At 68.7% G+C, this 53,365-nt stretch carries 59 protein-coding genes and 1 tRNA gene (1 of these 60 cut by a window edge); 29 read left to right on the forward strand and 31 right to left on the reverse strand.

Annotated elements, in window-relative coordinates:
• Positions 1 to 291: 291 nt before the first annotated feature.
• A complete protein-coding gene (locus O2L52_RS21455; RefSeq protein WP_270118121.1) occupies positions 292 to 3,363 on the forward strand; it encodes a BTAD domain-containing putative transcriptional regulator in 3,072 nt (1,023 codons plus the stop codon).
• A 66-nt stretch (positions 3,364 to 3,429) separates the two neighbouring features.
• Here O2L52_RS21455 and O2L52_RS21460 read toward each other — a convergent pair whose 3' ends face one another.
• From O2L52_RS21460 to O2L52_RS21500, 9 genes are all read right to left on the reverse strand, one after another.
• Positions 3,430 to 3,753: a DUF952 domain-containing protein gene (locus tag O2L52_RS21460; protein ID WP_270118122.1), complete on the reverse strand. Its 324-nt coding sequence runs from the start codon at positions 3,751 to 3,753 to the stop codon at positions 3,430 to 3,432.
• Between the two features lie 77 nt (positions 3,754 to 3,830).
• Complete coding sequence (locus O2L52_RS21465) at positions 3,831 to 4,403, reverse strand: hypothetical protein (RefSeq protein ID WP_270118123.1); 573 nt, start codon at positions 4,401 to 4,403, stop codon at positions 3,831 to 3,833.
• A gap of 196 nt (positions 4,404 to 4,599) precedes the next feature.
• Entirely contained in the window at positions 4,600 to 5,397 is a 798-nt protein-coding gene (locus O2L52_RS21470; RefSeq protein ID WP_270118124.1) for a DUF4097 family beta strand repeat-containing protein, read from the reverse strand.
• Positions 5,394 to 6,053: a response regulator transcription factor gene (locus O2L52_RS21475; protein ID WP_270118125.1), complete on the reverse strand. Its 660-nt coding sequence runs from the start codon at positions 6,051 to 6,053 to the stop codon at positions 5,394 to 5,396. The genes O2L52_RS21470 and O2L52_RS21475 overlap by 4 nt, the downstream gene beginning before the upstream one ends.
• Positions 6,041 to 7,300, reverse strand: coding sequence for a sensor histidine kinase (locus tag O2L52_RS21480; RefSeq protein ID WP_270118126.1), 1,260 nt, complete (start codon positions 7,298 to 7,300; stop codon positions 6,041 to 6,043). Before O2L52_RS21480 ends, O2L52_RS21475 begins: the two co-directional genes overlap by 13 nt.
• Before the next feature lie 94 nt (positions 7,301 to 7,394).
• Positions 7,395 to 8,591: an RNA polymerase sigma factor gene (locus tag O2L52_RS21485; RefSeq protein ID WP_270118128.1), complete on the reverse strand. Its 1,197-nt coding sequence runs from the start codon at positions 8,589 to 8,591 to the stop codon at positions 7,395 to 7,397.
• Positions 8,588 to 8,956 carry a YciI family protein gene (locus O2L52_RS21490; RefSeq protein WP_270118129.1) on the reverse strand — a complete coding sequence of 123 codons (369 nt, stop codon included), beginning with the start codon at positions 8,954 to 8,956 and terminating at the stop codon, positions 8,588 to 8,590. The genes O2L52_RS21485 and O2L52_RS21490 overlap by 4 nt, the downstream gene beginning before the upstream one ends.
• A gap of 171 nt (positions 8,957 to 9,127) precedes the next feature.
• A complete protein-coding gene (locus O2L52_RS21495; RefSeq protein ID WP_270118130.1) occupies positions 9,128 to 9,526 on the reverse strand; it encodes a hypothetical protein in 399 nt (132 codons plus the stop codon).
• A complete protein-coding gene (locus tag O2L52_RS21500) occupies positions 9,523 to 10,074 on the reverse strand; it encodes a hypothetical protein (RefSeq protein ID WP_270118132.1) in 552 nt (183 codons plus the stop codon). The genes O2L52_RS21495 and O2L52_RS21500 overlap by 4 nt, the downstream gene beginning before the upstream one ends.
• Before the next feature lie 161 nt (positions 10,075 to 10,235).
• Here O2L52_RS21500 and O2L52_RS21505 point away from each other — a divergent pair, with 161 nt between their 5' ends.
• Positions 10,236 to 10,805: a hypothetical protein gene (locus O2L52_RS21505; RefSeq protein ID WP_270118134.1), complete on the forward strand. Its 570-nt coding sequence runs from the start codon at positions 10,236 to 10,238 to the stop codon at positions 10,803 to 10,805.
• A gap of 29 nt (positions 10,806 to 10,834) precedes the next feature.
• Here O2L52_RS21505 and O2L52_RS21510 read toward each other — a convergent pair whose 3' ends face one another.
• Positions 10,835 to 11,971, reverse strand: coding sequence for a M23 family metallopeptidase (locus O2L52_RS21510; RefSeq protein WP_270118136.1), 1,137 nt, complete (start codon positions 11,969 to 11,971; stop codon positions 10,835 to 10,837).
• A 665-nt stretch (positions 11,972 to 12,636) separates the two neighbouring features.
• Between O2L52_RS21510 and O2L52_RS21515 the strand changes: the two genes are divergently transcribed.
• The 3 genes from O2L52_RS21515 (at position 12,637) to O2L52_RS21525 (ending at position 15,249) form a co-directional block, all read left to right on the forward strand.
• Positions 12,637 to 13,263, forward strand: a complete 627-nt coding sequence (locus O2L52_RS21515; protein ID WP_270118137.1) for a hypothetical protein — start codon at positions 12,637 to 12,639, stop codon at positions 13,261 to 13,263.
• Between the two features lie 2 nt (positions 13,264 to 13,265).
• Positions 13,266 to 14,321, forward strand: a complete 1,056-nt coding sequence (locus tag O2L52_RS21520) for a helix-turn-helix domain-containing protein (RefSeq protein WP_270118139.1) — start codon at positions 13,266 to 13,268, stop codon at positions 14,319 to 14,321.
• Between the two features lie 373 nt (positions 14,322 to 14,694).
• Entirely contained in the window at positions 14,695 to 15,249 is a 555-nt protein-coding gene (locus O2L52_RS21525) for an HD domain-containing protein (protein ID WP_270118141.1), read from the forward strand.
• Here the strand turns inward: O2L52_RS21525 and O2L52_RS21530 are convergent.
• Together O2L52_RS21530 and O2L52_RS21535 are read right to left on the reverse strand one after the other, a co-directional pair.
• Positions 15,237 to 15,707 (reverse strand): NUDIX domain-containing protein, encoded by a 471-nt coding sequence (locus O2L52_RS21530; RefSeq protein ID WP_270118142.1) that lies wholly within the window; start codon positions 15,705 to 15,707, stop codon positions 15,237 to 15,239. The genes O2L52_RS21525 and O2L52_RS21530 overlap by 13 nt on opposite strands.
• Positions 15,704 to 16,468: a helix-turn-helix domain-containing protein gene (locus O2L52_RS21535; protein ID WP_270118143.1), complete on the reverse strand. Its 765-nt coding sequence runs from the start codon at positions 16,466 to 16,468 to the stop codon at positions 15,704 to 15,706. The genes O2L52_RS21530 and O2L52_RS21535 overlap by 4 nt, the downstream gene beginning before the upstream one ends.
• Positions 16,469 to 16,653: 185 nt before the next feature.
• Here O2L52_RS21535 and O2L52_RS21540 point away from each other — a divergent pair, with 185 nt between their 5' ends.
• From O2L52_RS21540 to O2L52_RS21600, 13 genes are all read left to right on the forward strand, one after another.
• Positions 16,654 to 16,971 carry a hypothetical protein gene (locus tag O2L52_RS21540; RefSeq protein WP_270118144.1) on the forward strand — a complete coding sequence of 106 codons (318 nt, stop codon included), beginning with the start codon at positions 16,654 to 16,656 and terminating at the stop codon, positions 16,969 to 16,971.
• 42 nt (positions 16,972 to 17,013) lie between these two features.
• The gene (locus tag O2L52_RS21545) at positions 17,014 to 17,325 is read left to right on the forward strand and encodes a hypothetical protein (protein WP_270118145.1); all 312 of its coding nucleotides are present in this window, start codon (positions 17,014 to 17,016) and stop codon (positions 17,323 to 17,325) included.
• A 106-nt stretch (positions 17,326 to 17,431) separates the two neighbouring features.
• Positions 17,432 to 18,400, forward strand: coding sequence for a DUF1295 domain-containing protein (locus tag O2L52_RS21550; protein ID WP_270118146.1), 969 nt, complete (start codon positions 17,432 to 17,434; stop codon positions 18,398 to 18,400).
• 125 nt (positions 18,401 to 18,525) lie between these two features.
• Positions 18,526 to 19,329, forward strand: a complete 804-nt coding sequence (locus tag O2L52_RS21555) for an FtsK/SpoIIIE domain-containing protein (protein WP_270118148.1) — start codon at positions 18,526 to 18,528, stop codon at positions 19,327 to 19,329.
• A 182-nt stretch (positions 19,330 to 19,511) separates the two neighbouring features.
• The gene (locus tag O2L52_RS21560) at positions 19,512 to 19,727 is read left to right on the forward strand and encodes a hypothetical protein (RefSeq protein ID WP_270118150.1); all 216 of its coding nucleotides are present in this window, start codon (positions 19,512 to 19,514) and stop codon (positions 19,725 to 19,727) included.
• A gap of 103 nt (positions 19,728 to 19,830) precedes the next feature.
• Entirely contained in the window at positions 19,831 to 20,190 is a 360-nt protein-coding gene (locus O2L52_RS21565) for an RRQRL motif-containing zinc-binding protein (protein ID WP_270118151.1), read from the forward strand.
• Positions 20,187 to 20,504: a hypothetical protein gene (locus O2L52_RS21570; RefSeq protein ID WP_270118152.1), complete on the forward strand. Its 318-nt coding sequence runs from the start codon at positions 20,187 to 20,189 to the stop codon at positions 20,502 to 20,504. Before O2L52_RS21565 ends, O2L52_RS21570 begins: the two co-directional genes overlap by 4 nt.
• Positions 20,501 to 21,052: a DUF2637 domain-containing protein gene (locus tag O2L52_RS21575; RefSeq protein ID WP_270118154.1), complete on the forward strand. Its 552-nt coding sequence runs from the start codon at positions 20,501 to 20,503 to the stop codon at positions 21,050 to 21,052. Before O2L52_RS21570 ends, O2L52_RS21575 begins: the two co-directional genes overlap by 4 nt.
• A 5-nt stretch (positions 21,053 to 21,057) precedes the next feature.
• Positions 21,058 to 21,330 (forward strand): ECF-type sigma factor, encoded by a 273-nt coding sequence (locus O2L52_RS21580; protein WP_270118242.1) that lies wholly within the window; start codon positions 21,058 to 21,060, stop codon positions 21,328 to 21,330.
• Between the two features lie 87 nt (positions 21,331 to 21,417).
• Entirely contained in the window at positions 21,418 to 21,741 is a 324-nt protein-coding gene (locus tag O2L52_RS21585; protein WP_270118155.1) for a hypothetical protein, read from the forward strand.
• Positions 21,742 to 21,830: 89 nt separating this feature from the next.
• A complete protein-coding gene (locus tag O2L52_RS21590) occupies positions 21,831 to 23,246 on the forward strand; it encodes a replication initiator (protein ID WP_270118157.1) in 1,416 nt (471 codons plus the stop codon).
• Between the two features lie 14 nt (positions 23,247 to 23,260).
• Positions 23,261 to 23,473: a helix-turn-helix domain-containing protein gene (locus tag O2L52_RS21595; protein WP_270118158.1), complete on the forward strand. Its 213-nt coding sequence runs from the start codon at positions 23,261 to 23,263 to the stop codon at positions 23,471 to 23,473.
• On the forward strand, positions 23,470 to 24,678 hold the full coding sequence (locus O2L52_RS21600) for a site-specific integrase (RefSeq protein ID WP_270118159.1): 1,209 nt from the start codon (positions 23,470 to 23,472) through the stop codon (positions 24,676 to 24,678). The genes O2L52_RS21595 and O2L52_RS21600 overlap by 4 nt, the downstream gene beginning before the upstream one ends.
• Before the next feature lie 84 nt (positions 24,679 to 24,762).
• On the opposite strand, the gene O2L52_RS21605 is transcribed toward O2L52_RS21600, so the two are convergent.
• Together O2L52_RS21605 and O2L52_RS21610 are read right to left on the reverse strand one after the other, a co-directional pair.
• Positions 24,763 to 24,836: transfer RNA gene (locus O2L52_RS21605), tRNA-Pro, on the reverse strand.
• A 235-nt stretch (positions 24,837 to 25,071) separates the two neighbouring features.
• Complete coding sequence (locus O2L52_RS21610) at positions 25,072 to 25,968, reverse strand: metallophosphoesterase (protein WP_270118161.1); 897 nt, start codon at positions 25,966 to 25,968, stop codon at positions 25,072 to 25,074.
• A gap of 24 nt (positions 25,969 to 25,992) precedes the next feature.
• Between O2L52_RS21610 and O2L52_RS21615 the strand changes: the two genes are divergently transcribed.
• The 4 genes from O2L52_RS21615 to O2L52_RS21630 all read left to right on the forward strand — a co-directional run bounded on the left by O2L52_RS21615 (position 25,993) and on the right by O2L52_RS21630 (position 29,958).
• Positions 25,993 to 26,448, forward strand: a complete 456-nt coding sequence (locus tag O2L52_RS21615) for a GatB/YqeY domain-containing protein (protein WP_270118162.1) — start codon at positions 25,993 to 25,995, stop codon at positions 26,446 to 26,448.
• 78 nt (positions 26,449 to 26,526) lie between these two features.
• Positions 26,527 to 28,158 carry a peptide chain release factor 3 gene (locus tag O2L52_RS21620; protein ID WP_270118163.1) on the forward strand — a complete coding sequence of 544 codons (1,632 nt, stop codon included), beginning with the start codon at positions 26,527 to 26,529 and terminating at the stop codon, positions 28,156 to 28,158.
• A complete protein-coding gene (rsmA, locus tag O2L52_RS21625) occupies positions 28,158 to 29,024 on the forward strand; it encodes a 16S rRNA (adenine(1518)-N(6)/adenine(1519)-N(6))-dimethyltransferase RsmA (RefSeq protein ID WP_270118164.1) in 867 nt (288 codons plus the stop codon). Before O2L52_RS21620 ends, rsmA begins: the two co-directional genes overlap by 1 nt.
• 1 nt (position 29,025) lies before the next feature.
• Complete coding sequence (locus O2L52_RS21630; protein WP_270118165.1) at positions 29,026 to 29,958, forward strand: 4-(cytidine 5'-diphospho)-2-C-methyl-D-erythritol kinase; 933 nt, start codon at positions 29,026 to 29,028, stop codon at positions 29,956 to 29,958.
• 45 nt (positions 29,959 to 30,003) lie between these two features.
• On the opposite strand, the gene O2L52_RS21635 is transcribed toward O2L52_RS21630, so the two are convergent.
• Entirely contained in the window at positions 30,004 to 31,554 is a 1,551-nt protein-coding gene (locus O2L52_RS21635) for a pentapeptide repeat-containing protein (protein ID WP_270118166.1), read from the reverse strand.
• A gap of 255 nt (positions 31,555 to 31,809) precedes the next feature.
• Between O2L52_RS21635 and O2L52_RS21640 the strand changes: the two genes are divergently transcribed.
• From O2L52_RS21640 to O2L52_RS21650, 3 genes are read left to right on the forward strand one after another with little or no spacing between them, the layout of a single operon-like run.
• A complete protein-coding gene (locus tag O2L52_RS21640) occupies positions 31,810 to 32,169 on the forward strand; it encodes a YbaB/EbfC family nucleoid-associated protein (RefSeq protein WP_270118167.1) in 360 nt (119 codons plus the stop codon).
• 3 nt (positions 32,170 to 32,172) lie between these two features.
• Positions 32,173 to 32,505, forward strand: coding sequence for a type VII secretion target (locus O2L52_RS21645; RefSeq protein ID WP_270118168.1), 333 nt, complete (start codon positions 32,173 to 32,175; stop codon positions 32,503 to 32,505).
• Positions 32,502 to 33,650, forward strand: coding sequence for a hypothetical protein (locus tag O2L52_RS21650; RefSeq protein WP_270118169.1), 1,149 nt, complete (start codon positions 32,502 to 32,504; stop codon positions 33,648 to 33,650). Before O2L52_RS21645 ends, O2L52_RS21650 begins: the two co-directional genes overlap by 4 nt.
• A gap of 45 nt (positions 33,651 to 33,695) precedes the next feature.
• Here O2L52_RS21650 and O2L52_RS21655 read toward each other — a convergent pair whose 3' ends face one another.
• The 7 genes from O2L52_RS21655 to O2L52_RS21685 form a co-directional block, all read right to left on the reverse strand.
• Entirely contained in the window at positions 33,696 to 34,457 is a 762-nt protein-coding gene (locus tag O2L52_RS21655) for a type III pantothenate kinase (RefSeq protein WP_270118170.1), read from the reverse strand.
• A gap of 42 nt (positions 34,458 to 34,499) precedes the next feature.
• A complete protein-coding gene (nadC, locus tag O2L52_RS21660; RefSeq protein ID WP_270118171.1) occupies positions 34,500 to 35,399 on the reverse strand; it encodes a carboxylating nicotinate-nucleotide diphosphorylase in 900 nt (299 codons plus the stop codon).
• Positions 35,396 to 37,051, reverse strand: coding sequence for an L-aspartate oxidase (locus O2L52_RS21665; RefSeq protein WP_344473838.1), 1,656 nt, complete (start codon positions 37,049 to 37,051; stop codon positions 35,396 to 35,398). Before O2L52_RS21665 ends, nadC begins: the two co-directional genes overlap by 4 nt.
• 450 nt (positions 37,052 to 37,501) lie before the next feature.
• Positions 37,502 to 38,986, reverse strand: coding sequence for a S10 family peptidase (locus O2L52_RS21670; protein ID WP_270118174.1), 1,485 nt, complete (start codon positions 38,984 to 38,986; stop codon positions 37,502 to 37,504).
• A gap of 11 nt (positions 38,987 to 38,997) precedes the next feature.
• Positions 38,998 to 39,420: an aspartate 1-decarboxylase gene (gene panD / locus O2L52_RS21675; protein ID WP_270111841.1), complete on the reverse strand. Its 423-nt coding sequence runs from the start codon at positions 39,418 to 39,420 to the stop codon at positions 38,998 to 39,000.
• Positions 39,417 to 40,244, reverse strand: a complete 828-nt coding sequence (gene panC / locus O2L52_RS21680; protein WP_270118175.1) for a pantoate--beta-alanine ligase — start codon at positions 40,242 to 40,244, stop codon at positions 39,417 to 39,419. The genes panD and panC overlap by 4 nt, the downstream gene beginning before the upstream one ends.
• Positions 40,241 to 41,143, reverse strand: coding sequence for a Rossmann-like and DUF2520 domain-containing protein (locus tag O2L52_RS21685; RefSeq protein WP_270118177.1), 903 nt, complete (start codon positions 41,141 to 41,143; stop codon positions 40,241 to 40,243). Before O2L52_RS21685 ends, panC begins: the two co-directional genes overlap by 4 nt.
• Positions 41,144 to 41,270: 127 nt before the next feature.
• Between O2L52_RS21685 and O2L52_RS21690 the strand changes: the two genes are divergently transcribed.
• Positions 41,271 to 42,215: an SAM-dependent methyltransferase gene (locus O2L52_RS21690; RefSeq protein ID WP_270118178.1), complete on the forward strand. Its 945-nt coding sequence runs from the start codon at positions 41,271 to 41,273 to the stop codon at positions 42,213 to 42,215.
• 16 nt (positions 42,216 to 42,231) lie between these two features.
• Here O2L52_RS21690 and O2L52_RS21695 read toward each other — a convergent pair whose 3' ends face one another.
• Both O2L52_RS21695 and O2L52_RS21700 read right to left on the reverse strand, forming a co-directional pair.
• Positions 42,232 to 43,452, reverse strand: coding sequence for a PP2C family protein-serine/threonine phosphatase (locus O2L52_RS21695; RefSeq protein WP_270118179.1), 1,221 nt, complete (start codon positions 43,450 to 43,452; stop codon positions 42,232 to 42,234).
• A gap of 197 nt (positions 43,453 to 43,649) precedes the next feature.
• A complete protein-coding gene (locus tag O2L52_RS21700; protein ID WP_270118180.1) occupies positions 43,650 to 44,585 on the reverse strand; it encodes an AraC family transcriptional regulator in 936 nt (311 codons plus the stop codon).
• Between the two features lie 108 nt (positions 44,586 to 44,693).
• Here O2L52_RS21700 and O2L52_RS21705 point away from each other — a divergent pair, with 108 nt between their 5' ends.
• Positions 44,694 to 45,341, forward strand: a complete 648-nt coding sequence (locus tag O2L52_RS21705) for an NAD(P)H-dependent oxidoreductase (RefSeq protein WP_270118181.1) — start codon at positions 44,694 to 44,696, stop codon at positions 45,339 to 45,341.
• Between the two features lie 46 nt (positions 45,342 to 45,387).
• Here O2L52_RS21705 and O2L52_RS21710 read toward each other — a convergent pair whose 3' ends face one another.
• From O2L52_RS21710 to O2L52_RS21720, 3 genes are all read right to left on the reverse strand, one after another.
• Positions 45,388 to 45,579: a ferredoxin gene (locus tag O2L52_RS21710; protein ID WP_270118183.1), complete on the reverse strand. Its 192-nt coding sequence runs from the start codon at positions 45,577 to 45,579 to the stop codon at positions 45,388 to 45,390.
• Between the two features lie 9 nt (positions 45,580 to 45,588).
• Positions 45,589 to 46,848, reverse strand: coding sequence for a cytochrome P450 (locus tag O2L52_RS21715; protein ID WP_270118184.1), 1,260 nt, complete (start codon positions 46,846 to 46,848; stop codon positions 45,589 to 45,591).
• Between the two features lie 90 nt (positions 46,849 to 46,938).
• Complete coding sequence (locus O2L52_RS21720; RefSeq protein ID WP_270118185.1) at positions 46,939 to 47,547, reverse strand: NAD(P)H oxidoreductase; 609 nt, start codon at positions 47,545 to 47,547, stop codon at positions 46,939 to 46,941.
• A 119-nt stretch (positions 47,548 to 47,666) separates the two neighbouring features.
• On the opposite strand from O2L52_RS21720, the gene O2L52_RS21725 reads away from it, so the two are divergent.
• On the forward strand, positions 47,667 to 48,542 hold the full coding sequence (locus O2L52_RS21725) for an AraC family transcriptional regulator (protein WP_270118186.1): 876 nt from the start codon (positions 47,667 to 47,669) through the stop codon (positions 48,540 to 48,542).
• A 13-nt stretch (positions 48,543 to 48,555) separates the two neighbouring features.
• Here O2L52_RS21725 and O2L52_RS21730 read toward each other — a convergent pair whose 3' ends face one another.
• Positions 48,556 to 48,711, reverse strand: coding sequence for a hypothetical protein (locus O2L52_RS21730; RefSeq protein ID WP_270118188.1), 156 nt, complete (start codon positions 48,709 to 48,711; stop codon positions 48,556 to 48,558).
• Positions 48,712 to 48,796: 85 nt separating this feature from the next.
• Here O2L52_RS21730 and O2L52_RS21735 point away from each other — a divergent pair, with 85 nt between their 5' ends.
• Entirely contained in the window at positions 48,797 to 50,440 is a 1,644-nt protein-coding gene (locus O2L52_RS21735) for an ABC-F family ATP-binding cassette domain-containing protein (protein WP_270118189.1), read from the forward strand.
• 157 nt (positions 50,441 to 50,597) lie between these two features.
• Here O2L52_RS21735 and O2L52_RS21740 read toward each other — a convergent pair whose 3' ends face one another.
• From O2L52_RS21740 to O2L52_RS21750, 3 genes are all read right to left on the reverse strand, one after another.
• Entirely contained in the window at positions 50,598 to 51,824 is a 1,227-nt protein-coding gene (locus O2L52_RS21740; RefSeq protein WP_270118191.1) for a cytochrome P450, read from the reverse strand.
• A gap of 202 nt (positions 51,825 to 52,026) precedes the next feature.
• Positions 52,027 to 52,854, reverse strand: a complete 828-nt coding sequence (locus O2L52_RS21745) for an HAD family hydrolase (protein WP_270118193.1) — start codon at positions 52,852 to 52,854, stop codon at positions 52,027 to 52,029.
• Between the two features lie 124 nt (positions 52,855 to 52,978).
• Positions 52,979 to 53,365, reverse strand: partial view of an HAD family hydrolase gene (locus O2L52_RS21750; protein ID WP_270118194.1) — the 3' portion only. It continues 501 nt past the right edge of the window; the window shows 387 of its 888 coding nt (coding positions 502-888); its start codon lies beyond the right edge, outside the window; it ends in the stop codon at positions 52,979 to 52,981.

Raw genomic sequence — 53,365 nt, forward strand, 5'->3', positions numbered from 1 at the left:
CGGGGTGCGGGGTGCGGGGTGCGGGGTGCGGGGTGCGGGGTGCGGGGTGCGGGGTGCGGGGTGCGGGGTGCGGGGCGCGGGGCGCGGGGCGCGGGGCGCGGGGCGCGGGGCGCGGGGCGCGGGGCGCGGGGCGCAAGGCGCAAGGCGCAAGGCGCAAGGCGCAAGGCGCAAGGCGCAAGGCGCAAGGCGCAAGGCGCAAGGCGCAAGGCGCAAGGCGCAAGGCGCAGCGGCGATCATCCTGAGCCGCCCTCCACTTCCGCCACTCCGCACCCGCCGGGCACACTTACTCCCATGCGCGTACACCTGCTCGGTTCGTTCGAGATCCGCAACGGCGACGACGAACCCGTCGAGCTCCCCGGCGCACGCCTGCGCGCGCTCGTCGCCCGCCTCGCCCTCGAACCGGGCCGTGAAGTCACCGCCGACACCCTGCTCGACGCGATCTGGGAAGACGACGCGCCCTCCGCGAACGCACTGCAGGCCTTGGTGTCCCGGGTCCGGCGCGCCATCGGCGCCGACCGGCTCACGCGCGGCGCCGCCGGGTACCGCCTCGCCGTCGAACCCGGCGACGTAGACGTGAAGCGGTTCGAACGACTCTCCGAGACCGGCCGCAGGCAAGCCGACCTCACCGCGCTCCGCGAAGCCGAATCGCTCTGGCGCGGAGCGGCTCTCGCCGACCTCCGCCACCTCCGGTTCGCCGAGAACGAGGCGATCCGCCTGGAGCGCCTGCGAAACGAGACCACCCGCGAGCGCCTCGCCCTCGAGATCACCACTGGCGCCGACGTACTGGCCGAACTCGAACCCATCGCCGCAGCGAACCCGCTCGACGAGCGCTGGCAAGCACTCCTCATGCGCGCCCTCTACGCGACCGGCCGCCCCGCCGAGGCCCTCGACGCGTACGAACGCGCCCGCGAACACCTCGCCGACGAGCTCGGCGCCGACCCCTCCCCCGAGCTCGCCGACCTCCACCTGCAGATCCTCCGTCAGAGCGCGGCCCCGACCGCGCGGGCCGAGAAGCGCACCAACCTCAAAGCCCAGCTCACCAGTTTCGTCGGCCGCGAAGACGACCTGGACGCGCTCGCCACGGCGGTCGCCGCGTCCCGCCTGGTCACGGTCACCGGTCCCGGCGGAGCCGGCAAGACCCGGCTGGCGGTCGAAGCCGCCGCCACGCTGTCCAACGTTGCGCCCCAAGGTATCTGGCTGGTCGAGCTCGCCGCCGTGGGCGACGACTCCGACGTGGCGCCCGCCGTCCTGCGCGCCATCGGCGCCCGCGAGTCCGGGCTGCTGGAGCCGTCCGTGCACGACGCCGCGTCCCGCCTCGAGGAGTACTTCGCGGACCAGGACGCGCTCATCATCCTCGACAACTGCGAGCACCGCATCGACGCCGCCGCGCGCCTCGCCGCGCAGCTGCTCGGCGCCTGCCCCGGCCTGCGCCTCCTGGCCACCAGCCGCGAAGCCCTCGGGATCGGCGGCGAGCGGCTGTTCCCGATCCCGCCGCTGCCGGTCTCGGACGACCGTCCGGAAGCGAGCCCGGCGGTACGGCTCTTCTGCGAACGGGCAGCCGCCGTGCGCCCGGACTTCAAGCTCGACGCGACCAATGCTGAAGCGGTCGTGGAGATCTGCCGCCGCCTCGACGGCCTCCCCCTCGCGGTCGAGCTCGCCGCCGCCCGCATGCGGGCCCTCGACGCATCCCAGATCGCCTCACGCCTGGACGACCGGTTCGCGCTCCTCGCCGGGTCCGACCGGACCGCACCCGAGCGTCACCGCACGCTCGAAGGCGTCATCGCCTGGAGTTGGGAGCTGCTCTCCGATGCCGAACGGGCCCTTGCCATGCGCATGTCCGTCTACCCCGGCGGCGTCGGCCTCGACCGGGTCGACGACCTCGACGCACTCGCCGGCCTCGTCGACAAGTCCCTAGTGGAGCGAATGGGTGAGCGGTACCGGATGCTCGAGACCATCCGCACCTACGCCGAGGCGCAACTCGAGCCCGACCAGGCCGAGGCCGAACGGGACGTGATGGCCCACTACTGTCTCGACCTGGTCGAACGCGCCGACGACGAGATCCGGTCGGCCACCCAGTTGGAGGCGATGGCGGGCCTGGACGCCGAGCACGACAACATCCTCGCCGTCCTCGCCCGCTCGGTCGCCATCGGGCACAAGGAGACCGGCCTTCGCATGATCGCCGCCCTGTTCTGGTTCTGGCACTTGCGCGGGTTCCGCACCCAGCTCCAGCACTGGTACCCGGCGCTCTTGGAGCTTCCCGGCGAAGTCCCCGAACGGCTCGTGCCCGCCGTCAAGCTGCTCACCGGCATGGGCCAGTTCGAGTTCGGCGACGCCGAAGCGGCGACGCGGTCGATCGCCGAAGGCATCGCGCTGGGCCGCAACACGAACGGCCCGATCGCGGGACACTCGCTCCTGGCCATCGCGCCGGCGTTCCTCTCCGACCCGGCCGTCTCCGCCGACCGCGCCACCGCCGAAGGCTGGGAGCTCGGCGTCATCCTCCTCACCGAAGCCGCCTTCAACGAAGGCGGTACCGGCGCCGAGGGTCTTGACCAGATCGCTCGGGCCGAGGCGGAGTTCGCGAAGCTCGGCGAACGCTTCGGCCTCGCCTCGGCCCTGCGGATGCGCGCCGAATACTCTGCACGCCAAGGCGACCACGACGAGGCCAAGGACGCCCTCGCGCAGGCCGGGCGCCTCTTCGACGAACTCGGTACCGCAGCGGACGCCGCCGAGACCTACGCCGAGCTCGCCCTGTTCACCGCTCGCAGCGGCGCGCTCCTGGGCGGTGCCGAGGCGGTCGCGCAGGCCTGGGAGCCCATGCGTCTCAGCCTGGACCGGGCCGACGCCGAACGCACCCCGAGCACCACCGCGTACGTGCGCTGGTGCCGGGCCCAGATCCTGCTGAGCGCGGGCGATCGCGAGCAGGGCCTGGCCGAACTCGCCGCGGCCGAGCACGCCATCGGCGGCACCAGGGCGGACTCGCGCCTCCAGGTCTGGGGAGCCGCGCTGCGCGCGATCGTCGCGCTCGCCGACGGCGATGCGGCACTGGCGCACCGCCATTTCGATGCACTGACGGCCGAGGGCATCGCTGGGGCGGCGGACCCGAACCTGGCCGTCGCCGTCCGCGTCCGGGCGGCGGTCACCCTCGCGGAAGGGGACGCGGTCCATGCGGCGACCCTGCTCGGCGCGGCCCTGTCGCTGCTCGGCACTGAGGACCGCCGGGGCTACGACGCGGCGCTGCGAACGCTGGCTCGCACCCGTGAAGCACTGGGCGACAACGCGTTCGAAGCCCACTACGGCGCCGGCGCCACCCTCGACCGCGCCGCCGCCGTCGAACTACTGCTCGCGAACCCGTCGCAAAGCTGAGTTGCCGGATCATGCAACGGCCGGATCAGTTGCAGCCCGGGCCGCACTGATCCCATACTGCCCGGATCAGGCCGCGGCCCAGGGCCGCACTTCCACGACCGCACTCGTCGGCAACGGCCCGTACAAGTGCGGGTACTCCGGCGCGCCGGGCGCGGGCGCCTCGTAGCGGATCGGCACGTCGACCAGCTCGGTGTCGATGACCAGGACCACGAGCGGCCCGGGATGGTCGCCGTAGACGAGCGCGGCCACGGCTTCGAGCTGCTCGGGCAGCGAGCAGTGGATGAAGCCCTCCTCGGCGAGGGTCCTCCCGCGCGTCGACCCCTCGTACACGCCCGCGGCAAGCGCGGCCTCCCAGAGGCCCGGTTCGGTCAGGTGCAGCAGCTCGGTCATGCCCGCACGCTACCGCCAGGCCCGGCGCTGCACGGCGATCGGCCCCCCGCGTCGCGCGGGGCCGATCGGTCCTGCCTCTATGCCTTGCGGAAGTATTCGCGGGCCGGCCGCAGCGCCAGCAGGACCACGCCGAGGACGCAGCCGGCGGTGACCACCGCGAAGCGGACCCCTTCGAGGGCCGGGAGCCAGTCCGGATACGCGGCGAACGCGGCGTCGAGGATCGCGGCGGCGTCGAGTGACCGCACGGTCGCATCCCCGGAGGCGTCGAAGAGGGCCTGCACCTTGGCGGCGGCGGTCGCGTTGCTGGCCATGATGAGCGCGTTCCCGGCGAGCACGAGCGGCAGGACGATGAACGAGACGAGGCGCCCGATGCGCTTGCCCGCCAAGAGGATCACACCGACCAGCGCGATGGCGGCGGCGATGGCGAACGGGGCCCAGATCGCGACGCCGTGCTCGTCGAACGCGAGCCCGTTGGCCGCCAGCAGGGCCGGGTCCTGGCCCTGCCGGGCGGTCTCGGCCTCGGCCGCGGCCTGGACGTCGGCGCCGTAGAGCAGCCCGATGACCGGGATCGAGGCGAACGCGAGGGCGATCGCGAAGTGGAGCAGCGCGGCAATGGTGACGGCGGTGGGGCGGATGCGCTCGGCGGACATGGGAGTCTCCTTCGTTCGAGGGGTCTGCGGTCCGGGCCGTTCGTTCTCCGGGCCCGTGCCAGAACCTTCGCCGCCAACGCTGACGCCGTACTGACAGGCCGCTGACGAGCGTGAAGGTCGTTGTGCCGCTGAGCCTCTGGAGACGCCGCCGTCCGCGACCGGGAATCGGTCGCGGACGGCGGAAGAAGGATCGGGGTCAGTCGGCGTAGCGGACGGTGAGGTCCCCGACGCTGGTGTCGACCGAGATGACGTAGTCGGCGCGGCTGCCCGGGTCGGTGGCGATGTCGATGTCCTCGGTGCCGACGCCGGACTCGAATACCACGTCGTACGTGGTGCCGTCGTCGGGAACGATGATCTCGACGCTGCCGGTGCTGGTGATGACGTTGATGTCGCCGCGGACCTCCGCGAACTCGAGCCGGATGGAGCCGACGCTCGACTCGGCCCTGGTCTCGGTGGCGCGCAGGTTCTCGCCCTCGATGTCGCCGACGCTGGTCTCGACGTCGATCGCGCCGTCGAGGCCGTCCATCTCGATGTTCCCCACGGAGCTCTCGGCTTCGGCGGCGGCGCCGCTGGGCAGGGCGAGGGTGTAGTTGACCTCGCAGTCGTCGCCGTCCCAGAAGACGACGAGGCGCTCGTCGCATTCGCCCTCGGCGGAGAAGACGTCGCCGTTCCAGGACTCCTCGGGCTTCGGTTCCTCACCGCGCCAGCGGGTCTCGGTGTCGACGACGAGCGAGCCGTCAGCGGAGGCGTTGAGGTCGATCTGGCCGACCTCGACGGTGACGTCGACGCCCGAGGTGGTCTCGGTGTACGTCTCGCTGCGGTTCTCGGACTTCACGGGAGAGGCGGTGGACCAGATCCAGACGCCGGCGAATGCCACGGCTGCCAGGAGCACCAGGCCGGTGCAGGCGGCACCGACGATCCACCAGACGGTGCGGGCGGTGCGCTGAGTCTCGGTCTCCGGGGCGGGGGTCTGCTTCTCGGGGGTGTCGATCATGACCGGTCCTTCGTGTTGCCTTGCAGGAACTTGAGAATGGCGAGGACGCGGCGGTTGCCGCTGTCGCTGGGCGGGAGCCCGAGCTTGGTGAAGATGGCGTTGATGTGCTTGCTGACCGCGCCCTCGCTGAGGACGAGGACGGCGGCGATCCCGGCGTTCGAGCGGCCTTCCGCCATGTGCGACAGGACCTCCCGCTCCCTCGGGGTGAGGCGGTCGAGCTCGCTGCCGTTGCTGCGCACCAGGAGCTGGGAGACCACCTCGGGGTCGAGGGCGGTGCCGCCGTCCGCGACGCGCCGCAGCGAGTCGAGGAACTCGGCGACGTCCGCCACCCGGTCTTTGAGCAGGTAGCCGATGCCGCGCATCTGCCCGGTGAGCAGTTCGACGGCGTACCGCTCCTCGACGTACTGGGAGAGCATGAGGATCGCGAGGTCCGGGTACTGGCGACGCAGCACCAGTGCGGCGCGCACGCCCTCGTCGCTCTGGTCCGGCGGCATCCGCACGTCGGCCACGACCAGGTCGGGGCGGTCGCGCTCGACCGAGCGCAGGAGCGCTTCGGCGTCGCCCACGGTGTCGATGACCTCGATGCCGCCGACCTCCATGAGACGGGCCAGGCCCTCCCGCAGCAGGACCGAGTCTTCGGCGATCACGACGCGCATGGCAGCTCCACTTCGATGACGGTGGGGCCCCCGAGGGGGCTGGTGACCCGGAACGATCCGTCGACCGAGCGGACCCGGTCGGACAGGCCCTGGAGTCCGGTGCCGCCCTTGGAGTCCGCGCCGCCGCGACCGTCGTCGGCGATGCGCAGGCGCAACTCGCCGTCCTCCAGGTCCACTTCGACCGCTGCGTGCTCGGCCTCGGAGTGCCGGGCCACATTGGTCAGCGCTTCGGAGACGACGAAGTAGGCGACGGCTTCCACGTCGCGGGCGACGCGTCGGTCCATGTCGACCCGCAACCGCACCGGGATCGGCGAGCGGGCGGCGACCGCGGAGAGCGCCGCGTCCAGGCCGCGGTCCTCGAGCACGGCCGGGTGAAGACCGCGCACCAGGTCACGGAGGTCGGTGAGGACCTGCTTGGCCTCCTCATGGGCCTCCGCGATGGCGCGGGCGCCGCCCTCCGGGAGGTCGTCGAGGGTGGCGCGGGCGATCCCGAGGTTCATGGCGAGGGAGGTGAGCCGCTGCTGCGCACCGTCGTGGAGGTCCCGCTCGATGCGTCGCCGCTCCGCATCAGCAGCGTCCACAGTAGAGGTACGACTGGCGGCGAGATCGCTCACCCGCAGTTCGAGGGCCTCGGTCCGGCTGGTGCCCAGCAGGACCCGTGCCAGGAGCCCGTCGAGCGCGGCCAGGCCCTGCGTGATCCAGGGCGCCGCGATCGTCAGGACGATGCCCATGCCGCAGAGAATCCAGTGCCGCAGCTCCAGACCCGTGTCGCGGCCTAGCAGCGGCGCGAAGATCATGGCGGGGCCCATGGTCCACGCGGCGATCGCGATCGAGGCCGCCAGGAGGCCGTAGCACCCGGCGATCAGGTGGTAGGACAGCTGCCGCCACGTCCGCGGGCTCCGCACGAGTGCCAGCAGCGCCCGCGGGGCGAACGTCACCGGCTGCGCGAAAGGCCCTTCAGGCCATGTCGCTCCGAGGAACGCGGTGTGGCGGCTGCGCTGCACCACGGTGAGTCCGGCGCTCACGACGAGCAGGGTCCCGGCGGCGACGATCGGGAGCACGACGGTGACGAACCCGCCGACGCCGAGGAGTACGAGCGCGAAGATAGCGGTGCCGCCGAAGAGGCCGACCACCGCTCCGGTGACCAGATGCATGAGGGAGCGCCAGGTCGACCCCGCCCAGAAGGCCCGCACCGCTGCGCGGAGGGCTCTTCGCCAGGGGATCGGCGGCGCCGCTGAAATATCCATGCTTGAACAGTAGGTTCGCTCGCACCCTCGGCGCATTGCCGCTGGGACCCGATTTCAGGGTGAAGTTTTCTCCACCCCGTTCGCGGAGAAGGCCTCAGCCTTCGCAGCCGTCTTCGGCGCGCCGACGCAGAAAACGCTGTTCGGGAAGGCTCGCGGTCATCCGCGACGCCAGGAGGAACGCGTCCCGCGCAGCCTCACGGTCGCCCGCGCGGTCGAGCAGGAAGCCGCGCACCGCGTGGAAGCGGTGATGCCGGTCCAGTGATGGTTCCAACTGCCGCAACAGCTCCAGACCGACCTGGGGGTCTTCGCTCATGCCGAGCGCGACCGCGCGGTTCAGTGTGACGATAGGCGCGGGGTCGAGCCGATTCAGGATTCGGTACAGCACCGCGATCTGCTTCCAGTCGGTGTCGGCCGCATCGGAGGCCTCCACATGCAGGGCCGCAATGGCCGCCTGGAGCTGGTACGGGCCGAGCGCAGAGGACAGCATCGCGTCTTCCACCAGCCTGGTGCCCTCCGCGATCAAGTCGCGGTTCCACAGCGACCGATCCTGCTCCGCCAACGGGATCAGGGCCCCGTCAGGGGATTCTCGGGCCGCCGCGCGGGACTCGATGAGCAGCATCAGCGCCAGCAGGCCGGCCGCCTCACCGTCCCGGGGCACCACCTCGCGCAGCATCCGGGCCAACCGGATCGCCTCCGCGGCCAGGTCGCGGCGCTGCAGCCGCTCCCCCGCGCTGGCGGTATAGCCCTCGTTGAAGATCAGGTAGAGCACGCGCAGCACCGTGCGTATCCGCTGCGACCGCTCCTCCTCGGGTGGCGGGGCGAAGCGCGCTCCGACGAGTCTGGCCTTCGCGCGGCTGATGCGCGGACCCATCGTCGCCTCGGGGACCAGGAATGCCCGTGCGATCTCTGCGGTCGTCAGGCCGCCGACCGCCCGCAGCGTCAACGCCACCTGCGAAGCCGGCGTCAGCGCCGGATGGCAGCACAGGAACAGCAGTACCAGCGTGTCATCGTGCTCGGTCGCCTCGACGGCGAGCTCCCGCGCCGCGGCGAGCTCCTCCCTGCGCCGCCGCGCCTCGTCGCCGCGGATGCGGTCGACCATGCGGCGGGAGGCGACCCGGTAGAGCCAGCCGTTCGGATTGTCCGGCAGCCCTTCCACCGGCCACGCGCCGCTCGCTTCCAGTACGGCGTCCTGCACCGCGTCCTCGCAGGCCGCAAAGTCACCGTACCGGCGGGTCAACGCGCCGAGGACACGCGGCACTGCCGCGCGCAGCGCGTCCTCCACATCGCTCACATCTCCGACCCGGACTCGAACATCACCTGGCGCACCTCGATCCCGAGTCCGGGAATCCCCGCGTCCGGGATCTTCCTCGCCAGCTCGACGGCGCGTTCCTTGCTGTCGACGTCGACGAGGTAGTACCCGCCGATGAACTCCTTGGCCTCCACGAACGGGCCGTCGGTCGCGGTCGGCACCCCGTCGACGGACTTGACCGTGACGCTCGCGGACGGATCGGCGAGCGCCTGCGTACTGATCATCTCGCCGGAGGCGCTGATCTCCTTGATGAGATCGCCGTGCCCGGCGCCGATCGCGGCCTGCTCCTCCTCGGTCAGCGATGCGAGCACCGTCGGGTTGATGTTCATGATGAGCAGGAATTTCATGATGTCCTCCTTGTTGATTCCCCCCGAGTCGGAGCCACCGCCACGATTTTGACATCCGGCGGCCGCAAATCGTCGACTCCCGGTTCGACGGCGACTCGGCAACCGCAGAACGGAGCCACGAAATTCACCGACGCCGGACAGCGGGCCGCGCATGCTGTGCGATGCCGGCGTTCAGTCGGCGAGCCAACTCCGGAAACGGCGGACCAGCCACGGGTCCGCTTCGGGCGGATACGAGTCGACCAGGTACTGGGCCACGATCTTTGCCCTCAGTATTGCGACGACCATCAACCCGAGGGCGATCAGCCATGTCGCGGACAGCAGCACCAGCGTGGGCTGGACATTCCCCCGGGCGGTCCACGATGCCAGCACCGTCGGCATCGCCAGGATCACGAAGAGGGCCAGCCAGATGAGGAGCAGCACTCCTGCGCCCAGGACAAGCCAGCCCTTCCAGGCATCCCGGTTCCGGTCCTTCAGCGTTCGAATGACCCATGTCAACACCACCGCCACACCGAGGATCGACGGACCGCCGACGAAGGCCAACAGGTCCTCGGCCGTCTCGATGCTCGTCATGGCCTCGTAGGCAACAGGGCGGCCGGAAAGGTGTCCCCTACGACTACCTGCCAGGGTGATGCGCTCTCGCCGTGGATCACTTCGACGGCATGGCCGCCGCGCTCGGCGTACTCCACGAAGGCGTCCCTCCGGTCTTCGCCGGTGAAGGTGATGCGCGGCCCGGTGACCGATCCGCCCTTCGTCCTGCCGGGACTGCTCGCTCCAACGAGCGACCACTGCAGCTCGAGTTCGTCGGCATCGTCACTGTGCACGGCGAGCAGTGTCGTTCGCAGGGTGCGCGCCTGGGATGCGGTGACCCTGAAGAGCGCCTGGATCTCGTAGTCCTCGATGATTCGTTCGAGCTGTCGACTGATCTCGATCAGGATCTCCGAGCGCTCCGCAGTCAGGCTCGTGGGCACGGGGCCGGATTGCACGGTACGGGCAAATGCATTGTGCGCCATCGCGTCCAGATATGCCGAGGTCAATTTCGCAGCGTCCGAGCGCGCGCCCAGGCGGCGGGCGATGGTCGCTTGGAGGACGCGCTTCTCGGAATCCGACAGATCAGCCACAAGATCACGATACTTCCTAATACGGTCAGATCCATGTGAAGCTTTCAGAGCCCTGCATCCGAATTTCGGCCTGAAAACCGAGTCGGCCCATGCTGTACCCGTCGCCTGTCGGCGCCGTTCCACAACTGCGGGGGGAAGCGAGGTTCCAGTAGGGTGCGCATGTGGCCGAACCCCTCAGGTCCCGAATGCTCCCTGCCGCCCGGGTGCTCTTCGTCTTCGCGCTCGGCATCGTCTGGATCTGCACATTGGACGAGCTGGTGATGTCTGAGGCGGCGCTGTGCGTCGCCCCCGACTCGTCGGCGGGCTGCGCCGATTCGAATCACGCCTTGACGACTCGGAACGCACTGTGGCTCGGCCCGGTGTTCTTGGGAGGGCCGCTGATCGCCGCGGCCGCTTGGACGGCACTGACGCCGCGCGGCCGCCGGATGGCGCCGGCCTGCGTCCTGTTCGCGGTCATCGGGCTCTGCGCCGGTCCGACACTGTTCTTCGACGCCCACTTCGGCGCCGCCTCATGCGCCGCGGAGGTCGAGCGGTACTGCGGTTCGCGAACGCCGACCGCCAGCGCGCTCAAGGAGATCGCGGCATCGGTCGGCCTCGTGGGCGGGCCGGCGGCAATCGCGGCGATCGCCTACCGCTCAGGCAGGAGCAACCTCGGACGCATGTTCGTCGCTGCCGCGATCGCCGCGGCGGTGTTCGTCCTGATCAAGACCGCTGCTGCGATCGAATTCTGAGGACGACGCCCCGGCGACGGCGAGCGCCGCTACTCGATGCTCACACCTCGCTCGGCCATGAATTCGACCGGCGACACCGCATTCGCCGAAGTGGCGGGCGCGCTGCCGACGTGCGTCTCGAAATGCAGATGCGGGGCGCCGGAGTTCCCCGAACTCCCGAGGTATCCGATGACCTCCCCGGGCAGCACCACGTCGCCCACGGCTACCAGCGGCCGGCTCATCATGTGGCAGTAGCGGGTCACCGCATCGTCAGGGTGCTCGACGTCCACGTACCAGCCGCACCCCGACACCTCCGCCGCGCCGTCGACATCGCACGAGTAGTCCTGTTCCCCCAGTTGGGCATCGCACCGGACGCGCGCGACCACACCGGCGCTGGCGGCGACGATCTCGGCGCCCTTGCCGCCGTCCTCGGCGCCGATGTCGACGCCGTCGTGCCCGGGCCGGCCGGCGGTCCTGAACCCGCCCCAGAAGTCCCCGGTGGGAACCGGGTGGGTCCAAGCCCATTCGTCGCCGACCGGGACGCAGCGGGTGTGGTCGGTGAAGTGGCCGACGGCGCTCTCCGCATAGGCCTCCCACCGGGGGTAGGCGTCGGGGGAGGCCGAGCCCGGCACGGCCCGAGCGGCCTCGGCGGGCGTCATGTGCTCCCAGCCGTCGACGGCGACGAGCTCGTCATAGAACGCACGAGCGGCATCTTCGGGATCCATCAGGTCACTGACCGAACCCCAACCCGAACTCGGCGACCTCTGAAAGATTCCGAGGTCGTCTTGGTCGTCGCCAATCCTGTCGTGGTCGTATTCGAGACTCTCCTCGACGTTGAAGTTCGCGTAGTTGAGCAGTCGCGATTCCTGATAGGCGGTGATGAGACCCGCGATCGCCGCCTGGTCGCCGAGCCCGCGGTCGGCGGCGGCGAGATAGACGATGGTGGCGTTGTCGATCTGGGCCTCCTCCCATCCGGAGGTGCCGAAGACGGCCGAGCGCAGAGCGCCGGGGTCGGCGACAGTGCATGCGTACTCACCGCCGCCCGCGGTCGCGGTGCCGCTGTTCAGCCAGGACGTTCCCGTCCGGGGCGAGACCGGTCCGCCGACGACCGCCAGGACCAGCACGACCAAGGCTCCCGCCGCGGCGGGAAGCATCGTCATGACGAGGTTGCGAAGCGAGGCGTTCAAGGATCTCGCGCCTCCGAAGCTGCTCGTACTGACGCTACGACGCGGGTCCGAACCGAGTGCATCCGCATTCCGACATAGTCCGAGTCAACCTCAGATTTTAGGGCTTCGGCGAGTATCCCGCGTCCATAGCGGGACTTATCCTTGGCGAACACCCGGCACGAGGCCCACGGCACGCCCGCGCCGTTCCAGCGATGCCGGGACGGGGTCGGCCCCTCGCCGCCACTCGGCCGCGGCAACCGGCGCACTCCTCAGAGCACTCACCCGCGACTGCTAGCCCGCCGGCAAACCCAAAGGCCCCACCAGACCTGCACAACAAAACAGGCCGAACCCTTTGCAGGTTCGACCTGTTTCCGATGCCCTGAGACATCACATGGTCGGGTTGACAGGATTTGAACCTGCGACCCCCTCGTCCCGAACTATCGGCACGGGGGTTGATCTGCGCCATTCGCGATGCATTCTGGCCGATCACGGCCATCTGAGGCTCACTCGGACCAGGACGGTTGCTGTACTCGGTTGCTGTACTCCTCGGTCGCATGGCCGCGCCCAACCTCGGCACCCGGCACCCGGCACCCGGCACCCGGCACCCGGCGGAGAGTGTCGTACCCATCCGAGATCCTAGGAGGAGCAGGAGGCGGGGCGGCATGATAGGTGGTATATTTTCGGCTATGTTTTCGTATGAGACGTACGACCGGGTGATGGCGGGCCTCGGCGACAAGGTCGTCCAGGGGCTCCTCGAGGCGACGGACATGACGCGCGCCGACCTTCACCACAACCGGACCCAGGTTCCGGTTTTCGTCGCAGAGCAGTCAGAGGGCAACCTTGCGGGATGGATCCGAGACCGGCTCTGGCGGAACTGTGTTCGCGCCCTCGGCGAGGTCGAAGAGGTTGAGGCAATGGAGAAGGGCAACGCGTGCCATCTTCGCGTTAACGACAAATACCTCATTAGGGTCAAGCGCCACCATCCGAACGGTAAAATTGCCGCTCGCGAGCCTTTGGGACGCGGAAGAAGTTTCTGGGTGCAGGACACGGTTGCGCTACCGAACCTGCACGAAGTTCGACTTGCGGCTGGATACGAGTGGAAGCGTGACACGCGCCAGATTGGTGAGACTGTTATCTCGATGCGAGATGGCATCAATAAATTGGTTTGGTACTCTCGGTTGGCGTCAACAAATGAAATCCAGCTCCCAGGCTCGGTTCTGGTATTCCCCACCGATACTGTGAACGAGCCTATTGCGCCCACAATCGAATTCGGTGCTATTGAGGAGCAGGAGCGTGGGCAGGAGGAATCTTAAAAATGTCATACCTCGGTGAAGCACTCATTACCGCACGCCGAGCACTTGGATTGACGCAAGCGGAACTCGCTTCTGCTGCAGGAATCACTCAGGCTGCACTTTCGCGCTACGAAACTGATCAGCGCGTTCCAGAATCCGAGGTTCTCACCCGCCTAGCGAAGGCACTCAAGGTAACCGAACAGTTTCTTCAAAAATCTGGAGAGCTTCGAGGCGCCATGGCAATTGATGCCCATATGCGAAGGCATGCGACCGCTAAACCGGGCGTCTGGAAGCAGCTCGAAGCTAAACTTAATATGCATCGAATGCATGCGCGATACCTGGCGGAGGAAATTATAATCCGAGCAGGTCAGCATGTTCCGAAATTCGATCCGATTGAAGTCGAGCCGGACAAAGCGGCTCGACTTACTCGTATGCAATGGAAAATGCCGATTGGATCCGTGCGAGCACTCATCCAATGGCTCGAAGCAGCGGGCTGCATTGTCATTGAAGAAGACTTCGAAACCTCGCGCGTTTCAGGACTTTCCCAGTGGGTCGAAGATATTCCTGTCATTCTTATCAATTCCCGTATTCCTACTTGCCGAAAGAGACTGACCCTTGCCCACGAGCTTGGTCATCTCTGCTTGCACTCAGAATTCGTGACGCAAGATATGGAGTCTGAGGCAAATTCCTTTGCCGCAGAATTTCTAATGCCCGCCGAGATCATCAAGTACCAATTGAGACAGCTATCTGTAGGCAAGCTTATTGACCTGAAGAGAGAATGGGGAGTTTCGATGCAAGCACTGATCGAGCGCGCTCATGATCTCGACCAGATTACGGATCGCCAAAGAACCAACTTTTATAAGAATCTAAGTGCGCGAGGTTGGCGAACACAGGAGCCTATAAGCGATGAGCTTCCGCCCGAGCATCCAAGGCTCCCCCAAGCTATTGGAAACGCAATGAGGCAGCGCGGTCTCTCATCGAAGGAAATTTCTACAATGGTCGGTTTCTCAGAAGACGGCTCTCATCCATTCATTCCTACCGTTTCGGTTGAAACTCGCTCTCTTCGAGTTGTCAGATAGATCAAAGGGCGGGTTCATTGGCCGGGGGCGGGCGCGCGATACGCTCGCTCAAGCGACAGGGCGGGCCCGCAGGGATCGCCCGCAATCCGGCCTGGCCGCGCGCCCGCAGGGGTCCCCGGCCAAGGGTTCCGGCCGGAACTTTCATCCCATCCTCAAGGCGGTCTGTCTTAGTGGGCGCCGCCGCCGGCGTCGCCCGCAGTGCGAAGCGCGAGGACGCGCCGGCGGCGTGCGTGCGGCCCTCGGGCCGCCTTGAAGATGTATAGAAAGTTCTCACAGGGCCTCTTGGCCTGGGCTCCTGCCGTGGTGCGTCCGCCAACGGCGGTGCGCTGGGGTTCTTCCTCAAAGCGGTTCAGGCGTTATAGTGGCTGCACGTATGACTACCTATGATGAAGCTTTCGAGACATCGCGGGCGGCACTCCAAGAGGCATTGCCCCGCCGATGGGCACACGTCCAGGCGGTAGGCGCCAAAGCTCTTGCGGTCGGTCCTAAGATCCTTCCCGATCCGGATGCCGATGCACTCGCCATCGCAGCGATTCTGCATGACATCGGTTACGCCCCAAGCATTGTCGACACCGGCTTTCACCCGCTGGACGGTGCACGCTGGTTGCAACGCAATGGTGCGGATCCGCGCATCGTGAACCTCGTAGCCAACCACTCGTGTGCCTGCCTTGAGGCTGATGAGCGCGATCTTCGGGCGGAGCTGGATGAATTCCCGAATGAGAAGACCCTCACCACCGACGCACTGTTGTACTGCGACATGACAACCGGTCCGGATGGTCAAGACTTCGAGATCGAGGAACGGCTAGCGGAGATCAAGTCGCGCTACGGCCCTGAGCACCTGGTGTTCCGGTTCATCTCGCGGGCCGAGCCTTCGCTCATCGACGGGGTGCGAACGGTCCAGCGGGAACTGGGTCATCAGCCGATGTAGGGCTCACGCAGACCCTGGAACCCGTGTTTGATGCGCAGCCTCATTGAGGAGTTGATCCTCACTGAGGCTGTTTCTGCTTCGCTGAACCACTGAACTTTGAGGGATTCCTCGCTGGTTTGGATCTCGCCGCCAATCGGCACAGCCCGAAAGCAAAGCGAGAACTGTTGCCGCACTTCGCCATCGCTGTACTCCGCAAGGTGTCCGGGGTCCGTGTATATCCCGATGAGGCCGGTGATCTCGATGTCGAGACCGGTCTCCTCCTTCGCCTCGCGAACGGCGGTCTGGCTGATCGTCTCTCCGAAGTCGTGGGCGCCGCCTGGCATCGCCCAATCCCCGTTGTCGCTCCGCTGGATCAACACGATCCTTCCGGCCCCGTCTTCGATGAACGCTGTGGTCGACGGAACCACGCTATTCGGCTCGGGCGCGTTCGGATCGTTGATGTGGTCGACGCGGGTCATGGGCGCATCGTACCTTGTTGACCAGTCCAGATATTGACCGAATTTGCGTGAACCCGCTCGAAGCACTCGGTAAAGGTGCGGAACATGCCACCGCCTGGCAGCTCTTTCAAATGCATGACCGGAGCGTGGGAGGCGTAGCACCCGAGGACGTGGGTGTTCACCAGCATCTCCGAGTCACACCAATAGATGCTGTTGTACAGGGTGGTTTTATGGAAGCCGACCCAGATTCCCGGGGTGCCCTCCAGCTGCTGGTAGAACGGCAACACGGCCTCGATACGGCGCTGCATACCTTCGCCCACGCCTTCCTCCTCACCGCGGAGCTTGACCGCGTCTGAATTGGGCCTCCCCAGAAGAATCGAGACCTTCACGCCCTCAGCAGCCTTCGCTTTGAGAAGCGGCACCAAGCCAGCGTCGCCCTCGGGGAGGAACAGCCCAGCGTAGGCCAGGACTCCGATGTGCCGCGTCGCTTGCCTGAAGATCCGAGACCACAGCTCTGCTGGGACGTCGTTTCGCTTCGCGTAGGTGTGTACCAGCTCAGATTCACTGACCAGCTTCGCCTTCTGCTCCGGCAGGGCATCCGGCCAGAGGTAGTTCTCGCTCTGCTGCAACGCAAGAGCGACCGCCGCACGGGTCTTCGCGTATGGGTTGCGCCCCTTGGTGATCCAGCGTTCGACCGACTTCGGGTCGACTCCGATCGTCTGAGCAAGTTGAGTGGGGGTCATGCCCTGCGCATGGATCGCGCTCCGGAGCCGTTCGTTCATGCCGCTGTCCTTCACCTCTGAAGTAGGGACGTCTAGGGACGAGTCTAGCAAGGTTGAGACGTCCTGAGAAGTCCCATGAGGTGGTGAATGTGTCCTCTTTGAAGCCTCATTCTTGAGTCATCAGCCCGGATCACCTGGGTTGGGGCCCAAGCGGGTCAAGCAAACGACAAGGAAGAGGTAGGGCTATGAAGCTCAAGCTGGATGTCTCGGACGTGACTTTCATGGTGTCGCTGGCCCCCGTGGCCAAGGAGTACGACGGCAAGCACCAGACCGACAAGGACGGTTCGCTGAAGTGGACCACCGAACTCATCGCGCTCGGTTCGTCCGAGGACGAGGGTGCGTCGGTCATCAAGGTCGTCACCACCGGCGAGAAGCCGAACCTCCCGAAGGGGCAGCCGGTCTCGGTTGTCGACCTGGAGGCGGTCCCGTGGGTCTCCAAGCAGGGCACCCTCGGCACGGCGTACCGCGCCGCTGCGATCAACCTGGCGAAAGCCGGTAAGTAGTCACCCTGAGGCATACGCCTCTTGATCCCGAGAGGATCTGCCATGCACGACAACTTCCCGATGCGCGCATCAACAAACGTGCATCTCAACGAGGGAATGGGCCTGGAACCCAGCGTCCAGAGCTCCGGCACCGGAGTGATGACCGTTGGCACCTGGCGTGAGGACGGCTGGTTCCTGAACTTGTTCGGGTCACCCGCCAGTCTCCGCGAGCTCGCTGAGGCGCTGCACCAGCTCGCCGATGAAACCGAGCGGAACGTCAACCGTCAACGGACGCTTGACAACGCCCCGGCCAAGAGCCGAACCAAGTTCGTCCTGGAGGGCGAAGCCACCACCGAGATCAAACTCGCCGCTTAAGCGGCACTGGGGAACCGGTCCCAAGTCGACCAAAACCGTGACCGGTTCCCCGGTTTCCAACAAGCAACCATCCCTTGCCCCCAAGGGGGCGGAAAGGAGTGCTGCCATGCCTCGCAATGGTAGCAACCGTGCCAGCTCCGGGCGTTCCCGCTCGGGTGTTCGTGCTGGTCAGACCATCATCGATACCTTCGAGATCGACTCGGCGAAGCGCCGGGCCAAGATCGTGGGCATCCTCGCTGGCGTCTTCGCTGGCCTGGTCGCCTTCGCGATCGCTCTGACGGTCAAGGATGGCGCTGCGGCGTTCCTCCTGGCGGTCGTCGTCGCCTTTGCCACCGGCTTCGTCGCCGCTGGTCTGGTGCTGATCTGGCCGGGGCTGCGCATGGCGTGGCACTGGGCTGGAGAGCTGGTCGTCCTGGCCCTGGTGGTCGCCGTCTGGGCGTTGCTCAACGCTTGGGCGGGCCCGCTGGTCGCCCTTGGCGCGACGCTCCTGCTGATCGGTGTGCCGTGGCTGTTCCGCCCGGTGTGCCGGTTCCTGGTCCGTTGGGCCTGGTGCATGATCGTGCGCCACCGCATCCGTGTCGCCTGCGATGCCTTCATTGAGGGCAAGGGCGTTCGCGGTTCGGTGATGCCGCTGATCCTGTGGGCTCGTCCCACGGATTCCGGTGAGCGTGTGTGGCTGTGGCTGCGCGGTGACCTCACCTTGGACGATCTGCGGGACCGTCTCACCGAACTCGCTTCGGTGTGCTGGGCTCACGAGGCATCGGCCGAAATGGCCGGGTCGAAAGCGGCCTACGTGGTCGTGGACATCCGTCGTCGTGACGTCCTCGCTGAGGGCGTGGCCATGCCGGTCACCGAGATGCTCGAAGGCATCGATCCCGATTCCTACCCGGTCGAATACCGCCGGGTGGACGACTCCGAAGGCGTCGACCTGACACCGGAGTCGGTGAACGCCGAACTGGATGCCCTGCTGGGCAACAAGGGCGGTCGCAAACCGCGTCAGCGCAAGGCCGATGACGGCCAGACCACCGCACCCGATGAGAACCCGGACGAGGGCGACATGCCCGCCTGGGTCTAACCCAAAAAGCTCCGCAACTGGGGCTGCTCACGGTGGGAGCCGTGGAAGCCAACTAGGCCAAGTACCGGCTCCCACCAAGACTCACGCATCGATAGATGCACCGATTTCACTAAGGAGATTGCACGATGAACATCGCACTGGGACCGGTCATGTCGATCAAAGACCCCATCTACCTGGGCCGGTCGGCTTCGAACGAGGCCGTCAACGTCACCATGTACGGCAAGAACATGATGCTCAACGGCGAACCCGGTTCGGGCAAGTCGGGGCTGATGAACAACATGATCGCGCAGGTCTCACTGATGCCGGACGCGCGAATGCTCGGCTTCGACGCCAAGTTGGTCGAGCTGATGCCCTGGGCCGATGTCATGGACGTGTTCGTGGGCCCGGAAATGCGCAAGGCGCTCCAGACGATGCTGTGGATCCAGAAGCTCATGGACCGCCGCTACGACTGGATGTCGCGCAACCGGATCCGCAAGCTCGTCCCGTCGCCGGCCGAACCGGCGTGGGTGCTCTTCCTCGATGAGGTCGCGTACTACACCTCGGTCGCGGGAACCAAGGTCGAGCAGGAGCTGTTCTCCGCGCTCTTCCGTGACGTGGTTGCCCGGGGACGTGCAGCGGCGATCATCCCGATCATGGGCACGCAGCGTGCCTCGTTCGACATCCTGCCGACCGCACTGCGGGACCTGTTCGCCTACCGGTGGACCGGCCGCGCGACTACGCCCGGCTCCTCGGATGTCGCCCTCGGGGCCGGTTGGGCCGAGGCGGGCTACAACGCCATGAGCCTGGACCCCAAGAAGCCCGGGGACTCCTTCCTCCTCGCCGAGGGCAATGCGCCGCAACGGATGCGGGCGGCCTGGATGACCGACGAAGAGATTCAGACTGTCGCGGCCTTCGCTGCGCAGCTTCGGGGCCACAGGGCCTCTGCCTAGAGCGAGTGCCGTCAGCGCCAACCAATGTCAACGAGCAGTTGACGGCACTCCAGGGCGAACGGTTCACCCGGGGTTCGATTCCCCGGCGTCCACGACGCAAGGAATTCCCAGCACCAATCGCACACGGGCTAGTACTGCGTCCTGCTGATGAGGCATTGAGAACAAAGGAAAGAGGGCAAGAAATGAAGCACCTCAAAGTGACGCACGACGGTGAGGACAAGAACGTCAATCACTACGTCACCACTGACGAGAACGCCGCAGCCGTCATTGCGGACTTCAAGGAAGGCGACATGATCGCCATCGACAACCACACCTTCCGGGGTGACGAAACGGTCAAGGACTCGACCACGCTCATCCGGGTGCACCGGATTGTGGAAATCGAGATCAAGAACAGGTAAGCCGTAGCGGCTTACTGGTAGAGCGATCGGCAATCTTCGGGGTTCGAGGCCCCGACGCTCACGCAGCAATAACCACGAATGACACAGAGAGGAGGAGTGTGCATTGTTCCGGACCGAATTCGATGACCCTGAAGGCATCCGCCACGGCGGATTGCCGACGTTCAACTACCGCTGCGCGCCGGTCGGACTGTACACCCGCCGACAACTCGCCGCTGAAGGTCTTACGCCTGGGCGGCAACCCATCGCAGGCCAGATCTTCTGGCGTCGCGGTAACCGAGTCGCCTACCTCTATAGGCGTGACCTGGCCGTGCCCAAGCGCCCGGCTACCGACGCCCAACTGCGGGCCCTGATGAAAGCGTGGGTCGCTCTGTCGACCTGCCCGTCATGCCAGACGGAATACGGCTACTACATCCCCAAGCGCTACGGCGAATGCCTCGCCTGCTTCGAAGGCGGCACGCGATGACCGATCTCCTCGCCGCGTTCGCCATCTTCCGCGAAGCGATGCCACTGCATCGCGTCAAGCAGATCGACTCGCTTCCCCCGTGGGAGCCCGATCTTTCCCGCATGCGGTTCCTCTGCGTCATCTGCGACGTGCACATGACCGGAACCCAACTCGCCGACGACGACCGGCACCTCCTCGTATCCCTGCCCTTCGAGGGCTGGGAAATGCGGGCGTGCGAGGTCTGCGGCGAAGAGACCGTGCCAACGGTCGAGCACTCCAAGAAATGCGACTACTGCACCGGCGTGCAGTGGCAGAAGTCAAGGAGCCAGAAATGAAACTCGAAGACGGCGTGCAAACCGTCATCATGCTGTCCATGGGTGTGGCCGCTGGCGCGGTCTCCTTCACCCACGTCCACGACGCCACCGTCGCGGCCGGTCAACCCTCCTGGGTCGGCTGGGTCAACGCGGTGACCATCGAACTGATGGTGATCGCCCTCGGTCTCGAGGTGCGACGCCGCCGCCGCAACGGCGGCCACAAGGTCAAGTCCGTGATGGCGATGATGATGTTCTTCATCGCTCTCTCGCTTGGGGCCCAAGTCCTCGACGCCGAACCGACCGTTGTCGGCTGGCTCGCCGCTTCGGCCTCGGCCCTGGGGTTCTTGACCTTGGTCAAGGTCGTGCTCTCGCGGCCCGCTGAGGCACAACCGGCCGAATCGCCGGTGGCCTCATTTGCGGAACCGGATTGGACGGAGTCGGCCCCGGTCGCCTCCTCGGATCCGATCGACGTTCCGAGCCTCCAAGCCGAGCGCTCTGCCGTCACCGCTGAGCCTGCTCAGCCGGACTGGGCCAACGCCTTCGCCAACCTCGGCAACGGGGACCGGTGATCGCGATGGTCGAGAATCGCGAGTTCAACGCCTTCGCCAAGCGGATCATCCGCGCCTATGGGCGCCGGGTCGCTGAGGGTGACGTGGACGCACTCCCCGAGCTCCTTGAGCTCTCCGCCTCACTCGATGAGGCCATCACCAACGCCGTCAAGGGCCTTCGCGCCTTTGGCTACTCCTGGGCTGAGATCGCCGAACGTATCGGCATGTCCAGGCAGGCCGCCCAGCAGCGCTGGGGCAAGGCCATCCCCGATCAACGGGACACCGAAACCAACACCTGACGCCGAGGGCGCGGACAAACTTCCACATCCGCCGCGCCCCGGCTCCAAACCACCTGACAACCGTTCCGATTGAAAGGCGAAACCAGTATGACAACTCAGGAGCCTGTCCTGGCTTACCACTGGCGAAAGCTCATCTTCGGTGACCTCACCGGGCAGCCGTCCGAATGCCAGTTCCCCGAACCGATCGAACCGCCGCGACTCGGCGACGAAGTGTTCTACAAGGTCTACAAGTGCGCTGAGTGCGGCATGGTCCTCCACATCAATGGCGGCGACCTCGACCAACGCCACACCCTCGACATCATCTTGGTGGTCTGTGGCCACTGCTCCCATCCCGAGATCGTTCGAGATCTCTCCTACCCCGAGTACCTCTGCCGTTGCTTCGGCTGGGTCTACCTCGACGACGAGGACTAACCAACGCCCTGCCCCGGCCGCTCCTGATTACGCACGAGCCGCCCGGGCAGGGCCCCAATACGACTGCCCGCATCTGGAAGGAGGACACCATGGCTACAGACACCATTCCGCCCGGCTTCGCCGCCGACATCATCGCCCGATCCGAGTCGACCGGTTGGGAACCGTGGCTCTCACACGTCGCCGGTGCCGCCGGATGCTCCAACCCGGTGCGCCTTCGCGGTGAAATTAACGCCGTTAATGAGACCACCGGGCAAGTCCTCTCCGCCCGGTCCACCGCCTCCATGCCCGACGGCATCATCTACAAGGCCTGTGGCACTCGTCGCGCCTCCCTCTGCCCCACCTGCGCCAAGACCTACCAGCACGACGCGTTCCATCTCGTGCGCTCCGGCATGACCGGCGGCAAAGGCGTCCCCACCTCTGTCAGCGCTCACCCGGCCCTGTTCGTCACCCTCACAGCCCCCGCCTTCGGCCCGGTCCACACGCGGACCCTCACCGCCTCGGGCAAGGTCCGACCCTGCCGCGCGCGTCGTGACGCCGAAACCTGCCCCCACGGCGTCCGCCTGGCCTGCCACACCCGACATGACGAAAGCGCCGGCCAAATCGGCCAGCCGCTGTGCCTGGACTGCTACGACCATGACGCCCAAGTCGTCTGGAACGTCGCCTCCGGCGAACTGTGGCGGCGGACCCGCATCAACATCGACCGCGGATTGTCGCGCCTCGCCAAGGCCCACGGCATTGACCCGGCCTCGGTGCGGCTGCGCTACGTCAAGGTCGCGGAGTTCCAGCGGCGCGGTGCCGTTCACTTCCATGCGCTCATCCGCCTCGACGGCCGCGTGCCCGGTAGTGATGCGATCCTGCCGCCGCCTGCTGCCCTCGACGCCGAGGCCATCGCTGCCATCGTCGCCGATGCCGCCGCCTCGACCCGCTTCCGCACCGAGGAACACGATGAGCGCCTTGAAGGCTGGCTTATCCGCTGGGGCGCGCAAGTCGATGTCCGCCAGGTCGAACTCGGCGACGACGAGTTGAGCGAGAACCATGCGGCGGGCTACCTCGCCAAGTACGCCACCAAAGCCACCGAGGACACCGGCCACCTGTCCGGCCGCCTCACCGAGGCCACCGTCTCCGTCTATGCCGATCCTGAAGGCAACCACATCGCCCGCCTCATCGCCGCGTGCTGGCGTCTCGGTTCCGAAGGCGGGGAATGGATCAGGCTCCGCAAGTGGGCGCACATGCTCGGCTTTGGCGGCCACTTCATGACCAAAGCGCGCGCCTGGTCGACCACCTTCGGCGCCCTCAGAGATGCACGCGCGCAATGGATTCGCTGTCAACACGAGGTTGACACCGATCCGACTGAAACGGTCGTGCTCGTCAACTACCTCCGCTATGACGGCACCGGCTGGCACACCGAGGCTGACGCCCTTATGGCGTCCTCCGCTGCCGCTCGTGCCCGGGAGCAACGGCAGCTTGCCCGTGAAGCTCTGGATGAACTCGCCACTATGGATTGATTGGATTGATTGCGATGGAAGGAAGCACGGTACTCAAACCGCGTTGGTACGACACCAGGCAGACTGCCGAGGTCCTCGGCTTCGGCGTCTCGAAGGTCAAGATGCTCATCGCCTCCGGCGAGCTGCGCTCGGTCAAGGTCGGCGGCCACCGCCGTGTCCTGCCCGAATGGATCGAGGAATACGTCGAGCGCTTCGCCCGCCAGGACGACTATGTGGGGGCGGCATGAGCAAGCGGGGCAACGGGGAAGGCTCGATCTACCCGCATGGCAACGGTTACGCCGCCTACGTGTGGGTCACGACCCCTGCGGGTGTGAAGAAACGGAAGTACGTCTACGGTCCGACCCGTGAAGCGGTCCACGGCAAGTGGCTCGATCTCCACCAGGCCGCCGCGCGCGGTGCTGTCGAGACCAAGTCCAAAACCGTCGAGCAGTACTTGCACGCCTGGCTCGCAGAGGTCATCAGGCCCAACCGGGAACCGAAGACCTACGACGGGTACGAGCGGTTCATTCGGCTGCACATCGTGCCGTGGCTCGGGAAGAAGAAGCTCGATCGGTTGTCGGCGCGGGATATCCAGCAGTGGGCGAACAAGCTCGCGACGGTGTGTCAGTGCTGCCAACAGGGCGTCGATGAGCTGCGGACGCCGCACAAGTGCTGCGCGAAGGGCACGTGCTGTCGAAAGGTGTTGTCCGCCAGGTCGATCAGTGATGCCCGGACGGTGCTGCGCTCGGCGCTGTCGCAGGCGGTCACTGATGAGTTGGTGTCGGTGAACCGGGCAATGCAGATTCGTCTGCCCAGTGGGCGCAAGCGGCGCAAGAAGTCGTGGGGCACCGATGAGGCGCGGCGGTTCCTCGAACACGTGCGGCCTGATCCGCACTATGCGGCGTACCTGCTGGTGCTCGCGATGGGATTGCGCAAGGGCGAAGTCCTCGGCTTGACCTGGGACAGCCTCGACCTGGACGAGGGCGTTCTTGAGCCGCAGTGGCAGCTCCAGAGGGTCATGGGCGAACTGATCCACAAGAGGAAGGCCAAAACCGAGGAGTCCGAGAACGCCCTGCCGATGCCTGATCTGTGCGTCAAGGCGCTGCGGGAGCGTCGGGAGCGGCAGCTTCGGGACCGGGCGAAGGCCGATGTCTGGCATGACTCGGATCTGGTCTTCACCACTCGGTACGGGACGGCGATCGAGCCGCGCAACTTTCACCGGTACTTCGTCAACCATCTCGAGGCAGCCGGCCTCCCCCGGATCTCGGTGCACGACGCCCGGCGGACCTGTAGCTCGCTGCTCGTGGATCTCGACGTTCACCCTCGGGTGATCATGGCGATCATGCGGCACTCGGACTTCAAGATGACCATGGAGGTCTACGCGCAGGCCTCCGACAAGGCCACCAGGGAGGCGCTGCGGAAGCTGAGCGAGAGTTTTGAGTCCGAGGACTAGCGTTGCTGTAAACCGCTGCTGTAGACACAGTCAGGGCCGGAATCCCGAAGATGGGAGACCGGCCCTGAACTGCTTTTTCATCGGTCGGGTTGACAGGATTTGAACCTGCGACCCCCTCGTCCCGAACGAGGTGCGCTACCAAGCTGCGCCACAACCCGATGTTCTATTTTCACGCACGCTGGGCGTTCGTGTCGATTGGAAATGCTACCTGAGGGTGCCGACCCCCGGCGAGCGGGGGCGGGGGCGGGGGGGGGGCCGGGCCCCCGGGGGGGCCGGCGCGCCGCGGGGGGGGCGCGGCGGGGGCGACCGGAGGGCCGGGGCGGCCCCCCCCGGGGGGGGGGGGGGGGGGGGGGGGCGGGCCCCCCCCCCCCCCCCCCCCCCCCCCGCGCCTCGCTAGAAGGCCTTCGGGACGAACGTCAGGAGGCTGGCCTCCGGGGCGCACGCGAAGCGCACCGGCGCGTACGGGCTCGTGCCCAGGCCGGCCGAGACGTGCAGCCAGGTGTCCTCCCACGGGTGGAGGCCCTTCACGCGCTCGCGGTCGATGCCGCAGTTGGTGACGAGCGCCCCGTAGCCGGGCACGCAGACCTGGCCGCCATGCGTGTGGCCGGCGGCGATGAAGTCGTAGCCGTCGCGCGCGAACTCGTCGAGCACGCGCGGCTCCGGCGAGTGCGTGAGCCCGATCGACAGGTCGGCGCTCGCGGGCACGGGCCCGGAGACGAGCTCGTAGTCGTCCAGGTCGAAGTGCGGGTCGTCGACGCCCGCGAAGTGGACGTTGAGGCCGGAAACGACCTTGTCGGCGGCGGCGTTGTTCAGGTCGAGCCACCCGCCGTCGACGAGCACCTTGCGCAGCTCCTCGGTGGGCAGCGGCTCGCCGTACTTGTGCTCGTGGTTCGGGTTGAAGTACTGCAGCGGGTTCTTGAACACCGGCGCGTAGTAGTCGTTGGAGCCGAACACGAACGCGCCGGGCGCGCTGAACAGCGGCCGGAGCGTCTTGGTGACGAGGTCGATCGCGTCCGGGTGGGCGAGGTTGTCGCCCGTGAGGAGCACCAGGTCCGGGTCGAGCGCCGCGAGGGACGCGACCCAGTGGGCCTTGCGCACCTGCCCGGGCGTCATGTGCAGGTCGGAGATGTGCAGCACCCGGATCGGCTCGGCGCCCTCGGGCAGTGCGGGCACCGCGAAATGGCGGAGCGTGTACTGGACGCGCTCGTAAAGAGAGGCGTAGGCGAGTGCCAGCGCCCCGGCGCCGACCCCGATCCCGGCTGCTGCGGCTAGTCCACGGCTGATCTTCATACCCCAACGGTAGATTGTCGAGATATGAGCGAGCTAAAGACCCAGTTGGAAACCGATATGCGAGCGGCCCTCAAGGCGCAGGACAAGGTGACGCTGGGCACCCTGAGGATGGTGCTCACGGCGGTCCGGAACGAGGAGATCGCAGGTAAGACCCCTCGTGAGCTCGATGACGCGGACGTCGTGAAGGTCCTGGTCAAGCAGGCGAAGCAGCGTCGTGAGGCGGCCGAGGGGTTCCGTTCGGGGGGTCGTGAGGAGTCGGCTCGGGCGGAGCTGGAGGAGGAGGCCGTGATCAAGCGGTACCTGCCGACCGAGCTCACTGAGGCCGAAGTCACGCAGCTGGTGCGCGAGGCGATCCGTGAGGGCGGTTTCGCCGGTCCGAGGGACATGGGCAAGGTCATGAAGGCGATCGGCCCGAAGACGGCGGGGCGCGCGGACGGGAAGCTCGTGTCCGGGATCGTGAAGGCCGAGCTCGCGGGGTAGCGCAGCCGGGTCGTGTCGCCGTTCACGGCTATCGTTGAGGGTCGGGCCCGCTTCGCTTTTCGAAACCTTGAGGAATCCATGTCCAGCCATATCGCGGCCGAGGCCGCGCGCCGCCGCACCTTCGCGGTGATCTCGCACCCCGACGCCGGAAAGTCGACGATCACCGAGGCCCTGGCCCTGTACGGGCGGGCGATCTCGTCGGCCGGCGCCGTCCACGGCAAGGGCGACCGCAAGGGCGTGGTCTCCGACTGGATGTCGATGGAGCAGGACCGCGGGATCTCGATCACCTCGGCGGCGCTGCAGTTCGAGTACCGCGACTGCGTCGTGAACCTGCTGGACACGCCCGGCCACGCCGACTTCTCCGAGGACACGTACCGGGTCCTCACCGCCGTTGACGCGGCGGTGATGCTCCTGGACGCCGCGAAGGGCCTGGAGCCGCAGACCCTCAAGCTGTTCGAGGTGTGCCGGGCCCGGCGCATCCCGGTGATCACGTTCATCAACAAGTGGGACCGCCCGGCGAAGGACGCCCTGGAGCTCATCGAGGAGATCGAGACCCGGATCGGCATCAAGCCGACGCCGGTGACGTGGCCGGTGGGCGTCGGCGGCGAGTTCCGCGGCGTCATCGAGCGCGTGGGGTTCGGCGAGGAGTCCGGCGGGCGCCGGGCCACGGGGCCGCAGGTCCCGGGCATGGTCCGCTACGAGCGTTCGCCCGGCGGGCAGCAGCTCGCTACCGCGGAGTTCCTCGACGAGGCCGCGGCGATGGCCCAGTTCGGGCCCGATTACGAACGCGCCCAGGAGGAGTCGGAGCTCCTGAGCGAGGTCGAGGCGGACTTCGACCCGAAGACCTTCGAGTCCGGGCAGACCACGCCGACCCTGTTCGGGGCGGCGCTCGTGCACTTCGGTGTGGGGCAGCTCCTCGACCTGCTCGTTGACATCGCGCCGTCGCCGTTCTCGCGTGAGGACGCGAAGGGCAGCCCGCGCGACCTGGAGGACGGCTTCTCCGGGTTCGTGTTCAAGTCGCAGGCGAACATGAACGCGTCGCACCGCGACCAGCTGGCGTTCATCCGCGTCTGTTCGGGCCACTTCGAGCGCGGCATGCAGGTCACGCAGGCGCAGGGCAAGCGCACCATGTCGACCAAGTACGCCCAGACGCTGTTCGGCTCGGCCCGGGACACTGTGGACGAAGCCTGGCCGGGCGACATCGTGGGCCTGGTGAACGCCACGGGCCTCTCGGTGGGCGACACGATCTACGCGGGCAAGGCCGTGGAGTACCCGCCGCTGCCGGCGTTCGCGCCCGAGCACTTCGGGGCGCTCCAGATGCACGACACGTCGAAGGCGAAGCGGTTCCGCCGCGGCATCGCCCAGCTCGACGCCGAGGGCGTCGTGCAGGTGCTGTACTCCGAGCGCCGCGGCGAGGCCACGCCCGTCCTCGCAGCGGTCGGCCCGCTCCAGTTCGAGGTGACCGTGGCGCGGCTGCAGGCCGAGTTCGACGTCCCCGCGACGATCAACAACCTGCCGTTCAAGCTCGCGCGCCTCACCGATGCCGAAGGCGCGCAGCGGCTTCGCACCGCCCCCGGCGTCGAGGTCTTCACCCGGCCGCGGGACGGCGCGCACCTGGTGGCGCTGCCGAACAAGTACCGCATCCAGACGATCGTGAACGACTACCCCGGGCTCGTGCTCGAGCCGCTGCTCGCCGGAGGCCAGGGCTGATGGCGAAGCTGCTGACCTCGAGCGCCATCCGGTCGCTCTCGCGCGGCCTGCAGATCTCGCCGACGAAGAAGTGGGGCCAGAACTTCGTCGTCGACGCGAACACGGTGCGCCGCATCGTCAACGTCGCCAAGCTCGACGCGGACGACGTGGTGATGGAGGTCGGTCCCGGTCTCGGTTCGCTCACCTTGGCGCTCATCGAGGTCGCGCGGCATGTGATCGCCGTCGAGATCGACCCGAAGCTGGCGCTGGCGCTGCCGACCACTGTGGCGCACCGCGCTCCGGAGGAGCACACGCGGCTCACCGTCATCGAGACGGACGCCGCCCGCATCAAACCCGAGCAGATGCCCGAGCCGCCCACGGCGCTCGTGGCGAACCTGCCGTACAACGTGGCCGTGCCGGTGGTCCTGCACGCCCTGGAGAACTTCCCGAGCCTCCAGAAGGGGCTCGTGATGGTCCAGGCCGAGGTCGGCGACCGGCTCACGGCCGGGCCGGGCTCGAAGATCTACGGCTCCCCGAGCGTCAAGATGGCCTGGTACGCGAAGGCCAGACGGGCCGGCTCGGTCTCGCCGAACGTGTTCTGGCCGGTCCCGAACGTCGCGAGCGGCCTCGTCGCGTTCGAGCGCATCGAGAGCCCCGACGCGAACCGGGTCGAGGTGTTCGCCGCCGTGGACGCCGCGTTCGGGCAGCGGCGCAAGATGCTGCGCCAGTCGCTGAAGGCCTGGGTGGGCGCGGACGTGGACGCCGTGCTCGATCGGGCGGGGATCGAACCCACCAGGCGGGGTGAATCGTTGGACATTGCGGAGTTCATCGCCCTCGCCGACGCCAAGGAGGCGCTGGGCGCGACCGCACCGTCCCAGGAGGCCTGAAATGACCGGACAGACCGCGCCAGCCCAGCCGGGCGCCCAGATCAGCGTCGACGTGCCCGCGAAGATCAACCCGCACCTCGGTGTGGGCGACCCCCGCGCGGACGGCTACCACGCGCTGTCCACTGTGTACCAGGCGATCAGCCTGCACGACACCGTGACCGCCGAGCGGCGCGGTGAGCCGGGCATCGAGATCACCATCTCCGGGGAGGGCGCGGCGACGCTGCCCACCGGCGAGGCGAACCTGGCGCACAAGGCCGCGAAGCTCGTCGCCCTGTACGCGGGGATCGAACCGGACGTGAAGCTGCACTTGAACAAACGCATTCCCGTGGCCGGCGGCCTCGCCGGCGGCTCGGCGGACGCGGCCGGGGCGCTCATCGCCTGCGCGCGCCTGTGGGAGGTCGAGATCGGCGACGCCGAGCTGGAGCGCCTCGCCGCAGGGCTCGGCTCGGACGTGCCGTTCTGCCTCAAGGGCGGCACGGCGATCGGCAGCGGGCGCGGCGAGCAGCTGACCCCGGTGACCGCCAAGGGCACCTGGCACTGGGTGGTCGCCACGACGGACACGCAGATCTCGACCCCGGAGTGCTACAAGGAGGTCGACCGCCTCCGCGAGGACGGCATCGGCCGCTACTCCTCCGATGTGGACCCACTGGTGAAGGCGTTCGAGTCCGGCGCGAGCGCCGACGACCTCGCACGGCTGCTCATCAACGACATGGAGGCCGCCGCCGTCAGCCTGCGCCCCCAGCTGGCCTCACTCATGCACGGCGGCCTCGAAGAAGGCGCCCTCGCAGCGCACGTCTCCGGCTCGGGCCCCACGGTCCTGTTCCTCGCCACGGACGTCAAGCACGCCGTCGCCCTGGCCCGCCGCATCCGCATGCGCGGCGGCGCGAAGAGCGTCCACCTCGCGCACGGCCCGGTGAGCGGCCCGGCCGCCTAGGGCCTCAGGGTTCGCAGGGCGCTCAAGCCGCCTAGGTCGCGGCGCTCAAACCGACTCGACGCCGGACCGCAGCTCCGGGCCTCCGGGCCGGAGCTGCAGCTCCGCGTCCCCGGGCCGGCGTTGCGGAACGACCGGTTCACTGCCGTCGCGTTTGACCGTCCACAAGAACCGGAAGCCCTTCGAGGTCTCCACCGGGCGGTACCGGCCCGGCAGCGACTGGTCGTGCAGCAACTGGCGGAGCAGGGCCCCGTTCAGCGAGACGTCGTCGAGGAACGCCGAACCCTCGAAGTCGACGGTGGCGTTGAAGTGCACCATGAGGAAGCTCGCGCGCCAGTTCCACGCCGATTCGCGGAACACCGTGCTCTCCTTGAAGACCGAATGCTCGAAGGAGGCGCTCGACCGGAAGGTCGACCGCGCGAAGCTCGTCCATCCGCCGAACGAGACGGTCTCGAAATCGGCGTGCGCTTCGAAGGCGACCTCTTCGAAGATCGTCACGCCCGCGAACCGCGCGAGCTCGAAGTCGGCTCCGCCCGCGAACACCGACTTGCTGAAGTTCGCGTAGCTGTGAAACACCGTTCCCGAGCAGTTCGCGTACCCGTCGACGGCGACGCCGGTGAACCCCAGGTACTCGCGGAACTCGGCCAGCGAGCAGTTCACCTCGTGGGCGAACCGCGCTTTCGTAAACCAGGCCGCGCCGGAGAACGATGCGCGGCTGAGGTCGGCGACGGAGCTGAACGCGGCCTCCTTGAAATCGACCTGGTCGTCGAACCTCGCATCAAAGAATGACACCAGCTGCTCGAATACGACACCGGTGAACGACGTCGGCCCCTCGAAGGAGGTGCCGTGAAACTTCGCGGGGCCGTTGAATCGGACTCTGGTGAAATTGACGTTCCGGAGGCGGCAGTCGCTGAAGTCGACCACGCCCAATGCGGCGTCGGTGAGGTCGAGGCGGTTGTGGCTCCAGTAGTTCCGGCGCCCGATCCGACGCTTCAGCCGCCGCTGCAGGATCTCCTGCGCGAAGGCGCGCACTTCCCGTTCGGGATCCGCGGGCGGACTCGTCACCAGGTCGAACGGACGGCGCAGGTACGAGCAGATCTCGTCAAGCACAAGCTGCCGCAGCTCCTCGTGCTGCTCGCCGAGGCGCTCGAGGTTGTAGAGTCCGCCGATGCGGATGGTCGCGTTGTCCGACGAGAGCTGCTCCACCGCTTGGATGCGCAGTTCGGTGATCCGCTGCTGCGTGCTGTGGAACTCGTCGTGCTGCTGCCGTCTGAAGCTCAGCACGAGCGCGGAGGCAGCGCCGATGCCCGCGGCCACGGTCAGCGTGGCCCTGACGGTCTCCAGCCGCATCTTCGCGATCTCCAGGTCGGCCTTGGCGTCTCCGGGGACGCGCAGTGACTCGATCTCGGCCATCTGCAGGTCGTAGTACCACCAGCCGCCGAGCAGGATGAGGGCGAAGACGACCAGTAGCACCCAACTTCGGATCGGGCGAGGCCGCCACGGCGGCTTGGGCACAGGGTCCTCGGAGCGACGGCTCCGCGCGTCACCGCGTCGCATGAGGGCCCGAAGCATCCAGAAGACGAGGGGGCGCAAGGGCATGCCCCAAGCCTACGAACCCGCCGCATCGCCTGGGGTTCACCCGGGAACAACGTCGACGACTCCGACGCACCTGCGGATTGCACGCAATCGTGATCCCTTGTTGCAGTTCGATAAAGAAATCTAAATGGAGCGGTCCAGATAGACCCGGCGCGGCACCCGCAGCCTCCTCTGGAACGCCCGCGAAGCGCACCAACCTGTAACCATGGGCGGTTACGTTCACGCCGTCGCAAGCCCGTTTCGAGAAAGGCGTGGACCATGCCCTCCGTGTTCGAGGATCCAGAAGGCTTCATGCGGGACTTCGAGAGCCGCATAGCCACCATGGTCGAGAAGTCGTCCTCACTGGACGAGGCGCTGGGGGCGGCCGCGGCCACCGCCAGATCCGCGGACGGCGAAGTGCGCATCACCGTCGGCCTCGGCGGCGTCCTCCAGGAGATCCACCTCAGCAGCAAAGCGCAGACCCTGACCCCGAGGACCCTCGCCGCCATGATCAAGGAGACCTACGACCAGGCCGCGATCCAAGCCGGCGACAACTCGACCCGCGCGCTCGCCGACGTGTTCGGCGAGGACAGCGCGATCGTCCAGCAGGCCAGAGCGAACCGTCGCCCCGAGGAGTAGCGCATGCAGGACCGCAACGAGATCCCGTCCGCGGACGCGTTCGAAGCACACGCCGCCGGCGTGAGATCCAAAGTGGTCGATCCCGTGGCGCAGGCCTTCGACGCCGCCCAGCAGAAGGGGTTCGGCGAACTCCTCGACTTCGGCATCGTCAACCTGCCGTTCGCCGGCGGCGCCGCCGACCTGGCGAACAAGGCCACCGAGGCCATCGGCAAGGCCCGGGAGGGCACCGAGGAACTCGCCAACCGGATCAAGGAGACCGGCGAGGCCTACCACGAGAACGACGCGGAGGTCGCTGCCATATTCGACCAGTTCACCAGCGAGACGGAGCAAAAATGAACGACCTCATCGTCAATCCCGACAAGTCCGTCCCCGGCGCGGGCACCTTCACCGGCGCGAAGGCCCTGCACAGTGCCCAGCTCCTCGCGAACTCCGAGACCGACCTGGAGAAGGGCCTCAACGGCACGGTCATGGCGCTGGACGTCCTCGGCATGGTCCTCAACCCGCTCATGGGATTCGCCAAAGCCGGCGTCGGATTCCTCATCGAGCACGTCGGGCCGCTCCGGGACTTCCTCGAAGTGCTGGCCGGCGACCCCACCTCGATCAACGCCACCAAGGACACCTGGAAGAACATCGAGGCCGCGCTCGACCAGGCCGCCACCGACCTCATCGGCGACGCGGGCACGGTGGGCGACTGGGTCGGCGACGCCGCCGACGCCTACCGGGACAGGATCACCGACTTCGAGGCCGCGATCCGGGCCGGAAGCTCCGCCGCCGGGAGCCTCGCGAAGTACATGGAGGTCATGGGCATCTGGACCGCGGTCACCCGCGCGCTGGTGCTCGAGCTCATCTGCGAGTTCGTGGCCCGGGCGATCATGTACGCGCTCGCTGCGCTGGCCGCTTCGTGGTTCACCTTCGGCGGGTCGTTCGCGGCCATGATCTCGGGGGTCATCGCGGACGCGATGGTCCTCATCGCCAAGATCTCGACGCACTTCGCCAAGCTCGGCAACGCCATGTCGAAGCTCGCGGGCCGCTTCCCCAAGCTCGCCGGGTCGCTCGACGACGCCGGCAAGGCGGTGACGGACTTCGGGATGAAGGGGTACGTGAAGAGCGCCGGCAAGAACCTCTCACAGCACAACAAGATGCTCGACCAGCAGGAGGCCGCGATCAGCGCGGGCAAGAACGTCACCGGGCTCGGCGGCAGGATGCCGCACACGCAGGCCGCCAACCAGAAGACGATCTACGACACGCTGCGGAGCCCGTTCGGCTCCGGCAACCTCCCCGGCACCGGCGTCCTCAAGCCGATCTACAAGGACAAGGTGATCCCCCCGACGTCCCTCGGCGGGCACTCGGTCACCGGCGGCAGGAGCGTCTCCGAGATCATCGGCGGCTACCCGATGACCGGCATCAAGGGCGGCATGAAGGGCGCCCCCGCCGCGACGCAGGACCCGCAGCCGCCGCAGGAGGAGCAGCCGCAGCAGTGACGCCCGGTCGAGCGGTGCGGGTCCGGAGCCCCGGTCACGCCCGAATCAGACGTTGCGGTCCCAGATCATGCGGAGGCCGTGCAGGGTCAGGTTCGGTTCGTAGTGGGTCACGGTCTCGCACTGCTCGATCACGACGGGTGCGAGGCCGCCGGTGGCGACGACCGCGGTCGGGGTGGTGCCGAGCTCCTCGGTGATGCGGCGGACGAGACCGTCCACTTGCGCCGCAGTGCCGTAGACCATGCCCGACTGTAGACACTCCACAGTGTTCTTGCCGATGACGCTGCGGGGCTTCACGAGCGGGATCTTGAGCAGGTTCGCGGCGCGGGAGGCGAGGGCGTCGATCGAGATCTCGATGCCGGGTGCGAACGCGCCGCCGAGGAAGTCGCCCGTGGCCGAGATGACGTCGATGTTCGTCGAGGTCCCGAAGTCCACGGTGATGCACGGCCCGCCGTAGAGGTGGAACGCCGCGTGCGTGTTCGCGATCCGGTCCGGGCCGGCCTCGCGCGGGTTGTCGATGCTCAGGCGCACACCGGTCTTGATGCCCGGCGCGATCTGCACGAGGTGCGCGTGCGGGTAGTACCGCTGCACCATCTTGGCCACCTCCGCGCCCTGCTGGGGCACAGTGGACGACAGGGCGATCCCGCTCAGGTCGACGCCGTCGCCGTCGAGGAGCGCCCGGAAGGTGAGCCCCAGCTCGTCGGCGGTCGCGTGCGGGTCCGTGCGGATCCGCCACGAGTGCTTGAGGGTCTCGCCCTCGAACACGGCGAGCACCGTGTTGGTGTTCCCGATGTCGACGCAGAGCAGCACGGTCGTTCCCCGATTCCTATACCATATATCCTATACGATTTTCTATTCCTCGAAGTCGAGTCCGATGTCCAGGATCGGCGAGGAGTGGGTGAGCGCGCCGACGGAGATGTAGTCGACGCCGGTGGCGGCGTAGTCGACCACGCTGTCGAGGCTGATGCGCCCGGTCGCCTCGAGCTCGGCCCGGTCGCCCACGGACTCCACGACCTCGGCGAGCTCCTTGGGGCTCATGTTGTCGCACAGGAGGAACACGGCCCCGGCCGCGACCGCCTCGAGCGCCTCGTCGAGGGTCTCGACCTCGACCTGGATGTCGATCTCGGGCTCGGCGGAGCGGACGGCGGCGAAGGCCTCGCTGATCGAGCCGGCGGCCTCCTTGTGGTTGTCCTTGATCATGGCCACGTCGTACAAGCCCATGCGCTTGTTGTCGCCGCCGCCGGCGCGCACCGCGTACTTCTCCAGGGCGCGCAGGCCGGGCGTGGTCTTGCGGGTGTCGAGGACGGTGGTGTGCCAGTCGGCCAGCACGTCCGCGAAGCGGCGGGTGTGGGTGGCGACGCCGCACATGCGGCACAGCAGGTTCAGCGCGGTGCGCTCGGCCGCGAGCAGCGAGCGGGTGGGACCGGAGACGCGGGCGAGGACCTGCCCGGCGCGGATCCGCGCGCCCTCCTTGGCGAGGTACGCGAACTCGACGTCCCCGGGCATGGCGTGGAAGACCGCGTGCGCGATCGGGAGCCCCGCGAGGAGGCCGTCCGCGCGCGCCGTTACGGCCACAGTGGACTTGTGCTCGGGTCCGAAGATCGACTCGGAGGTGACATCGCGGCGGGCGTGCGAGAGGTCCTCGTCCAGGTAGTCCTGGACGGCGACGTACACGTCTTCGGGGTCGAGGCGGAGGGCGAGCAGGCGCTCGTCCAGTCCGGCCCCGCCGGGCGCTGCGGCGAATCGGCTCATGCGATGGGCTCCCAGGTGGTTTCGAGCTCCCCGTCGGCGCTGATGGAGAGACTGAGGTGGCCGAGCCAGTCGGCTTCGGCCTCGGGGTGGTCCTCGCGCCAGTGGCTGCCTCGGGTCTCACGCCGCCGGTGGGCGGCGGCGGTGACCGCGGTGGCGACGGTGAGGAGGTTGGTGGCCTCCCATGTGGCCGGTCGAGGACGTCCGGACACATTGTCCCCCAAAGCCGTCAGCGACTCAGCGGTGCCCTCCAGTGACGCCTCGGACCGGAGCACCCCGGCGCCGGCGGTCATCGCCTCCTGGATCGGCGCGCGGGAGGTCGTGGAGCAGACGTCGCCCTCGCCCTCGGGCGCCTCGGCTGCGCCGGGGCTCGGCTTGTGCTCGGCGAGGTCGTCCGCGATGCGCTGCGCGAACACGAGCGCCTCGAGCAGCGAGTTGGAGGCGAGGCGGTTCGCGCCGTGCAGGCCCGTGCAGGCGGCCTCGCCGGCAGCGTAGAGCCCGGGAACACTGGTGCGGCCGAACAGGTCCGTGCGCACCCCGCCCGAGGAGTAGTGCGCGGCGGGCGCGACCGGGATCATGTCGACCACCGGATCGATGCCCAGCGCGCGGCAGGACGACGTGACGGTGGGGAAGCGCGTCTCCAGCATGTCCTTGCCGAGGTGGCGGGCGTCCAGCCACACGTGCGACTGCCCCTCGGCCCGCATGCGGGCGGTGGCGGCCTTCGCGACGACGTCGCGCGGGGCGAGCTCGGCGAGCTCGTGCGCGCCGACCATGAACCGGTCGCCCGAGAAGTCGCGCAGGTGGGCGCCCTCGCCGCGGATCGCCTCGGTGATCAGGGGCTGTCGGTCCCCGCCGATACCCTCGAGGAACAAGGCCGTCGGATGGAACTGGACGAACTCAAGGTCGGTCACCGTCGCCCCGGCCCTGAGGGCCAGCGCCACGCCGTCGCCGATGGACACCGAGGGGTTGGTGGTGGACTGGAAGATCTGGCCGAGGCCGCCGGTGGCGAGGACGACCGCGCGGGCCTCGACGCCGCCCACGCCGTGCTCGACGCCTTCGCCGAGGATGTGGAGGCTGACGCCGGCCGTGTGGCCTTTGGCGTCGGTGAGCAGGTCGAGGACCATGGCGTGTTCGATGATGCGGATCCAGGGGTCGCGGAGGACCGCGGCGTGGAGGGCGCGCTGGATCTCGGCGCCGGTGGCGTCGCCGCCGGCGTGCACGATGCGGCGGGCGCGGTGGCCGCCTTCGCGGGTGAGCTGGAGTGAGCCGTCGGGGTGCCGGTCGAACTCGGTGCCGAGGTGGATGAGGTCGGCGATGCGGGCGGGGCCTTCGGTGACGGTGACGTCGACCGCGGCCGGGTCGCAGAGGCCGACGCCGGCGATCTGGGTGTCGCGGGCGTGCGCTTCGGGGGTGTCGACCGGGTCGAGGACGGCGGCGACGCCGCCTTGGGCCCAGCGGGTGGAGCCGTCGTCGATGCGGACTTTGGTGACGACGGTGACGTGGAAGCCGGCCCGGCGCAGGTTGAGGGCGCAGGTGAGGCCGGCGACGCCGGAGCCGATGACGCACACGTCGGTGGTCTCGGTCCAGGTCGGGGCCGCGGCGCGCAGCCGCCGCGGCAGGCGCGGCAGGTCCGGCAGTGGCACTGAGTGAGGCATGGTCGCGGGTGACACGTGCCGTTGCCCTTCTAGCGGTGGGCGCCCGGTGGCCCGGGTGCCCGTTCGATGGGTGCGCCGCCGATGGGCACGGCGGTCGGCTCAACTGTGCCCCTGCGGGCACGGTGGGTGCCAAGCGGGTGTGACGTGGGTCCCGCAAATGGGACGGGCGAGGCGGGAGCACGGCGGATCGCGACGGGTCGGCTCGCGCCGCGGCTGCGCTCGCGCGGCTCGTTTCGGTGGACCGCCGACGCGGTTCGGGCGGTGGCGGCGCCGGACTCCGGGCACGCCGCAGGCTCGCCGCGCCGCTGGGAAAGGGCCCCCGGTTGCAACGCTAGCGGGGCGAACCTGAAGGGGAGCTGAAGCGGGCCGGTCGTCAATGTGCACGGCCGGGCCCGGCGTTCGCCGCTTGCGGCGGCATCGGCCGGGCCCGGATACGCGTGCATCTTGGTGCTAGCCCCGGTTCGTCGAACGCCGAATGAAGTCGGCGAGGTCGGCGGACTGCTGGACGCGCGACTCCTCGTGGACGTACATCATGTGTCCGGCGGGGTAGGTCTTCGTCTCGATCCGCTCGCGGTCGGCGAGGGGGATCTCGAGGTGGTCGAGGGTGTACTCGATGGCCTCGATCGGGACGCCGCCGTCGTAGCGGCCCATCGCGATGTGGACCTGGAGGAACGGGTTGAGGCGCATGACGTTGCCGAGCTTGCCGATGACGTCGACGGCCTCGCCCTCGAACTCCTTGTACGACCAGGGGTGCACTGCGCGGGAGAGCCGCTCGTAGACGTGGTCGTTCTCGTATTCGAGTTCGGTGCGCACGTAGTACTGGAGCGCGGCCGAGTAGGGGCCGTCGGTGCCGACCAGGAACGGGTCGTACGGCATCCGCTCGTGGGTGTAGTGGTCGGCGGGCCCGGTGAAGCGGGTGTCGAGACGGCCGGTGATGAGGCGCTTGTGGCGCAGCAGTTCGGCGTAGAACCGGGTGTGCTCCAGGCGCAGGTTGGCGCGGTCGACGTAGTCCTCACTGACGCCGGTGAGGGAGGCGATCTTGGCGACGGCGGCGGCGCGCACCTCAGGCTCGAGGTTCTGGCCCTTGGCGAGGATGCCGCGGAACTCGTCGCCGTAGGCGCGGGCCTCGGCGACGACGTCTTCGAGGGTGCGGTCGGGGTGGAGGCCGTGGTAGTGGGCGGTGGCCGCGTACGTCGGGAGGAACAGCGGGTCGGGCAGCTCGGAGCGGCTCGCGTGGTAGAGGGTCTCGGTGTTGAACGCGGGGGCGATGAACATGACGCCGTTGAGCGCCATGCCGAACCGGGACTGGAGGTATTCGGCGATGCCGGCGCCGCGGGTGCCGCCGTAGGACTCGCCGATGAGGAACTTCGGGGAGAGCCAGCGGTTGTTGCGGGTGGTCCAGAGCCGGATGAGCTCGCTGATGGACTCGATGTCCTTGGAGAAGCCGTGGTAGTCCTTGGCCTTCTCGCCTTCGACGGCCCGGGAGTAGCCGGTGGAGACCGGGTCGATGAAGACCAGGTCGGTGTGGCGCAGGAGGGTCTCCTCGTTGTCGAGGAGGCCGAAGGGCGGCGGGGTGAGGTTCCCGGCGTCGCCGGAGTCGACGCGGCGGGGGCCGAGGAGGCCCATGTGCAGCCAGATCGAGGAGGAGCCGGGGCCGCCGTTGAACGCGAAGGTGACGGGGCGTTCGGTGACGTCGGCGTCGTCGAGGGTGTACCAGGTGATGGAGACCTCGGCCTTGGGCTTGCGGCCGTTGAACTTGTCGTCCTCGGTGATCTCCTCGTGGAGGACGATGCGGCCGGTGGTGGCGGTGTAGGCGAGGTCGCCGAGGGTGTGCTGGGTGGTTTTGAGGTCGTCGGCGGGCAAGGGCTTGTCGGCCTGCTTCGCGTCCTTCTCGGCCCCGTTGTCGGCGGCCTCGGTCTTCGGTTCGTCGGTCATGAAAACAGAACTTACCGCGCGGCTAGTGGCGACGCCACAGGGTTGCCGGCGGTGCCGGGCGCGGGGTGCGCCTTGTCCGCGTTGACCTCGATGATCTCGTTGCGCTCGTTCACGTGGACCACGGTGGGCTTGAACGCGCGCGCCTCGGCGTCCTCCATCTGCGCGTAGGAGATGAGGATCACCAGATCGCCCGGTTGGACGAGGCGGGCGGCGGCGCCGTTGATGCCGATGACGCCGGTGCCGCGCTCGCCGGCGATCGTGTAGGTCTCCAGGCGGGCGCCGTTGGTGATGTCGACGATGGCGACGAGTTCGCCGTCGAGGATGTCGGCGGCGTCGAGCAGGTCCGCGTCCACGGTGACCGAGCCCACGTAGTGGAGGTCGGCCTGGGTGACGGTGGCGCGGTGGATCTTGGACTTGAACATGGTCCGGATCATCGGGCGTCTCCAATAACTACGGGGGCGTTGTCGATCAGGCGGGTCGTGCCCGCCTTAGCGGCGATGAGCAGCCTCGCGGGTCCCTGTGCGGGGGCCTCACCGAGGTCGGTGGCGCGGACGACGACGTAGTCGACGTCCAGGCCGGGCTCGGCGGACAGGGTCTTCTGCGCCGCGGCGAGCGGATCGGGCGAGGCCTGCGCCGCCTCGACGGCGCGCGGGATGGCAAGGGCGGCAGCGCGTTCGGCCTCGGAGAGGAACACGTTGCGGCTGGAGCGGGCGAGCCCGTCGGGCTCGCGGTCGGTCGCGACGGCGACGACGTCGATGCCCATGTCGAGGTCGCGCACCATGCGGCGGACCATCGCGAGCTGCTGGAAGTCCTTCTCCCCGAACAGGGCCGCGTCGGGCCGGGTGAGGTGGAAGAGCTTCGAGACCACGGTGAGCACGCCGGTGAAGAACCCCGGTCGCGATGCGCCCTCGAGGATCTCGCCGTCCGGTCCGGCGTGGACGGTGGTGAGGCCGTCGCGGCCGTCGGGGTACATCTCGTTGACGCTCGGCGCGAACACCAGGTCCACGCCCTCGGCCCCGCACATGGCGAGGTCGGCCTCGAGCGTGCGCGGGTACGTGTCCAGGTCCTCGTTCGGCCTGAACTGCAACGGGTTCACGAACACCGTCACCACGACCGAGTCGGCGACCTCCTTGGCGCGCTTGATGAGCGCCCGGTGGCCGTCGTGGAGCGCCCCCATCGTGGGGACGACGGCGACGCGCCCCGGCAGGGCCGCGCGGGCCTTTGCCAGGTCCGCCTTGGTGTGGACCGCGACCGTCACGGCGTCTCCTCCTTCTCGGGTTGCGCCAGGACCTCGAGCAGCCCTTCGGCGTCGGCGCTCTTGAGGCGGCCGGACGCGAGGGCGCGCTCGGCGGTGCGGCGGGCCATCGTCCGGTACACGTCCTCGATCCCCGTGCCCGCCAGCGCGTCCAGGTGGCGGGCGACGGTGCCGGCGTCGCCGCGTGAGACCGGGCCGGTGAGCCCGGCGTCGCCGTGGCGCAGCGCGTTGTCGAGCGAGGCCGAGACGAGCGGCGAGAGGAGCCGCTGCGGGTTGGCGACGCCGATGGCGCGCAGCTGCTCGGCGGCGTCGTTCACGAGGGTCTGGAGGTGGTTGGCGGCGTAGACGAGTGCCGCGTGGTAGCGGGCGCGGTCGGCTTCGTCGACGTGCTCGGGGTCGCCGCCCATCTCGAGGACGAGCGCTTCGCCGACGAACCGGGCCTCGGCCTCACCGGTGATCGCCCAGGAGATGCCCGCGAGGCGTTCGAGGTCCTCGTCGCGGCCGGTGAAGGTCATGGCAGGGGCGAGTGCGGCGGTGAGCGCGCCGGCGTCGCGGGCGGACCGCAGCACGTCGGCGCCGAGGGCGCCTGAGGTGTGGACCCAGATCTGGCCGGGCCTGACGGGCAGGGAGGCCACCAGCGGGGCGATGGCGTCGTCCGGGACGGCGATGAGCACGAGCTCGGCGGCGGCGGCCACGTCAGGGGCGGGGAGGATCTCGGCGCCGGGGAGGTGGCGGGCGGCGCGGGCGCGGGAGGCGTCGGATACGGCGGAGGCGGCGACGACCCGGTGGCCGGCGCGGGTGAGGGCCGCTCCGACGACGGAGCCGACCCTGCCTGCGGAGACGACCCCGACGGCGAGCCGTGAGGCGGGCCGCTGCGGGGCTGCGCTGCGCTGCTGATCCATGATGCTGATCCAGTCCTGGTAGAGGTACCGGTCATTGCTTACGCGTTAATTGTGCTTCGCAGGAATGCTAACGACAGCCTGGGAGGCTCTGAGTGGCAATTCTCACTCGCCCATTAGGGTCGGGGCCATGACGGGGTTCGAGCGCTGGGGCGCGGCGATGGCTCGGGCCCTGTACGGGCCTGGCGGGTTCTACCGGCGCGAGCTGCCGGGGCGCCACTTCGCGACCAGTGCGCAGACCCCTGCGTTCGCGGGGGCGATCGCGACGCTCGCCGACCAGGTCGACGAAGGCCTGGGGCGCCCTGCGGGCTTCACCGTGGTGGACGTGGGCGCCGGTGGCGGTGAGCTCTTGGAGCGCCTTTCCGGGCTCCTCGACGAGCGCGTCCGCCTGGTCGCGGTGGACCTGCGGCCCAGGCCCGCGTACCTGCCGGGCCGCGTCGAATGGCTCGCGGAGCCCCCTGAGCGGATCGAGGGGCTCCTGATCGCGTGCGAGCTGCTCGACAACGTGCCGTGCGACGTCGCGGTGGTCGACGCCCGCGGCCGCGCCCGGTACGAGGAGGTCAGCGCGGCGGGCGAGACCCGCCTGGGCGACCGGGTCACGAAGGAGGACGACGCCTGGCTCGCCGAGTGGTGGCCGATCATCTCGGAGGGCGAGCGCGCCGAGATCGGCGCACCCCGTGAAGCGCTGTGGCGCAACCTGACCGCGCGCCTGGTCCGGGGCACGGCCCTGGCGATCGACTACGGCCACGTGCGGGACGACCGGCCGAAGGCCGGCACGATGACCGGGTTCAAGGACGGGCGCGAGACCCCGCCGGTCCCGGACGGCACGAGGGACGTCACCGCGCACGTCGCGGTCGACGCCGTCGCCTGCGACCGCCTGGAACCGCAGCGGGACGCCCTGCTGCGGCTCGGCCTCGACGCGACCCTGCCGCCGCTCCCGATGGCCTTCCAGGACCCTGTCGGCTACGCCCAGGCGCTGGCCCATGCAAGCGCGGCCGCGCGTCTCACCGATCCGGCGGGGCTCGGCGCCCACTGGTGGCTCCGCACCGACCGCTGGGTGGCGCCGCGGCGATGACGCCGCGCCCGGCCGTTCAGAGCCGGGCGATGATGAGGGAGATGTCGTCGGGCGCGCCGCCCGCCACGCCGAGCTCGTCGAGCACCACGTCGGCCATCTGCCGCGGGGGGAGGTCGCAGTGGCGGGTCAGGGTCTCGCACAACCGGTTCAGGCCCGCGTCGATGTCCTCGTCGCGGCGTTCGATCAGGCCGTCCGTGTAGAGCACGAGGGTGTCCCCCGCGGCGTAGGGCTGGCCTGCCTGCGAGCAGGGGACGTGCTGCGGGCGGGCGCCGAGCGGGGGGTCGAGGGCCTGGCTGAGGAGGTCGCATCGGCCGTCCGGGTGCACGAGCGCCGGGGGCGGGTGGCCGGAGTTGCTGTAGATGATGAGTCCGCTCGCGGGGTCAACCAGTGCCTCGACGGAGGTGGAGTTCAGTGCGCCCTCCATCGAGCGGGCGTACAGGGCGAGGACTTCGAGGGCGTGGGCGGGCCGTTCGAGGGCGCGGATGGCGGCGTTCAGCACGCTGCGGAGCATGCCCATGACCGCGGCGGCCTCGAGCCCGTGGCCGACGACGTCGCCGACGCCCACGGCGAAGCGGCCGTCCGAGAGGTCGATCACGTCGTACCAGTCGCCGCAGACGTTCAGGCTCTCGGTGGCGGGCAGGTACCGCACGGCGATGTCGGCGTGCTTCTCGAGGTCCGGGGTCAGCAGCATGGCCTTCTGGAGCGTGACGGCGACCTGGTGGTCGCGCACGCTGGCCTGGCTCAGCTCCACATTGTGGTTCTGGAGCTCGCGGGCGCGTTCGAAGAGCTCGGCCTCCCGTGCCATCGCCGCGGAGGGGGCCTCGGCCTGCGGGTGGCGGGCGTCGTGGGCTTGGACGAACGCCGTCACGTCCTCCGCGCGGATGAGGATCCATTCGACCGGGTCGTGCGGACCGGCGACCGGTGAGTTGATGAGCGACCACCAGCGCTCCTCGAACGCGGGGGTCCCGCCGGTGGGGACGTCGTAGTGGAGCAGGGCCATGCTGTGCCGCCGCCCGGTCTCCATGACCCAGTTCAGCGAGGTCCTGACGTTCCGCTCGCCGCTGGCCTCGGGATCGGGGAACACTTCGAAGATGGGGCGCCCGATCAGGTCGTCGCGGCCCATGCCGGTGGCCTCCATGTAGGCCGGGTTGGCGGCGACGACCACGAAGTCCCGGGAGACGACCACGCAAGGGGTCGGTGTCGCCGCGAACAGTGCAACGTAGTCCAGATCCGTCATTTCAGACAACCCCTGCGTCCCGGGCGGTGCAGCCGTGCCCTTCGGTCCCTCCCGCCACTGTATACGCCGGTGGGAGGGTGCAAGGGGAACATGGAAATGCCTCCCGCCTCGAGCCCCGCCGACGGCTCCGCGCCTGTTGGATCATGAAAACCGTTAGCGGTAGGCGGCCTCTCGGGTTTCGGTCTCGCCTGCCGCCCTCAGACCGCGGCGGGGGTCTTCTCGATCTTCCGGTATTCGCTGGGGCTCTTGCCTTTCCGGCGCTTGAAGGCGTTGCTGAAGCCGAACTGGTCGGCGTAGCCGATCCTGCGGGCGACCTGGGCGACGGTGAGGTCGGGGTCGGCGAGGAGTTCCTCGGCGAGCTGCATGCGCCATTCGGTGAGGTAGGTCAGGGGCGGTTCGCCCATGATCTCGTTGAAGCGCTTGGCGAGCAGCGCGCGGGAGACGCCCGCCTCCCCCGCGAGGTCGGCCACGGTCCAGGGGTTCTCGGGCCGGGTGTGGATGGCCTCGAGCGCGGGTCCCGCGACGGGGTCGGAGAAGCCGCGGTACCAGACCGGGGCCGAGCGTCCCTGCTGGTCGAACCAGGTGCGGAGGGTGCAGACGAGGCCCCAGTCGAAGAGGCGGTCGATGAACGCCTGCGTGCCGGGCTTGCGGCTGCTGATGTCGATCACGCAGGCGTCGAGCCACACGCAGATGTCGGAGTCGTCGTCGACCACCAGGACGGGCGGGAGGGCGCGCAGCAGGCGTTCGTGGCGGCGGCCCGAGGCGCGGTACGCGCCCACGAACAGGGCCGTGGCCTCCCCGTCCTCGTTGAGCGGCTTGGGCATCGGCATTTCGGCGCACTCTTCGGGGTGGAAGCAGGTGAGCCAGTAGTCGAGGTGCGGGCGGTCGACGGACGCGGCCTCGTCGGCCATCCTGAACGGCTCGCCGCCGCTCACGATCGCGGTCTGGCCGGCCTTCAGCGCGACGCGCGTGCCGTCGGCCAGCATGATCACGCCGCCGCCGCGCGCCACCGTGACCATGGTGAGCGGGGCCGCGTCGTCGAAGCTGACCACCCACGGGGCCTTGAGGATCGCGTCGCTGAGGATCGCGCCTTCAGCGCGGATGCCACCGAGGAGTTCACTGAGCGGGTCCATGCGCCAATCGTAGACGAACTCGCATGGATCGGAGCGTCACGGCCATCGCTCGTCTAGGCGATTCCGGCTGTACTGGAGACCAGGCACCGAGACCACCTGGAGCACACCATGACCGCAAAGACCGCCCTCGTCGTCGTCGCGCACCACCGCGCCGACTCCCTCACCGCCCGCATCGGCGACGTCGTCGCCGCCCGCCTCAAGGAGGCCGGGTACGCGATCGACCTGCTCAACCTGCAGGCCGAGGGGTTCGACCCCCGCATGACCGTGGCGGACCAGCCCGACTGGGACGACCGCGACAAGGCCTACTCCCCCGAAGTGCAGTCCCATATGGACAGAATCACGGCCGCCGACCTGATCGTCCCGGTCTTCCCGGTCTACTGGAACGCCCCGCCCGCCCTCCTCAAGGGCTGGATCGACCGGGTGTGGAACTACGGCTTCTCCTACGGCCGCAGCAAGCCCCGCCTCGCCGGGCGGCGCATGCTGTGGATCGGCACCGCCGGCGCCGCGGAGGGCGACGAGTACTGGGCCTCGCTCCAGAACATCCTCGACCTCACACTGCGCGACGGCATCTCGTACTACAACGGGATCGCCGAAGCCGCCGTCGAGGTCCTGCCCGACGCCGAGGGCGAGCCGCAGATCGTCGACGGCACCGGCAACTTCACCAAGGGCGAGGCCCTCACCGGCGAGCAGCGCACCGCCCACTACCGGGCGCTCGAGCAGCGGGCCATCGAACGCGTCGAGAAGTTCCTGGCCTAGACGGAGCGGCCGGTACCCCTTGTCTCCCAAGGGGTACCGGCCCTGCTCATTCCAGCCGCAGCGCACCGGCGGGGCACAGGCGCACCGCGTCGGCCACCTCGTCGTCGCAGTCCTCCGCCTCATCGGCGAGGAGCACGACCCGGCCGTCCTCGTCGTCCTGGTCGAAGTGCCCGGGTGCGGTCAGCGCGCACATGCCCGAACTCGCGCACGCCTCCGTATCGGCGATGATCCTCACCATGACTCCTCCCTACCAGGTCACCGGCAGTTCGGCGACGCCGTAGAAGCTCTGCCCGGTCACCAGCGGCACCTCCGCGACCGGGACGGCCAGCCGCAGGCCCGGGAACCGCTCGATGAGCCCCGCGAACGCGATGCGCATCTCCATGCGCGCCAGCTGCTGCCCCAGGCACTGGTGCACGCCGTGCCCGAACGTCAAGTGTCCCTTGGCGTCACCGGTCACGTCCAGCTTCTCGGGCTCGATGAAGTGCGCCTCGTCCCGGTTCGCGGTCTGCACCGAGACCGTGACGTACTCGCGCGCCTTGATCTGGTGCCCCTCGAACTCGAAGTCCTCCTTGACCTGCCGGATCAGTCCGGTGTGGATGATCGTGAGGTAGCGCAGCAGCTCCTCGACCCCGCCGGCCATCAGCTCGGGCCGCGCCCGCAGCAGCTCCCACTGGTCGCGGTTCTCCAAGAGCGCCATCGTGCCCAGGGCGAGCATCTTCGCGGTCGTCTCGTGCCCGGCGACGAGCAGCAGGATCGCCATGCCCGCGACCTCCTCGTCGGCCAGCTCCGGGTCGGCGGCGAGGTCGGAGAGCAGGTCGTCCGTGGGATTCGCCCGCTTCGCCGCGACCAGCTCGCCGATGAACGCGAAGAGGTTCAGCATGGCGGCCTGCTTGCCCTCGCCGGTCTCGTCGGTGGTGAAGATCGCCCGGCTGTCCGCCTCGAACCGCTCGCGCTGGTCGTAGGGGACGCCGAGCAGTTCGCAGATCATCATGGCGGGCACGGGGACCGCGAACTCGGCGACGAGGTCGGCGGGGTTCGGCCCGGCGGCGAGGGCGTCGAGCCGATCCTGCACATGCGCGGCGATACGCGGTTCGAGCTGCTTCATGCGCTTGACGGTGAAGACACCGGTGAGCTTGCGCCGCAGGCGGGTGTGGTCGGGCGGGTCCATCTCGATGAACATGCCCGGGGTGAGCGGGAAGTCGCCCTCGAAGTCGAGGTAGGCCTCCAGGGCGGGCATCGGGATCGGCACCTGGGCCGGGCTGCCGAGTGTGGAGCTGAACCGGGTGTCGGCCAGGACCTTGCGGGCGAGGCGGTGGCTGGTGACGAGCCAGCCCAGGCGGCCTTCGGGGTAGTACCGCATCCGCCGCATCTCGGCCCCGCGGTGCAGGGCCATGACGGCGGCGGGCGGGTCGAACGGGTGGTCGCGTTCGAGCGGGATGCCGTAGGGCGCTTCCGCTGCGGCGGTTTCAGAAGCAGTGATCTCAGGAGTTCTGTCGGGTGCTGACACGGGTGCCTCCTCGGTGGTGTTCGATCGCGGCTCGCACGATCTACGTATATATAGGCTATACGTATATACGCGAATCGCGCAAGCCGCCCCTCAACCGGCGAGCAGCTTGTCGACCGCCACGTCCGCGCGGGCGAGCAGCGCCGCATAGTGGCGCTCGCGGTCCGCGCCCTCCAGGCCCTTGGCCTCGCTGTCGAACAGGGCCTCGGTGTGCACGTCCGTGACGTCGCAGAACTCGCTGATGCCTCGCCGCAGCGCCCCGTCGAGCAGCGCTCGGGTGAGGTCCGAGTTGGGGTCGTCCTCGGCGAGCCCGGCCAGCCCGAGCCACAGCATCCGCTTGCCCGCCATGGGCTTCTCGCGCCTCCCGTAGGTCAGCCCGTAGTTCCAGACCCGGTCGATCCAGCCCTTCAGCAGGGCGGGCAGGCCGAACCACCACACCGGGAACACGGCGGCGACGAGATCGGCGGCCAGCAGCCGCTCGGCGTGGGCGTGCACCTCCGGCGAGTACCGCTTGTCGCGGTCGCCGTAGTCGGGCTCGTCCTCGACCCGGTTGCGCGGGTCGAACCCCTCGGCGTGCAGGTCCAGCAGGTCGACGCGGTACCCGGCGGCCTCGAGTCGGTCGGCCGTGCGGCGCGCGAGGACCGCCGTCAGCGAATCGGCGCGGTGATGGGCGAAGACGACGAGGGCGGTGGGCTTGTCCATGCGGGTGTCCTTCCGGTGGTGCCGCCCCTGCGGCGGCGCCCCTTCAGTACAACTCGAACGCCGTGGACGGACCATGGTCGAGAGCGGCCGAAACCTTCGCGGTCGTCTACCGTTGCGGCATGGACCCGCTCAGCGACATGCTCGCCGACATCCGCGCCGAGGGCGCCGCCGTGCACCAGGCCGCGCTCGATCCGCCGTGGCGCCTCAGCTTCGGCAGCGATGCGCCGCTGACGATGGTCACCCTCGTCGCCGGGAGCGCCGAGCTCGTCCTGGGCGACGGCACGATCCGACCGCTCACCGCGGGATCCACCGCGATCGTCCGCGAGCCCTTCGACCTCGTCGACAATGGATCCACACTGGACCAGCCGATCCTGGCCATTCCGATAAGTGAAGCGCCGCAAGGAGGCCGGGACGTGCTCATCGCCGGGACCTACCGTCCCGCGAGCGCCCGGCATCAGCGGCTGCTGCGCGCGCTCCCCGCCGCGCTCGTCCTCGACGAGGAGGTGGAGGACGTGCTCTGGCTCCACTCCATGCGCGACGCCCTCACCCGGGCGAAGGCGCCCGGCGGGCAGGCCATGCTCGACCGCATCCTCGACTGGGGGCTCGTGTGCACCCTCGGCTGCTGGTTCGAGCGCCAGGAGGCGGCCGCGCCCGGCTGGTACCGGGGCGCGCTCGACCCCGTCACCGGCCCCGCGCTCGAGGCGATCCACCGCCACCCCGACCGGGCGTGGACCGTGGAGAACCTCGCCGCGCGCGCGAACGTCTCACGCGCGCACTTCGCCAAGCGCTTCACCGAGGTCATGGCGCAGCCCCCGCTGCGCTACGTCGCCGAGCGCCGCATGGAGCTCGCCGCCGACCTGCTCGCCGATCCGGAGGTCCCGGTGGCCGCGGCCGCCGCCGCGGTCGGCTACCGCGACCCGTTCGCGTTCTCCACCGCGTTCAAACGCCACCGGGGCCTGAGCCCCCGCGACTACCGGTCGCAGCGGCGCCGGTGAACATCGAAGCCGATCACAGTCGCGCCACGAGCCAGCCGACGCCGGCCAGCAGTGCGATGAGGCCGAAGAAGACGTAGATCGCCAGCTCGACCCATTCGCTCGCCGAGCTCGGGCGCCAGAAGCGCCTGCGCTGCCGCCCGGGTTCGTTCCGGTCAGGGGTGTCGTTCATGGGTCCAGGGTAGGCAGTGGACCCCACCGGATCCAACACGGCAAATGACTTTGACGCAGTGCTGTTGACCGCAGAGAATCCTCCCATGGGATTCGTAGACCTCTCGGGCGTGCGGTACGGCCTCAGCGATGGCACCACATTGTTCGATGAGGTGTCGTTCCGTGTCGGCGAAGGGGCGAAAGTCGCACTCATCGGCGCGAACGGCGCGGGCAAGACCACCCTGCTCAACATCGTCACCGGCATGCTGGCGCCGGACGCGGGCACGGTCGCGCACTCGGGCGGACTGGGCGTCATGCGCCAGCTCGTGGGCATGCGCGAAGGCGAACGGCCGCTGCGTCACCTCGCGGTGGACCTGGCGCCGCCGCCGGTGCGCGCCGTCGCCGCGCGGCTCGCGAAGGCCGAGGTCCGCATGGCCACCGCGGACGAGAAGGACCAGCTCGCGTACGCGCAGGCCCTCGCCGACTGGGGCGAGGCGGGCGGCTACGAGTTCGACGTGCTCTGCGACACAGTCGCGGTCGCGATTCTCGGCCAGTCCTGGGAAGCGGTCAAGAACCGTCCCCTCAGGACGCTCTCAGGCGGCGAGCAGAAGCGGTTCGCGCTCCAGCTGCTCCTGCAGGGCCGCGACGAGGTGCTGGTGCTCGACGAGCCGGACAACTTCCTCGACGTGCCCGCGAAACGCGAACTGGAGCAGGCGATCCGCGAGTCGGACAAGTCGATCCTGTTCGTCTCGCACGACCGCGAGGTGCTCGCGAACGCCGCGAGCTCGATCGTGACGCTCGAGGCCGGCACGACCTGGACGCACGGCGGCGGGTTCGCGACCTGGCACGACGCCCGCGCGGCGCGCCACGAGCGGTTCGAGGAGCTGCGGCGGCGCTGGGACGAGGAGCACAAGAAGCTGCGCGAGCTCATGCTCATGTACAAGAACAAGGCCGCGTACAACTCCGACATGGCCTCCCGGTACCGGGCCGCGCAGACGCGCCTCCAGAAGTTCGAGGAGGCCGGACCGCCGCCGGCGCCCCCGCGCGAGCAGGACATCCGCGTGAAGCTCGAGGGCGGGCGCACGGGCAAGCGGGCCGTGATCTGCGAGCAGCTGGAGCTGGAGGACCTGACGTTCCCGTTCGACCTGGAGGTCTGGTACGGCGACCGCGTGGCGGTGCTGGGCGCCAACGGGACCGGGAAGAGCCACTTCCTGCGACTGCTCGCGCAGGGCGGCTCCGACCCGGAAGCCGGGCTCGCCGCCAAGCGCAGCCTGGAGCCGGTGCGGCACAACGGGATCGCCCGGCTCGGCGCCCGCGTCTACCCCGGTCACTTCTCGCAGACCCATGAGCATCCGGAGTTCGACGGCCGCACCCTGCGCGAGATCCTCTGGGAGGGCGACGAGGACCGGCCCTCGCTCGACCGCTCGAAGGCCATGAGCGCGCTCAACCGCTATGAGCTCACTGCACAGTCCGAACAGGACTTCAAGACGCTCTCGGGCGGGCAGCAGGCGCGGTTCATGGTGCTCATGCTGGAGCTCTCGGGCGCGACCTGCCTGCTCCTGGACGAGCCCACCGACAACCTCGACCTCGCTTCGGCCGAGGCCCTCGAGCAGGGCCTGAAGGCCTTCGACGGCACCGTCCTCGCCGTCACCCACGACCGCTGGTTCACGCGCGGCTTCGACCGCTTCGTGCTGTTCCAGAACGACGGTGAAGTGATCGAGTCGGACGAGCCGGTCTGGGACGTGCGCTGATTAAGCGCGACCGGGACGCCGCTGGTGGAACGGCGACCCGGCCGCGCGACTGTGCCCCCCGAAGACCGTGCCCCCTGAGGACCGTGCCCCGTGGGGGGGAACTGGACTGCGGCCCGGCAAGGGCACTGGCGTAGCAGCCCAGTACGAGCGGTGTGCGCTACCAGTTGACGGGCAGCGTGTGGACCCCGTAGACGGCCATGTCGCTGCGCATCGGGATCTCCTCGGACGGCACGGCCAGCCGCAGCTCCGGGAACGCCTCGATGAGCTTCGCGAACCCGATGCGCATCTCCACGCGCGCGAGCTGCTGGCCCACGCACTGGTGGACGCCGTGCCCGAAGGCCATGTGCCCCTGGGCGTCCCGGCCGAGGTCGAGCTCGCCGGGCCGCTCGTACTTGTGGGGGTCGCGGTTGGCGGCCTGGAGTACCACCGTGACGTGCTGGCCCGCCCGGATCAGCCGGCCGTCGATCTCGGCGTCCTCCTTCGCGATGCGCATGATCCCGTTGTGCGCCACCGAGAGGTACCGGAGCAGCTCCTCGACGGCGGCGGGCATGAGCTCGGGCTCGACCCGCAGCCGGGCCAGTTGGGCCGGGTGCTCGAGGAGCGCGAAGGTGCCCAGGGCGAGCATGTTCGCGGTGGTCTCGTGCCCGGCGACCAGGAGGATCAGGGCGATCCCGGCGGCTTCGACCTCGTGGATGTCGGGGTCGGCGGCCAGGGCGCTGAGCATGTCGTCGCCCGGGTCGGCGCGCTTGGCCGGGACGAGCGACATGAGGTACCCGAACAGCTCGGCCATCGACTTGTTGCGCTCCTCGACCGAGCGGGAGAGGTCGAGCATGTCGGCCGAGTTCCGCTGGAACGCCTCCCGGTCGCCGTACGGGACACCGAGCATCTCGCAGATGACGAGCGACGGCACGGGGAGCGCGAACTCGCGCACCAGATCGGCGCCGGGCCCGGCCGCGCGCAGGGCATTGATGCGTTCGTCGACGATGTCCGCGATGCGCGGCTCCAGGTCCTTCATGCGCTTTACGGTGAAGACGCCGGTGACCTTGCGGCGCAGGCGGGTGTGCTCGGGCGGGTCGAAGAACAGGAAGAACCCGGGCGGGACCTGCTCGGAGATCGAGACGAACACGTGCGGGAGCTCGGTGGGCGAGTGGGTGAACCGCTCGCCGGTGGCGAAGCGCGGGTCGGCGAGGACCTTGCGGCCCTCGGCGTGCCCGGTGACGAGCCAGCCCTCGACGCCGTCGGGGTAGTACCTCATGGGGCGCAGCGGCTGCGCCTGCATGTCCATCAGCGCGGTGGGCGGGTCGTAGCGGGTCTCCCGCCGGTACGGCATGCCGTAGGGCGGGTCTTGCTCCGTTGCGAGGTCTTCTGAGCCTTCGACGGACATGGGAACTCCAGGGAGTGCGGCAGCACGGTCGCCGAAGCCCCGACCGGTTGCGGCGCAGAGCATTCCCTTTGCGACGCCGCCGACCATGGCTTCGTGGTCCCCACCACATCGGAGCTTAAGGTCCAGCGCACCGGAACGCAACGGCTCCACCCGTTCCTGTCAGTAACCCGACACGGATCGTGCGCACGCTTGTACCCGTGCCCTACGGGAGTTCGAGGAGCGCCTCGATGTACTGCGCGACCCCGTCGTCGTTGTTGCCCGCGGGGGCGATCTCGGACGCGGCGGCCTGGACCCACGGGTGGCCGTTGGGCATCGCGACGGAGTGGCCGGCGGCCTCCATCATGCTCAGGTCGTTCGTGGCGTCACCGAAGACGAGCACGTCCGACCAGTCGATGCCGAACTTGTCGAGCACGACCTGGATCCCGGCGGCCTTGGTGACGCCTACCGGGCAGACCTCGAGCATGCCCACGCCGGACTCGGTGACCGTGACGAGCGAGGGATCGATGACGTCCTTCGCGGCGACCAGCAGCTCAGGCCCGGTGTACTCGTCGGACACGAAGTAGCCCTTGACCATCGGCCCGGTGAAGGCGATCTCGCGAGGCGCGGTCTCCAGGGTCACGGCCGTCCACGGCCAGTCGGGCATGGGGTCGCCGGTGATGTGACGGGCGGGGTCGGCGGGCTCGGCGAGCGCCCGCACGGGTCCGACCTCGGCTTCGATCAGGCGCAGCGCCTCCAGGAGCACCGAGCCCTCGACGGAGCGGTCGGCGAGCTCGACGACGGTGTCGTCGTAGCGGCATTCGTAGACGAACGCGCCCTGGCCGAGCACCAGGAAGTCGGCAGACGGGATGTCGTTGCGGCACAGATCGATGAGCCGCGGTCCGCGGCCGGTGGCTCCTACGAGGATGACGCCCGCGGCGGCGAGCCGCTTAAGCGCGGCCATGGTGCGCGGCGAGACCGTCTCGTCAGAGCGGACGACGGTCCCGTCGAGGTCCGTCGCCACGAGCCGGGGTGCCCGGTCCAGTTGGATCATGCGTCCTCCTTGGTCGTCTCGCTGCGGTCCGCCGTGCCGAGGGGCGCCGCCCGTGGGAATGACACTGCCACATCGGTCGATGCGGAGTCGCCGGCCCGCTTGGGCTCGCGCGGCGCGGCGGCCGTCAGAACCACCGCGACAGCACCTTCGCCACCCCGTCCTCCCACACCGAGGGGGCGACCTCGTCGGCTGCGGCCCGCACGTCCGGGGCCGCCTGACCCATCGCCACGGCCCAGCCCGCCCACGCGAACATCGTGAGGTCGTTGTGGGCGTCGCCGAAGACGACGGTGTCGGACGATGATACGCCGTAGTGGGCCGCGATACGGGCAATGCCGGTCGCCTTGCTGATCCCGGGGGGTCCGATGTCGACCCAGCCGTTGTAGCCGACCTCGACGTGGTAGTCGGCGGCGTCGAGGGACGCGCCGGCCGCGAGGCGCATCGCCTGCGGGCAGCGCACGGGCCCGCCGTAGGCGTTGGTGGAGTCGACGCGGGCGACCAGGCGCGGGGCCGG

The organism is Glycomyces algeriensis (assembly GCF_027622855.1).
Classification (GTDB): domain Bacteria; phylum Actinomycetota; class Actinomycetes; order Mycobacteriales; family Micromonosporaceae; genus Glycomyces; species Glycomyces algeriensis.

What these genes read in the sequence shown, in the direction of transcription:
- O2L52_RS21455 (WP_270118121.1), top strand. Translation starts at nt 292, where the DNA reads ATGCGCGTACACCTGCTCGGTTCGTTCGAGATCCGCAACGGCGACGAC.
- O2L52_RS21460 (WP_270118122.1), bottom strand. Translation starts at nt 3,753, where the DNA reads ATGACCGAGCTGCTGCACCTGACCGAACCGGGCCTCTGGGAGGCCGCG.
- O2L52_RS21465 (WP_270118123.1), bottom strand. Translation starts at nt 4,403, where the DNA reads ATGTCCGCCGAGCGCATCCGCCCCACCGCCGTCACCATTGCCGCGCTG.
- O2L52_RS21470 (WP_270118124.1), bottom strand. Translation starts at nt 5,397, where the DNA reads ATGATCGACACCCCCGAGAAGCAGACCCCCGCCCCGGAGACCGAGACT.
- O2L52_RS21475 (WP_270118125.1), bottom strand. Translation starts at nt 6,053, where the DNA reads ATGCGCGTCGTGATCGCCGAAGACTCGGTCCTGCTGCGGGAGGGCCTG.
- O2L52_RS21480 (WP_270118126.1), bottom strand. Translation starts at nt 7,300, where the DNA reads ATGGATATTTCAGCGGCGCCGCCGATCCCCTGGCGAAGAGCCCTCCGC.
- O2L52_RS21490 (WP_270118129.1), bottom strand. Translation starts at nt 8,956, where the DNA reads ATGAAATTCCTGCTCATCATGAACATCAACCCGACGGTGCTCGCATCG.
- O2L52_RS21495 (WP_270118130.1), bottom strand. Translation starts at nt 9,526, where the DNA reads ATGACGAGCATCGAGACGGCCGAGGACCTGTTGGCCTTCGTCGGCGGT.
- O2L52_RS21515 (WP_270118137.1), top strand. Translation starts at nt 12,637, where the DNA reads ATGTTTTCGTATGAGACGTACGACCGGGTGATGGCGGGCCTCGGCGAC.
- O2L52_RS21520 (WP_270118139.1), top strand. Translation starts at nt 13,266, where the DNA reads ATGTCATACCTCGGTGAAGCACTCATTACCGCACGCCGAGCACTTGGA.
- O2L52_RS21525 (WP_270118141.1), top strand. Translation starts at nt 14,695, where the DNA reads ATGACTACCTATGATGAAGCTTTCGAGACATCGCGGGCGGCACTCCAA.
- O2L52_RS21530 (WP_270118142.1), bottom strand. Translation starts at nt 15,707, where the DNA reads ATGACCCGCGTCGACCACATCAACGATCCGAACGCGCCCGAGCCGAAT.
- O2L52_RS21535 (WP_270118143.1), bottom strand. Translation starts at nt 16,468, where the DNA reads ATGAACGAACGGCTCCGGAGCGCGATCCATGCGCAGGGCATGACCCCC.
- O2L52_RS21540 (WP_270118144.1), top strand. Translation starts at nt 16,654, where the DNA reads ATGAAGCTCAAGCTGGATGTCTCGGACGTGACTTTCATGGTGTCGCTG.
- O2L52_RS21545 (WP_270118145.1), top strand. Translation starts at nt 17,014, where the DNA reads ATGCACGACAACTTCCCGATGCGCGCATCAACAAACGTGCATCTCAAC.
- O2L52_RS21550 (WP_270118146.1), top strand. Translation starts at nt 17,432, where the DNA reads ATGCCTCGCAATGGTAGCAACCGTGCCAGCTCCGGGCGTTCCCGCTCG.
- O2L52_RS21555 (WP_270118148.1), top strand. Translation starts at nt 18,526, where the DNA reads ATGAACATCGCACTGGGACCGGTCATGTCGATCAAAGACCCCATCTAC.
- O2L52_RS21560 (WP_270118150.1), top strand. Translation starts at nt 19,512, where the DNA reads ATGAAGCACCTCAAAGTGACGCACGACGGTGAGGACAAGAACGTCAAT.
- O2L52_RS21570 (WP_270118152.1), top strand. Translation starts at nt 20,187, where the DNA reads ATGACCGATCTCCTCGCCGCGTTCGCCATCTTCCGCGAAGCGATGCCA.
- O2L52_RS21575 (WP_270118154.1), top strand. Translation starts at nt 20,501, where the DNA reads ATGAAACTCGAAGACGGCGTGCAAACCGTCATCATGCTGTCCATGGGT.
- O2L52_RS21580 (WP_270118242.1), top strand. Translation starts at nt 21,058, where the DNA reads ATGGTCGAGAATCGCGAGTTCAACGCCTTCGCCAAGCGGATCATCCGC.
- O2L52_RS21585 (WP_270118155.1), top strand. Translation starts at nt 21,418, where the DNA reads ATGACAACTCAGGAGCCTGTCCTGGCTTACCACTGGCGAAAGCTCATC.
- O2L52_RS21590 (WP_270118157.1), top strand. Translation starts at nt 21,831, where the DNA reads ATGGCTACAGACACCATTCCGCCCGGCTTCGCCGCCGACATCATCGCC.
- O2L52_RS21595 (WP_270118158.1), top strand. Translation starts at nt 23,261, where the DNA reads ATGGAAGGAAGCACGGTACTCAAACCGCGTTGGTACGACACCAGGCAG.
- O2L52_RS21600 (WP_270118159.1), top strand. Translation starts at nt 23,470, where the DNA reads ATGAGCAAGCGGGGCAACGGGGAAGGCTCGATCTACCCGCATGGCAAC.
- O2L52_RS21610 (WP_270118161.1), bottom strand. Translation starts at nt 25,968, where the DNA reads ATGAAGATCAGCCGTGGACTAGCCGCAGCAGCCGGGATCGGGGTCGGC.
- O2L52_RS21615 (WP_270118162.1), top strand. Translation starts at nt 25,993, where the DNA reads ATGAGCGAGCTAAAGACCCAGTTGGAAACCGATATGCGAGCGGCCCTC.
- O2L52_RS21620 (WP_270118163.1), top strand. Translation starts at nt 26,527, where the DNA reads ATGTCCAGCCATATCGCGGCCGAGGCCGCGCGCCGCCGCACCTTCGCG.
- rsmA (WP_270118164.1), top strand. Translation starts at nt 28,158, where the DNA reads ATGGCGAAGCTGCTGACCTCGAGCGCCATCCGGTCGCTCTCGCGCGGC.
- O2L52_RS21630 (WP_270118165.1), top strand. Translation starts at nt 29,026, where the DNA reads ATGACCGGACAGACCGCGCCAGCCCAGCCGGGCGCCCAGATCAGCGTC.
- O2L52_RS21635 (WP_270118166.1), bottom strand. Translation starts at nt 31,554, where the DNA reads ATGCCCTTGCGCCCCCTCGTCTTCTGGATGCTTCGGGCCCTCATGCGA.
- O2L52_RS21640 (WP_270118167.1), top strand. Translation starts at nt 31,810, where the DNA reads ATGCCCTCCGTGTTCGAGGATCCAGAAGGCTTCATGCGGGACTTCGAG.
- O2L52_RS21645 (WP_270118168.1), top strand. Translation starts at nt 32,173, where the DNA reads ATGCAGGACCGCAACGAGATCCCGTCCGCGGACGCGTTCGAAGCACAC.
- O2L52_RS21650 (WP_270118169.1), top strand. Translation starts at nt 32,502, where the DNA reads ATGAACGACCTCATCGTCAATCCCGACAAGTCCGTCCCCGGCGCGGGC.
- nadC (WP_270118171.1), bottom strand. Translation starts at nt 35,399, where the DNA reads ATGAGCCGATTCGCCGCAGCGCCCGGCGGGGCCGGACTGGACGAGCGC.
- O2L52_RS21665 (WP_344473838.1), bottom strand. Translation starts at nt 37,051, where the DNA reads ATGCCTCACTCAGTGCCACTGCCGGACCTGCCGCGCCTGCCGCGGCGG.
- O2L52_RS21670 (WP_270118174.1), bottom strand. Translation starts at nt 38,986, where the DNA reads ATGACCGACGAACCGAAGACCGAGGCCGCCGACAACGGGGCCGAGAAG.
- panD (WP_270111841.1), bottom strand. Translation starts at nt 39,420, where the DNA reads ATGATCCGGACCATGTTCAAGTCCAAGATCCACCGCGCCACCGTCACC.
- O2L52_RS21685 (WP_270118177.1), bottom strand. Translation starts at nt 41,143, where the DNA reads ATGGATCAGCAGCGCAGCGCAGCCCCGCAGCGGCCCGCCTCACGGCTC.
- O2L52_RS21690 (WP_270118178.1), top strand. Translation starts at nt 41,271, where the DNA reads ATGACGGGGTTCGAGCGCTGGGGCGCGGCGATGGCTCGGGCCCTGTAC.
- O2L52_RS21695 (WP_270118179.1), bottom strand. Translation starts at nt 43,452, where the DNA reads ATGACGGATCTGGACTACGTTGCACTGTTCGCGGCGACACCGACCCCT.
- O2L52_RS21700 (WP_270118180.1), bottom strand. Translation starts at nt 44,585, where the DNA reads ATGGACCCGCTCAGTGAACTCCTCGGTGGCATCCGCGCTGAAGGCGCG.
- O2L52_RS21705 (WP_270118181.1), top strand. Translation starts at nt 44,694, where the DNA reads ATGACCGCAAAGACCGCCCTCGTCGTCGTCGCGCACCACCGCGCCGAC.
- O2L52_RS21710 (WP_270118183.1), bottom strand. Translation starts at nt 45,579, where the DNA reads ATGGTGAGGATCATCGCCGATACGGAGGCGTGCGCGAGTTCGGGCATG.
- O2L52_RS21720 (WP_270118185.1), bottom strand. Translation starts at nt 47,547, where the DNA reads ATGGACAAGCCCACCGCCCTCGTCGTCTTCGCCCATCACCGCGCCGAT.
- O2L52_RS21725 (WP_270118186.1), top strand. Translation starts at nt 47,667, where the DNA reads ATGGACCCGCTCAGCGACATGCTCGCCGACATCCGCGCCGAGGGCGCC.
- O2L52_RS21730 (WP_270118188.1), bottom strand. Translation starts at nt 48,711, where the DNA reads ATGAACGACACCCCTGACCGGAACGAACCCGGGCGGCAGCGCAGGCGC.
- O2L52_RS21735 (WP_270118189.1), top strand. Translation starts at nt 48,797, where the DNA reads ATGGGATTCGTAGACCTCTCGGGCGTGCGGTACGGCCTCAGCGATGGC.
- O2L52_RS21740 (WP_270118191.1), bottom strand. Translation starts at nt 51,824, where the DNA reads ATGTCCGTCGAAGGCTCAGAAGACCTCGCAACGGAGCAAGACCCGCCC.
- O2L52_RS21745 (WP_270118193.1), bottom strand. Translation starts at nt 52,854, where the DNA reads ATGATCCAACTGGACCGGGCACCCCGGCTCGTGGCGACGGACCTCGAC.